This is a genomic window from Verrucomicrobiales bacterium, from assembly GCA_016793885.1.
Lineage (GTDB): Bacteria > Verrucomicrobiota > Verrucomicrobiia > Limisphaerales > UBA11320 > UBA11320.
In genome coordinates this window covers 1-57,671 of the sequence record JAEUHE010000001.1, presented here as the reverse complement: position 1 = coordinate 57,671, position 57,671 = coordinate 1, and the positions used below count along the sequence as shown (strand labels likewise).

Below are 57,671 nucleotides of genomic sequence, written 5' to 3'. Positions count from 1 at the left end.
CGCCACGCTGGCGCCCCCCAGGCAAAGGCCTAGAAAAAGCCCTCCTCGCAGCACGGTCATGGAGAGGTACGTCTTCAGGACTCCGACGCGCCTCACCTGACATGCTTGGCTGCGCGTCCGGGGGCTGAAACGGATCGCTCGTCCGAGGAGCGACCATGAAACAGGGGGAACCAGAGTCATCGGTCCACTCCCCGTTGGTGCGAGGTGGTAAGGCCTGGCCGGTTTAGACTCATTCTTCGGCTGGCGGCTCCACTAGAAGCTTCACTCGATAAAACCGATGGCTCGCTGCCAGCCGATCATCGATCGCCACCGACAGTGGCTGGCCGTCCAGTGAGGTCAGGCTTTCCGCCCCGGGAACCGGCAGGTATTCACCCTCCAGTGAGTCGCTGACGCAGAGCGAGTAGGTTTTCTGAGCGACCGTTGGCCACGACAGGGACAACCCTGCGCCCGCGGAAGGGGCGATCGACAAGGCCAGCACCGAGTTCTTATCCGCCGGATCCGTTCCGGCCAGCTGTTCATCGCCGTCCGAAGCGCCATCGCCATCGGAGTCGAGATCTGCAGGAAAGACTCGCACCGAGAGATCATCCACCAGCATCACCCCCTTCACATTGAGGGGCCCGGCCGAGACTAGAGAAATCAACATGCTAACCGCCTCCTCTGGCACGGTAAGCTGTTCGAAACGCCGCACAAATGGAGAGGCGGCAACGGTACCCGCCCATCCCTCGCTTTGTCCCCGAACAATGAAATGCTTCTGCAGCACCAGCCCTCCACCCGCCTTGAAGAAGAGCACGGTGAACCGCATATCGCCCGTGGTGTTAAAAAGCTCATACCACTGGAGATCGAGCAGCTCACCTGCCCGTGCCTTGCCTTCCAAGGATATCGTTTGATACCACTCCCCATACCCATTGTCGTTGTCATCCACCAAGGCGAGAGCATGGGAGCCACTCATAGCTCGAGCCGTCGAAACCTGGCAGACGCGTCCGTCCGAACCTCCACGGCCCCAACCGGCGGGCAGTCCAGCCCCCGGATCATCGAGATCACTTCCTTCTTCGAAGGTCGGGTTGGGCCAAAAGTTCCCCACCAGGATATCGCCGGGGGGCAGGACGGCGATGGAGAGATCGTCGACGACCATCACGCCAGTCGTGGAGGGAGATCCTCCGGAAACCAGCGAGACTTGGAGTCGCGTCGCCCCCGCAGGCACCACCAAACGATCCACCCGACGCCCCAACGTGGAGCCCGTCACAGAGCCGGTCCAGCCGGGACTTTGCCCACGCGCCACGTAGTGCTGCTCGCCAACCAGCGCATTCGCCGCGGTCCAGAACAGCACGGTGAGCCTCATTTCCCCGCCCTCCTGAACTTGGAAAGCCTCATACCACTGCAGCTTGAGAGTGTCCCCAGCGGCCGCTACGCCGCTTAAATCCAGGTTGGCATACCACTCTCCGAAACCCGCCGTGTTGGTGTCGACGACCGCCAAGGCGTGGGTCGGGCTACTCGCCAGATTCGTCGTCACCTGATTGATCCCGACATCACTGCCACCACGATTCCACGCCAACGGGGTTCCACCAGCCTCATCCAAATTTGTTCCTTCCTCAAAAGTGGAGTTGGGCCAGACGTTGCCGGACAACAGGGTGTTGGGAACGGTGGCAATGGACAGATCATCGATCAGCAGAGCGCCCAGGGTTTCCGCCGGCCCGCCCGAGACCAGGCTAACCCGCAGCTTCGCCGCCGCATCCGGAACCGTCACCCGGGCGGAGCGCTTGACCAGGGGCGAGGCGCCGATCGATCCAGACCACCCGTCGCTTTGGCCCGTCACCGGGAAATGGTTTTGTCCAACCACACCATCCGCTGCGTCGAAAAAGAGAATCGATACCCGCATCTCACCCCCGCTGATGTCATGCACCTGGAACCACTGAACCTGGAGCGAATCGCCGGGATTGGCACGCCCGCCGAGCCCCACGTCCGCATACCACTCGCCATAGTTGGCGGCATCGGCATCCACAACCGCCAAGGCGTGCGAGGGACTCTGGGAGTTTTCGGCACTGACCTGGTTGATCAGCGGATCACTGCCTCCCCGGTTCCATCCGGACGGGGTGCCCGTGGATTGGTCGAGGTCCTGGCCGCTCTCAAACGTCGGGTTGACCCAAAAATTACCGGGCAGGAGGATGGGTTGTCGGGGTTTGGTGACAGACACATCGTCGATCAGCATTTCACCCGTCACCGAAAGGGCTCCTCCCGAAACCAGTGAGAGCTGAAGCCGGGTGGCGCCGCTCGGCACCGTCAACGGTTCGAGGCGAGCCGTCAGGGAGGAGGAGGCCAAGTCCCCGTTCCAGCCCGCGCTGGCACCGCGCACTACGAAGTGGTTCTGGCTGAGCAGAGTGTTATTCGCACTCCAGAAGAGGACTGTCACCCGCATCTCTCCTCCCGCGATCTGATAGGCTTCCTGCCACCTTAGGTTGACGGTTTCCCCGCCATTCACGAGCCCTTCCAAGCTGAGGTTGGAATACCACTCCGCATAGCCCTGCGTATCCGTGTCATTCACCAGCAGCGCATGAATTGGGCTCGAGGACAGCGCGGTGGTCATCTCGCAGAGCGCCGGGTTGCTGCCACCCCGAGCCCACCCCGTCGGCGTGCCCGTCGGTAAATCTAGCTCGACTCCTTCCTCGAAACTGGGGTTAGGCCAAAAATTGTCGGCCGGAACTTGCGCGGTGCAGAGGGAGGAAAGTGAAGCGCTGAGGCCAGCGACCGCCCAAAAGCGCGACCAAGCAGGGTACGAAAAGGTCTTCATAGGATAAGTCGAGTCATGCCCCCTCAAGCCACCGAATCTAGCCCCGCCGGACGTGACGATGAGAAGTCCGGTGGAGGACAGATGGCCGGGGTACCATCCCGACTTACCGCTATAATGTTTGCCCAGTCAAGGGCAAACCCGGGAAAGAAAATAGCGGCCAGCCGTCCCCTCACGGCCGACCGCCTGGTGACTACTGCTCCCAAGCAGCGTGTTCTTTCACCAAATTCTCAACAGCGTCAATGGCCCAACATCCAGGGGCGGCGATTGCGCTTGGTGGAGCGTTGGAGCACCGGGCGGTCGGTGGCTCCGCGGCGTGGCGCATGCGAGTGCCCGCAGCCGGAGCTGCAGACATGTGGCGCATGAGCGCTGCGCTCATTGGTCTCGTGAGCCATCCTGACCGCCGGAGTGGTCCCGCGCAGGTTGACGACGGTGAACTGCTTTTGCGCCGGCCCACCGCACTCGGGACAAGTGGCGGACTGGCTGGATTGCTGAAGGGTTCGCATGAGGTCGAACACCCCGCACGACTCGCAATGATATTCGTAAATCGGCATACGGGTGTCCTCACTTGGCCACCGACAGGTCCGCTTTGCCTTTGATCATCTTGGTGGGACCTTTGGCCGTGGGCGTGATATCGAAGTCGAAGATCTCCGTCGGGATCGCCACCGTCGCACAGGCGTTCGGGATGTCGACAATGCCGCTGATCCGACCCTCCACCGGCGCAGTCCCCAGAATCGCGTAGGCCTGCTCGCCGGTGTAGCCGAACTTCTTCAGGTACTCGATGGCATTCAGACAGGCACGTCGGTAGGCCACGTGAGCATCCAGGTAGTATTGCTTTCCAGCCTCGTCGACCGAGATTCCTTCGAAGATCAGGTGACGGAGGTAGCGCGGTTCCACCGGGCTGGGTTGGAAGATCGGATTGATGATCCCGTACTTCTGCATCCCGCCTTTGATGACGGCCACTCGAAGATCGAGCCAGCCCGCCATCTCGATCGCACCGCAGAAGGTGATCTCGCCGTCGCCCTGGGAGAAATGGATATCACCCATGGACAACCCCGCGCCCTTGACGTAAACCGGGAAGAACACCCGGGATCCACGGCTGAGGTTCTTGATGTCGCAGTTGCCGCCATGCTCCCGGGGCGGGACGGTGCGTGCTGCCTCGCGCGCCGCGATCTTGGCCTTCTCCGGGCTCATGGTGCCCAAGTGAGCGGTGCTCGCGTCGGGAAGCGCCGCCAGCGGCGGAACGCGGCGGGGATCCGTGGCCACCAGGGCGGCCTCCCGCTTGTTCCAGGTATCCAGGAGCTTCTTCGACGGCAGGCATCCAATCAAACCGGGATGCATGATTCCAGCAAAGTTCACGCCGGGAATCTGCTTGGACGAGGTATACACACCGTGGAAATCCCAACACGCCTTGCGAGCCTCGGGATAGTGCTCCGTCAGAAACCCTCCGCCGTTCTCCTTGGCAAAGATGCCCGTGAAACCCCACTCGGAGTCCGTCAGCGTGCCGATGTCCAAAATATCAACGACGAGAAGATCGCCGGGTTCCGCCCCGACCACTTCAATCGGGCCGCTGAGGTAATGCACCTTGGTCAGATCGACATCGCGCACGTCCGCGGCGTTGTTGTTATAGCCGATCTGGCCACCGGTCCAATCCACGCACTGAACCCGAAATTCATCCCCCGGCTTGACCCGCGCAATCATCGGGATGTCCGGGTGCCAACGGTTGTGAATCACATCCTGCTGGTCCGCAGGGGTTTTCAAGTCGACCTCGATCAGCGGCTTGCGGGAAAGGCCCGGAGCGGCGGTGGGAGTCGTCCGCAAGGTGAATCCCTTCGCATTGGCCTTCGAGAGAGAGTCGACCAAACGATTTCCTGGGGTGATGATACTAGGTTTGGGGGAGCTTCTAGGCATAGGATTGGTGGTTGCTTTTGTTGTTGGTTGTGTTGCGGGTAAGAGGGGTTGCGCGTTTAGACAGCCAGCAGTGCTTTGACCTTGTTGGCATCGACATCCTTGCGGAGTTCTTCGTGAATGAATCGGCCGCGCTCCATGACGAGCACGCGATCGCAGACATCCATCATGAAGCTGACGACTTGCTCAGTCACCACGATGGCCAGGCCGCGCATCTGCCGAATTTGCTTCAGTGCGCGGGCGATGTCTTTGATGATGGAAGGCTGGATGCCCTCGGTGGGTTCGTCGAGGATCAGCACCTTCGGGTTGCTGGCGAGAGCTCGAGCGATGGCGAGTTGTTGTTGTTGGCCGCCGGAGAGGTTACCACCGCGACGCTTGCGCATCTCGAAGAGAACCGGGAAGAGGGCGTAGATCTCATCCATCGCGCTCTTGGACATCGGCCCCTTGGCACCGGTGAGGATGTTGTCGAGGACACTGAGCGTCGGAAAGATCATCCGACCTTGAGGGACGTAAGCCATTCCTGCGCCCACACGCTGAAAGGGAGGAACCCCAGCCAGCTCCGCATCGCCGACCTTGATCGAGCCACTGCGGGTCGGGAGGATCCCGATCAACGACTTGAGCAACGTCGTTTTGCCCATGCCATTGCGCCCCATGATGGCGAGGATTTCGCCGGGCGGAACCTTGAAGTTCGCATCGTAGATGACTTGGCTTTGGCCGTACCCCGAGTTGAGTTGGGTGATTTGCAGCATACTTGGTTGGCTTGGGTGTGTTCGCGGGTGGGAGGCGCCTGCGGGGCTCAATGTCCCAGATAAACCTCCTGAACCTTCGGGTTGCTTTGAATCTCCTCCATGGTGCCTTCAGTAAGGATCTTGCCCAGGTGTAGAACCGTCACGCGATGCGCGATGCGGGACACGAACTCCATGTCGTGTTCGATGATGATGATGGATCGCCCCTTGCAGATCCGTTGCAGCAGCTTGGCGGTTTTTTCCCGCTCCGCGGGGCTCATTCCCGCCACCGGCTCATCCAACATGAGCAACTCCGGCTCCTGCATCAGGAGCATGCCGATCTCAAGCCATTGCTTCTGCCCATGGCTCAGAAACGCGCCCTCCATATCCAGAAACTCGGAGAGATAAATCTCCTCGGCTACCTTGTGAATCTGCTCGGTCACGTCCGCGGTGCGACGGAAGGTGAGGCACCCGAGAACATTGCGGCCGCGCGGAAACGAGATCTCGAGGTTCTCGAACACCGTAAGATTCTCGTAGATGGAGGGAGTTTGAAACTTGCGGCCGATGCCGGCGCGAACGATCTGATGCTCCGCCAGCCCCACCAGCTCCCGGTTGCGGAACTTGATGCTTCCGGCGGTCGCCTTGGTTTTGCCGCAGATAAGGTCGAGCACCGTCGTCTTGCCCGCCCCGTTCGGACCGATGATGACGCGGAGTTCATCCTGGTCCAGATACAGATTCAGTTGATCCACCGCACGGAATCCGTCGAAGGAAACGGTCAGATCCTCGATGGCCAGTAAATAGTCAGTGGTTGAGCTCATGAGTTGGAACCTCCAGGGATGACGGGCTTGACGGACGCGGCCGCCACGTCTTGCGCTTCGGTGGAAGCGCGTTTGCGGTAGTTTCGAATGCGGGCAACGAGCGCGTCCCAACCGCCAGCGATGCCATTCGGAAAGAACATGACGACGGCGATGAACAAGCCGCCCATGCAGAAGAGCCACAGCTGCGGGAAGGTCTCGGAAAAGAGGCTCTTTCCGGTGTTGACCAGCAGCGTGCCGTAGACGGCGCCGAAGAGGGAAAGCTTCCCACCCACGGCGGCGAAGATGACCATCTCGATCGAAGGAACGATTCCCACCAGTGAAGGACTGATGAATCCGACCTGGAGCACAAACAGCGCCCCACCGATCCCGCTCAGCATGGCCGCCAGACAGAACACGAAGATCTTCAAGGCGGCCACATCATAGCCCGAGAACCGCACGCGATCCTCTTTCTCGCGCATCGCCAGGAGGAGCCGTCCGAGCTTGCTGCTGAGCACATAACGACAGAACAGGATGCTCGCGAAGAGCAGTCCGATGGTCACAAAATAGAGCACGTATTGCGCGGATTGGGTGCGGATATCCCACCCGAGCAGCGTGCGGAGGTCGGTGATGCCGTTACGGCCCCCGGTAAGTCCCTGGTTGCCATCAATACCCAGGGACAGGATCAGCGCCAGCGCCTGGGTGATGACGGCGAAGTACACTCCGCCCACTCGACGTCGGAACATGGCGAACCCCAGAATCAGGGCGAGCAGCCCGGGGACGGCCATAATGGCGATCACGGCGAACGGGAAGCTTTTGAACGGCACCCACAAGGCGGGGAGCGCGGTCAGCTGGTTCCAATCCATGAAGTCAGGAATTCCCGGGGTGCTTTGAATCTTGGTGCTGATGGGGTCCGAAGCCTCGAGCTTCAGGAACATGGCCATGCAATAGCCACCCAGTCCGAAGAAGACCCCCTGCCCCAGGCTCAGCACCCCGGTCTTGCCCCAAAGCAGCACGAGGCCCACAGCGACGAACGCGAAGGTCAGGTACTTCCCGACCAAGTTGAGGCGGAAGATTTCCAGCGAGAAGGGCAACACGACGCCCAGCAGCAGGAAGAGAATGGCGAATCCCCAGACTCCCTGCTTTCCGCCGATCACCGATTGGTAAAATTTGCTCATAGTGACGAGTTGAGTCTCAGCAGTATCGTGGAGGTTTACTGACGAACCTTGGAGGCAAACAGCCCCTGCGGCCGGATCATGAGAATGATGACGATGGCCAGAAGGACCACGACTTTGCCCATGGTTCCCTGGAGGAAGAACTCGGAAATCGACTGGCCTTGCGCAATTCCGAAGGCGGAGGCCACCGTCCCCATCAAGCTGGCCGTACCTCCAAATACCACCACCAGGAAGGTGTCCACGATGTAGCGCGAGCCGCTGTCCGGACCGGTGGAGCCAATGGTGGTAAAGGCCGCACCCGCGACACCCGCAATCCCGCAGCCCAAGGCGAAGGTGAAACGATCAACCATCCGGGTATTGATCCCCACGGCGTCGCTCATGACACGATTCTGCACGGTGGCTCGCATCTGAAGCCCGCGGCGGGACTTGAACATGAACAGCCACACGCCGGCGGTGAGCACCAGGGTGAGGCCCATGACAAAGAGGCCGTTGATCGGAATGTCGATGTTGCCGGTGGGTTTGATCGAACCCATCAACCATTCGGGCAGCGTGGGCGTTACCTCACGTGCGCCGAAGATGGAGCGGAACGCCTGCTGCATCACCAAGCTCAGCCCCCAGGTCGCGAGGAGCGTGTCGAGCGGACGCTTGTAGAGGAACCGAATCAGGCTCCACTCCACCAGCAATCCCATGAGAGCGCACACACCGAAGGCGATGACGATCGCCACCACAAAGTAGTAGGGGGCGAAGGCCGGAAATTTGTCGTGAACCACGGTCGAGCAGAGATAAACCACATAGGCGCCCAGCGCCATAAACTCGCCATGGGCCAGATTCACCACTCCCATCTGGCCGAAAATAATCGCCAGACCCAGGGCCATCAGGAGCAAAACGCTGAACAGGCTCAGACCTGAGAATCCTTGCATCAGCAGAATGGAACTTAGCTCAGAAGCGGTCATAGTTGTGAGATCGTAAGAGTTTAAGCGCGGAACGAACGGCCCATGCGGGCTGAGTTCAAATCCTCAGCCCGCATGGCAGAGACTCATTGATAACCCTTCGGGAACGGGTCGGGTTCGATCAAACCGGATTCATACAGCACCTTGGCCTGACCATCGGCGCCCCATTTTCCAATGCGGAGCTTGCTCCACAAATGGTGGTTCGGGTGAATCTTGACGTACTCCTCGGGAGCATCCTTGAATTCGATGCCCGGCGAAGCGGCGGCAATCTTGTCGATGTCAAAGCTTCCAGCCTTCTCGACAGCCAGCTTCCAAAGCCACGGCCCAAGATACGCTGCCTGGGTCACGTCGCCGATGACGCTCTTCGCGCCATACTTGGCTTTGAACGCTTTGACGAAGGCCTGATTGTTGGGATTCTCCAGACTCTGGAAGTACTTCATCGCCGAGTAGAAGCCGACCAGGTTTTCACCACCGATTCCGAGAACTTCGTCTTCGGTAACCGAGATGGTCAGCAAGGTCCACTTATCGGAGGTGATGCCAGCTGCCTTCATCTGCTTGTAGAAGGAGACATTGCTGCCACCCACCACAATCGCGTAGATGACATCCGGCTTCTTGAGCTTGATCTTGTTGATCAGGGAGCCGAACTGCGTATGGCCCAGGGCATAGTATTCTTCGCCCACCACCGTGCCCTTCAGCACATTCTCAATGTGTTTGCGGGCGATCTTGTTCGACGTTCTGGGCCAGATGTAGTCGGATCCAATCAGGTAGAAGGTCTTGGCCTTTTTCTCTTTGGCGATCCAATCCAAGCCAGCCAAAATCTGCTGGGTGGCTTCCTGTCCCGTGTAAATCACGTTCTTGGACTGCTCCAAGCCCTCGTAAAACGTGGGATAGTAGAGCATGCCGTTTTCTTTTTCGAAGACAGGGAGCACCGCTTTGCGGGAGGCGGAAGTCCAGCAGCCGAATACGGAGGCCACCTTGTCGTTGACGAGAAGCTTCTTGGCTTTCTCAGCGAAGGTGGGCCAGTCGCTGGCACCATCCTCGACGATGATCTTGATCTTTCGTCCAAGCACACCGCCCATGGCGTTGATCTGCTCGATCGCCAGCTGCTCAGCTTGAATGGAACCCGTCTCGCTGATCGCCATCGTGCCAGTCGCGGAGTGCAGCTGGCCTACGGTGACGGTGTCATCGGTCACCGCGAGCCCGGTCGTGTTGACTTCTGAGGTGGGTGGGTTGGCGGCGAACAAGGGCTGACTGGAAGAAAGAAATCCGGCGGCCGTCAGCAGGGGCAGCAGGAGTTTGAGGGAGTGAAGTGCTTTCATAGCTTATTAGTCTAATCCGGTCGGTTGGTTATGTTGTGGTGTCGGTTTGCAGGTCGCACTTCGCTATAGCAACCACGGTACCAACCTGAGGCGCAGGATCACTCGGTGTTTCATAAAGACTCATGCGCGAAGTTCTCGATGATCACCAACTCCATTCATTCGATGAGCAGAGGCCCGCGCTGTAGCGCCGTCGGTCGATGTGCGAGCCGGAAAACGGAAAGGGATTTTTCTGCCCATATGCACTGAACGCGTGATCGGAATGGAGATCTTTCATCCATTCAGCCGAGCGGCGAAGCATCAAACCGCGTCCCAGGCGCCAAAGTTCGAATGCGATGACACTGCGCTCATGAACCGAAAAGTACAGTGTGTCGTTTTCTGTTCATGATTCACGGCCTCTCCATGAACTCCTTCCTCTCCGCGCTCTCCGCGCCTCCGCGAGAGATTTCGGCAGTCCTTCCGAGTCAGGGGGGAGATCTTTTCTCGCGGAGGCGCGGAGAACGCGGAGAGGGAGAGTCACTGATGAACCACGGATTTCCCTGATTCCACGGATTAAGAATCCTGAAGGGATCGGAAGTGAAACTCCCTTCTTCGCATGAGTTCCTGAGGCCGAAGCCGAGAACCCGCAGGGTTCAAAGAGATTAGCCGGGGCGTGGAGCGCAGCGACACCCCCGGTCTGTCAGCACAAGTCTCAGAAGCCGGTGGCATCGCTGCGCGATGCTCCGTACTTTTCACGGTTCCGGGGGTGCGAGCACCCCCGGCTAGATCTCTTTGAACCCTGCGGGTTCGGGACCTGCCCGCAAAGTGTGAAACGCTGGCGTTGCCCCGCTCGCTCCCCTACCACCAGGTTCATGGCCCCGATTCACGTCCGTTCTTCGGAGGTGGCCCCTATCCAATCCGTGAGGTCCAGTCTCCCCGCACGCAGTGCCCTCCAGCAGGCCGTCGCGACATTTCCTACGTCATTCTTTATCACAAATGAGGTTCAAAATCCGACTCACCTCAGGTGAGGACAAGTCCGACAGGCTGCTAGGGAATCAGTCCGCGCTGCTTGAGCCAATAGGCAAGATCCCGGCTCCAGGGGTGGGCATTCTTGAAGGGCGGCTGGTCGGCGAGACCGATCCCGTGCCGCCCGTTCTGGTAAACATGGAGGTCAAAAGGCACACCCTGGCGCTGCAGCGCGGCGGCAAATTCCAGAGCGTTCTCCACCTTGACGCCCTTGTCCTCCCATGTGTGCCAAATAAAACAAGGGGGCGTCTCCGGGGTTACCTGAAGCTCATTCGACAGGGATTTGACCAGCTCCGGGGAAGGCTCCTTCCCCAACAGGTTGTTTTTAGAACCTTGATGGGTGTTGGGTCCCATGCTGATAACCGCATAACAAAGGACTCCGAAGTCAGGTCGAGAGCTTTCGCGATCAATGAGGTCGGCCGACGCTGCGTTCCCGGAATCGAAGTGGGTGAGCAAGGTGGACGCAAGGTGGCCTCCCGCCGACGAACCCATGATGCCCACCTTCTTGGGATCCACCTTCCAGGCGGCCGCATTCGCCCGAACCCAGCGCAGGGCGCGCGCCGCATCCTCAAGCATGCGTGGATGTCGATATCCCTGAGAACCCAGCCGATACCGGAGCACGAACGCACTGATCCCCTGCTGGTTCAGCCAGAGTGCGTAATCCTTGCCTTCGTGGGATGCCAGCCCACCATATCCGCCTCCCGGGCAGATCACCACGGCAGCCGTCACGCCGGTGGCAACCGCAGCCGGATAGGGGGTAACCGTCGGGATGTCCTTTTCCTCGGTGCCCAGCGCTCCCGGAGCGCCATGAGGCCACAAGGGCACGGGGTTTTGCTGCGCTGGCAGGGAGAGGGCCATCATCAGGACACCCAGAGCCAGTCCGATTGTGGGTCGCGAGGGAATCGTCATGCCCGAAGCATAAGGATCCGCCGCGAAGAAGCTCAACTCGGAAAGAACGGCGCTACGAAGCCCCAGATGTGAGCCTGGACCGCCTCGATTCCGGCCGAGGCATCGATGACCCGAATCCGGGATGGTTCGCGCTCGGCCTGGAGTCGAAAGCCGGCCTCCACCTTGGAGAAAAATTCGCGGTCTTCCTCCTCAAACCGATCCCGCACCCCGGGCGCGGTCCCCAATCGGGCGGCCCGGCGGCGCTCACTGACTTCGACCGGCACCGCCAGCAACAGAGTCAGATGCGGCCGGGTCGTTCCCACCGCGAAATCGATGATGGCACGCACCTGCGCCAGATCGAGGCCGCGGCCGTAGCCTTGGTAAGCAACGGTGGAATCGAAGAACCGGTCACACAACACCACCTCGCCCGCGTCCAACGCCGGCCTGATCACCTCGCGCACCAGTTGAGCGCGGCTGGCGTTCATGAGCAGCAATTCCGCCTCCGGCGTCATGGCGCGGTTGTTCTCGCTGTGCTTGAGGGTATGACGAATCTCCTCTCCGATCGGAGTGCCTCCAGGCTCCCGAAGCAGGCGAACCCGACGGCCGCAGGCGCGGAGACGCTGCTCCAGCAGCTGAATTTGCGTGCTCTTTCCCCCGCCCTCCGTCCCTTCGAAAGTAATAAAGAGACCCGAATCGGGGCGAGGTGAGAAATGCGTTTCGGTCATACTGAGCCACATGCTGCTCAGCCGTGGGAAAGAGAGCCAGTCCTAAGTCACACCGCGACCTAAGGCGCGCCTAATCCGCTTCTTCCTCGAGCGCCCGGTTGAAGGCCTCGGCTTTGCGAACGAACAGCATCGCTCGTTTGAAGTCCCGCTTGTGTTGAAGGTAGGCACCGAGTTTGTAGTAGCCTTCGGCCGAAGGTTTGTCGGCTACATGGTTGATCATAACCTGAAAGTCCGCCTCGTTCCACTGGCGCACGGACGGAGGCACTTCCGGGCGGGCCGAGGCGATCGAGATGCCCTCGATCTGCTGCATCACGACGTGAAATACCATCACGAGGATGCCACCGATCAGAAACCCCTTGAGATTTGGACGAACAAAAATGCCGTTATTGCCGTTCTGCATACAACTTCTGTTTCGTGCCGGTTTCCACCGTTGCCCCGGCTTCGGACACTCCAGGCACATGCACAAGTCGTGCCATGCCCTTGTTCCATCGGCAGCCCTCTCCAATCCCTTAGGGCGCCGAACCGGGAAAGAGTTCAACTTCCCAAGGATTAGGGGGATTTTCCGCGTTCCAGGCCTGAAAAGCGGCGCCGCGGCCAGCCGTCCCTGCTAACTCCCTGGTGGCGGGCGACGCGAGCAGGGTCGATCCACGCGCCAAAATTGGCGCATCCACTGTCCTGTTATTGAACGAGCAGCCCACTTTTAGCTTGAGCTTCCGCCCAATAACGCGAATCAAGGGGGACGTGGCGAAGCGAGAACGGGTGGGTAGCGGCTGTCCGAGGAAGGCATCCAGGCTAGGCTGCGTGCGTCCCGCGCTCCAGGGCTCAGAACATGCAGGCGATGATAACACAACTTCGGTCCCGTCTGGGGAACACCCTGGACGGACTCGGCCAGATTACTCTCCTGGGCAGCGAGGCATTGACCTCCCTGGTCGGGCGCCGGTGGGAAGCAAGCCATCTGCTTTACCAGATTTATTTCATCGGCATTAAGTCCCTTTCGGTGGTGCTGATCACAGGCGCTTTCACCGGCATGGTGCTCTGCGCGCAAACCTACTTCCAATTCCACAAAGTCCGCATGGACACCGCCACGCTGGCGGTGGTGAGTGTGTCGATGTGCAGCGAGCTCGGTCCGGTGCTGAGCGGGCTCATGGTGGCGGGACGTGTGGGCGCAGCGATGGCTGCCGAGTTGGGCACGATGAAGGTAACCGAACAGATAGACGCCCTGCGAGCACTCGCCACCCACCCAGTGGACTACCTCGTGGTGCCCCGGATCCTGGCCACCACCCTTGTCATGCCTTTGCTGACCACCTGCTCGATCTGCGTGGGAATCGGGGCCGGCTACATCGTGGGCGTTACGCTTCTGGGCATCGATCCGGCCTACTCCTGGCACAACATGGTGCGCTACACCTCGGCGGAGGACGTGGTCATGGGACTGATCAAATCAGTGATCTTCGGAGGGCTTATCTCGCTGATCGGCTGCTTCAAAGGGCTGCACTGCCATCAAGGGGCCGAAGGCGTGGGCAAGGCCACCACGGAAGCCGTTGTGTTCAGCTCCATCACCATCCTCATCAGCAACTTTTTTCTCACCATGTTGCTGACCCGCATTTTCGCCAGCGAATGATCGAGACTCGAAACATTCGCAAACGATTCGGCACCCAACAGGTCCTGGCCGGGGTCGATCTCAAGATCGAATCCGGGGAGGCGGTGGCCATCGTTGGACGCAGCGGCTGCGGCAAAAGCATTCTGCTCAAACACCTCATCGGCTTGCTCGCCCCGGACGAGGGGCAGGTGCTGATTGACGGCCGGGAGATCGCCCACCTGCCGGAACGGGAGCTGCTCGAAGTGCGTCGACAGTTCGGTCTGCTCTTTCAAAGTGCCGCGCTCTTCGACTCCCTGACCGTGCACGAAAACGTGGCGTTCCCGCTACGGCGCCAGCGAAAGAGCAGCGAAGCAGAAATCGGCAGGCGGGTCGCGGAAGCGCTGGACATGGTCGGACTCCCAGGCACCGGAAACAAGAAGCCGGCCGAACTGTCCGGGGGGATGCGTAAGCGGGTGGGCTTGGCGCGGGCGATCGTCTACCGGCCCAGCATCCTCCTCTACGATGAGCCGACCACGGGACTCGACCCGATCGCCTCCGACAGCATCGACCAGCTGATTCGGCAACTCTGCCACCAACTTAAAACCACCACAGTCGTGGTGACTCACGACATGCGCAGCGTCAGGACCATCGCCGGGAGGGTTCTCCTCCTCCATCAAGGACGGATCTACGCCAATCAAGGGACCGCCGAACTCTTTGCTTCGGCGGATCCGATCGTCCACCAGTTTGTTAACGGCATCGCCGATCGCAAAGACACCCCGACTTGATTCAACCCACCCATGAGCGACTCCCGAATCTCCACCAAAGTTGGCATCTTTGTCCTGATCAGCCTCACGTTGTTGGGGTTCCTGATCCTCAACTTTTCCAAGGGCCTGTCCCTGATCCATCCGACCTATGTGATCAAACTGCGGACCTCGGATGTCGGAGGAATCAAGCGTCAGGCCCAGGTCCTGCTGGGCGGACTCAAGGTCGGCACCGTTGCGGAGCTCTCGCTGGCGCCGGACGGTAAATTGGTCGTCCTCAGGTTGGAAATCGACCGACGCTACCCACTGCGACAGGATGCCCACTTTTCGATTGAGCAATCGGGATTCCTAGGGGATCAGCATGTGTCGATCTACCCCCAAAGCACGACCGCTCCCTTGCTCGGCGACGGAGCAGAGGTTCGCTGCGAGGAACCGTTCAACCTGCAGGACGCCGCCAAGGCTGCCACCGGCTTCATCCAGCGGATCGACCAAACCGCCCATCGACTCGATGAGGCCATCGCCCGCGTCGACCGGGTCGTGCTCAACGAAACCGCCCTAAGCAACATCAACCTGAGCATTTCCAACTTCAAAACCCTCTCCCAAAAAGCGGTGCGCATCGCGGATGAAGTCGAGTTGTTGGTATTGACCAACCGACCGAGTCTGACGGTGTCGGTGACCAATCTCCAGCGCTTCACCGAGGAGATGAACCGTCTCGCGACCAACCTCAATGGAACCGTCCAGGAAAACCGGGACGAGATAGGGACCGTCATTCAGACCCTTCAGTCCTCCACGAAATCGCTCGATGAACTGCTCAAAGGCCTCCAGGCAGGCCAGGGACTCGCCGGAGGACTACTCCGGGATGAGGAATTGCGAGAGACCGTAATGCAAACCATGATGAATTTGAAGACGCTGAGCAGCAACCTGACCCGCTATGGGATTCTTTACAAACCCCGACCGGTCAAAAAGGATCCCTCTGGTCCTCCCGAAGGCACCAAAGGCTCCGGCTTGCTTCGCCGATGAACCTTTGGCCGATACGGCTCTTTTTTCTCCTGCTCTGCGCTGCAGGCGGATACTCCTTGAGCCAAGTGCATCCTACGCTGGTTGAAAACGGCCGGCTTGGACTGTTGGTGGGTTGCACCCTCGGGGGCGTGGTCATCGGCATCGACGAAATGCTGAAGGGGTTCTCCCTGCGAGCCTTTTCGGCGGCGACTTTCGGCCTGATTTTGGGAACGCTGATCGCCTGGATGGTGGATCAGTCACGGCTGTTCGAATACGCCGATGAGCGCCAGCGCTGGCTGATTCGCGTGTCCCTGTTCCTCAGCTTCGGCTACCTGGGCATCATCCTCGCCATGCGAAGCAACAAGGAGGACTTCGCGCTCATCATTCCCTATGTGCGCTTCACCCGGGAAAACAAGCCCGAGATGCTGATGATTCTGGATACCAGCGCGATCATCGATGGCCGCATCGCGGAACTGGTGGAAGGGAGGTTCTTTGAGGGGATCCTGGTTCTGCCCCGCTTTGTGCTGAAGGAACTGCAACAAGTCGCGGACTCGGCCGATGCCGCCAAACGGATGCGTGGACGCCGCGGCTTGGAGATGCTCCAGCGGCTGCAACAGAATCGAAGCATCGAAGTGCGCATTCACGACTCGGAGTTTCCCGACGAAAAAGAGGTGGACAGCAAGCTGCTCCGGCTGACTCAGACATTGGACGGCCGACTGTTCACGACGGACTACAATCTGTCCAAGGTGGCCGAGCTGCAGGGCATCCCCTGCCTGAACCTGGCCTTGCTGGCCAACGTGATGAAACCGGTGATACTCCCGGGAGACACCCTGCAGTTGAAGCTGGTGCGGGAAGGCAAGGAGCGCGGGCAAGCCATCGGCTACCTGCCCGACGGAACCATGATTGTGGTGAACCAGGCTCAGGGCCTGGTTGGACAAACTACCCAGGTGCAAGTATCGAGCTTGCTTCAGACGGGAGCTGGAGTGATCATTTTCGCAGATCTGAAAACCGCGCTGGCCGCCTGAGGTCGTCGCATTGCCGAGAGCCTATTGCCACCTGCACGCGCCTATGAAACTCGTCACCATTCTAAACACCTTTCAGCCGATGGAGGCCCAACTCATCCGTTCGCGTTTGGAAGCCGCGGGGTTCCACCCCGAAGTGGTCAATGAACTCTCTGCGTTTAGCGTGGAGGGCTATTCCATGGCTACCGGGGGAATTCAGGTGAAGGTCCCCGAGACCGAGCTGACCGACGCCACCGAGCTGCTGGCAGCTGACAAGGCAGCTGAGAATTAATCCACTCCCATGACCAAGTCGCTCCTGAAATCACTCCAATCCCTTAAGCGACAGATGCGGCCCGGAGAGCTGATCCTGGACCCCGCCACCTGCGCAGACTACTCCGGCGACAAGTGGTTCGCTCGGCATCAGCCGGATGCGGTGGCTCGGCCGCGCGACACCAAGGCCGTCGCTCAACTGCTCCGCTACGCAACCCGCCAGGGTATCCCCGTCACCCCAAGAGGAGCCGGCTATGGCTATGTGGGCGGCTGCGTGCCGGTGCAGGGAGGGATCGCGTTGTCCTTGGAGAAGCTGAACCGGATACTGGAAGTCAACCCGCAGGATTTTGTCGGAGTCGTGCAACCCAATGTGATCACGGCTCAGTTTCAGGCCGAGGTTGAAAAGCGGGGCCTATATTACCCGCCCGATCCGGCCAGCCGGGCGGACTGCAGCCTGGGTGGCAATATTGCCAGCAATGCCGGGGGCCCGCGCTGCTTGAAGTATGGCGTGACTCGGGACTATGTACTCGGCCTGGAAGTGGTTAGCCCCACGGGCAGCATCCTCCGGCTTGGCAGCCGCACCCATAAGAACAAGACCGGGTTCGACCTGCATCGCCTCTTCGTTGGAAGCGAGGGCATGCTCGGAGTGATCACCGAGGCAACCTTGAAGCTGATCCCCCTGCCCCCCTACCGCGCCTGCATCGCCGTCGGGTTCAGTCACATGCGCCAAGCCATCCAGGCGCTCCACTCCGTGTTCGCCCAGGGTTTCCTCCCCTGCGCCCTCGAAATTGCCGACTCGTTCACACTGAAAGCGGCCCGCCAGCGGACGGGTAGCCAGGATCTCGAAGGATGCAATGCCCTCGTGATCCTCGAACTTGACGGTCAGACGCAATCGGTGCGACAGGAGATCCTGGCCGTCGAGAAACTGGTGCGGGCCTTGCGTCCTGTGTTCATCAAACGAGCCCTGGGGGCCGTTCAGAGCGAAAAGCTCTGGGCCGTCCGGCGCGAGTTTTCATATGCACTCCGGGATACGGGGCTTACCAAGCTCAATGAGGACGTCGTGGTCCCTCGAGGGCAGCTTGAGGCTCTGTTCGCCCTGGCCGCCCGGCTGCAGAAGAAGTTCGGAATCTCCATAGCGTCGTTCGGCCATGCGGGCGATGGCAACATTCATGTCAACCTGATGGTGGACCTCGATCAACCCGGAGCCAAGGTGAAGTCAGAACAGGCGCTCGACGCCCTCTTTCAAGGGGTGCTGAAGCTGGGCGGCGTGGTCACCGGCGAACATGGCATCGGCATCGCCAAACGACCCTGGTGGAACCTCGCCGTGTCACCCGAGGTCAACGAACTGCATCAAACGATCAAGCGAGCCCTCGACCCGGCTGGCATTCTGAATCCAGGTAAGTTCTTGAAGCCCTCGTAGCCCGCCGGCCCCAGCCCTCAGGCATGGAAACGCCTAAACGTTTCCCTCTCAAGCTCGGCCTGAAATCGCCGAATACTTCCTCGGGTGTGGGCCTTGCTTCTATTCGTCGGAACACGTCAGAGCTGGATCGGGCATGTCCCGAGACGGGTTCGATACGTACTCCAGAGCCGTTTCACCACGTGCTCCCAGCCTCTGGCCCTGCCGGCGAGCCGGCTGATCGCCAGCGTGCTGCTCCTCCTGGGGCTTTGCCTGTCGGCAGCTGAAGCGACAGGGGCGGGCAAAGGAGAAGATGAAGGACTGAGTGTCGATGCCCTCAAGGCGATGTCCCTGGAGGAGTTAAGCGAGATTCCCGTGCTCATCGTGTCCAGCGCCTCCAAGCGTGAGCAACGCTCATCGGAAGCGCCCGCCTCGGTCAGTGTCGTAACGCGGGAGGATATCCAACACTTCGGGCATCGTACGCTCGGAGATGTGCTCAGCAGCGTGCGCGGATTCTACGTGAACAACGACCGGTCGTACTCCTTTTTGGGAACTCGCGGAGCCCACTTCGCCGGCAGTTACGGAGGACGCACCCTAGTCTTGGTGAATGGGCACCGGATCGCCGATCCGATCTATGACACCGCCCCGATCGGCTATGAGTTTCCCGTCGATGTCGATCTTATCGAACGCGTCGAAGTGGTGCGGGGACCCGGCTTTTCGATCTATGGCAACAACGCCTTCTTTGCCGTGATCAACGTCGTCACCCGGACGCCGGCTTCGGTGGATGGCGGCGAGGTTTCCGGGGGCTTGGGCAGCTACGACACCTTCTCCGGACGCCTGACCTACGGTCGCCAGTTCACCAATGGCCTAGCCATGCTTCTGTCAGGAACCCTGCTGGACCGCGCCGGCCACTCGGAACTGTTCTACCCGGAATATCGCGCTGAAAACGGGGGCATCGCTCGCGACATGGATCATGAAAAATCGCGCAACGCGTTTATGTCGCTCAGCTATGCCGACTTCACGCTCAGCGGCGCCTGGTCGGAGCGAACCAAGCAGGTCCCCACCGCGCAATACGGCAACGTCTTCAACGACCCTCGCTATCGACTCAGGGACATGCGCGACTATCTGGAAGGAAGATACCAGCGCGCCTTCGGCGAAAGTTGGGAGGTCATGGGGAGGCTCTACCTGGACCGCTATCGCTACGGTGGAGTCTACCCTTTTCCCAGCTCCGGCCCCGCCCCGCCCAACCCAGTCTCCTTCAACATCGACGACGCCCTGGCGTGGTGGTGGGGCGGAGAGGCGAACGTCAGCAAAACACTGTTCAATCGCAACAAGATCCTGGTAGGTACCGAGTTCAACCTAGGCCTCGAGGTCCAGCAAAAGAACTACGATCTGGACCCACGCGAGATTTATGTGGACCGAAAGACAGGCTTTCGCAACTACGGGGTCTACCTTCAAGACGAACTTTCCCTGAGCCAGACCCTCCTTCTGAACGGCAGCATTCGGTACGATCACTTCAATACCTTTGGGGGTGCCATCAACTTCCGGGGCGGGGCTATCTATCAGCCGTGGACCGACACCACCTTCAAATTGGTGTACGGCCAGGGCTACCGAGCTCCGAATGCCTATGAGCTCTACTACGTCTCGTCCATGTCGCTTTCGGGAACGAATGTGGGGCCTGAGCACATCCGATCCCATGAGCTCGTGATCGAACAGCGCCTCAGCCCCAATCTGAGCCTGAGCGCGAATCTCTTCTACAACGTGCTGGATGACCTTCTGACTCAGCACGATTTCTCCGGGCTCATCGGCTTTGACAACGATCAGTCGGCCAACATGAAGGGATTTGAGGCCGAACTGGAAGGACGCTGGCGGCACAGCCTTCGAACTCGCCTCGCTTACACCTACGCTTCGGTAACGGATGGCGGGACAGGCGCCTGGCTACCAAACTCGCCCAAGCACATGGTGAAAGCGAGCGTTAGTGTGCCACTCTATGAGGAGAAACTCTTTGCCGGCCTGGAAATCCAAGCCCGGAGCAGGAGTCTGGGGTTCGCCTCCAAACCAGGCGAAGGCGGGCATGTGACCGTCAATTTGAACCTCTTCAGCCGAGAGTTGATTCGGGGGGTGGAGGCTTCCGCAGGCATCTATAACCTGCTGGATACCGCCTACGGAGTGCCCGTCACGGACGACTTCGCCCAATCCTCAATCCTTCAAGATGGTCGGAGCTTCAGGATCAAGGCGACCATACGCTTCTGAGCATGGGACCAAGCCTTCAACGCAGGCCAGACGCCCTCCGGAGAGGGATGAGAGCCATCTGCGCTGAAGCGAAAAGACCCCGGCGGCGGCGGGCCCCTCCACGAACCCGCTGGGCCATGTGGTTCGCTTTGGCCTTCCTCTGGGCTCTGACGTCGCTAGGCAACGCGGCAACGCCACCCTCCATCGAATACCGGGTCAAGGCGGTGGCACTGCTGAATTTCACGAAGTTTACCCAGTGGCCAGCGGCCAGCTTCGCAACCCCAAAAAGTCCCTTGATCATCGGGATTTGTGGGGACGATCCTTTTGGATCCGCCCTCCAGGAGGCGATCGCCGGAGAGACCGTCAACGGCCGCCCTCTGGAAATCAGAAACGTTTCCAGCGACAGCCCGATCCAGGACTGCCACCTACTGTTCATCTCACGATCTGAAACCGCCAGGCTCAAACGCGTCCAGGAACTGGTCGCGGGCAAGCCTATCCTGACCATCAGCGAACTCGACGGCTTCCGGGACTCCGGAGGGATGATTCAGTTCGTCCTGCACGATAACCGGGTGCGATTCGACATCAACCGCGCCGCAGCCATGGAATCGGGCTTGGTGTTTAGCTCGCGCTTGTTGGGGGTGGCGCGATCCGTGACCGGGAAATAGCTATGGGACGCGCTCTACAGAACCTGCCATTCCGCCAGAAGCTGACACTGGCCCTGACCGCAACCTGCGCGATCGTGCTCACCTTCGCCTGCGCGACTTTGTTCTTGTTCCAGTTCGTAAGCATTCGCAGGACAATCACCGATGACCTGACTAGCGTTGCCAAGATCACCGCCGCCAACACGACGGGCGCGGTGGCTTTTCATGACGAGAAGGCCGCTGAAGAGGTCCTGCGAGCGCTGCAGGTCAAACCCGAGATCTTCTGCGCCCACATCCTCCTCGCCGATGGTCAGGAGTTCGCTCACTACGGGGCCGACTCCGAGGATATCGACGCTCACAAGTTTAGCGAGGGAGATGCCACCCAATTTGCCGACGGGCAAATCATCCTCTCTCACCCGATTTTGCTGGAAGGCAAACGTCTGGGCACTCTAGTCATCCGCTCCGACTTTACCGGCACCCGAAGGCACCTTCTGCGACTCTACGGCGGGTTGCTGGCAGCGGTCTTGGCGGGATCGCTCATCTTGGTGCTCCCGCTCGCCGGACATATCCAGAAAGCGGTGGCCAAGCCAATCCTCGATCTGACGGACACGGCTCGCCGAGTCTCCGAACAGAAGGACTACAGCGTGCGGGCCAATCGAAGTAGTGATGATGAACTGGGGGTCTTGACGGATACTTTCAACCAGATGTTGACCCGAATTCAAGCGAACGACGAGATCCTGCGCAAAATCAACAGCACACTTCAGGAGGAAGTAACGGAACGAACCCGGGCTCAGAACGATCTACGGCAAAGCCAGCAGCGATACGAGGTCGCGGTCATGGGCTCCAGCGACGGGCTCTGGGATTGGAACCTCGAAACCGATGAGTTGTACTTTTCGCCGCGCTGGAAGTCGATGCTCGGCTATGGGGAAGCAGACTTTCCGAACACCCTGGACGGTTGGAAGTCTCACCTCCACCCGTCCGATCGCGAGAGGGTGCTTCAAGTGGTAGACGATTACCTTTCGGCACCGGCGGGGAAAGTCTACGAGGTGGAGTTCCGAATGCGTCACCAGGATGGCAGCTACCGCTGGATCCTGTCGCGGGGAGCAGCCCTGCTCGGGGACAACGGCCACGCAGTGCGGTTCGCCGGTTCCCACACGGACATCACCACCCGAAAGCAGGCGGAGGAGGAGCTCGATCGGATGAACAAGCAGTTGGTGAACCTGTCACACCAAGCCGGCATGGCAGAGGTAGCCACTGGCGTGCTTCACAATGTCGGCAATGTGCTCAACAGCGTTAACGTCTCTGCGACGCTGGTCGTCAATCAGCTCGAGCAATCCAAGCTTTCCTCCTTGAGTAAGGCCGTGGAACTCATGCGGCAGCATGAGGGAAACCTGGGCGACTTTCTCCAGAACCATCCCAAGGGTAGCAAGTTACTCGGCTTTCTTGACAACCTCACACAGGCCTTGGTTGGTGAGCGTGATCGGGTCATGGAGGAAGCCGGGAGTATGAGTCGCAATGTCCAGCACATTAAGGAGATCGTGGCTATGCAACAGAGCTTCGCGAGGGTTTCGGGACTCATCGAGTCCCTGCAGCCCGCCGAACTCCTGGCGGATGCGCTGCACATCCATCAGTGCGCACTCGACCGGCACGGAATCAGGGTTCTCCGCAATTACTCCGCCGTGCCCGCGATTGCCGTGGACCGTCACAAGGTTCTGCAAATTCTCATCAACCTGATCGGAAACGCGAAGCACGCGGTAACTCATTCGCGGTCCCAAGACCGGCTAGTAACGCTCTCGGTCGCTTCGGCCGGTCCGGGACGAGTGCGGATCTCGATCGAGGACAATGGAGTGGGGATTGCCCCCGAGAACATGACACGCATTTTCCAGCACGGCTTCACCACCAAAAAGGATGGCCATGGTTTCGGGCTTCATTCAGGCGCCAATGCAGCGGCGGAGATGAATGGAACCTTGACCGCCCGCAGCGAAGGACTCGGGCGAGGCGCCTCCTTCGATCTTGAGCTGCCCGTCGCCCAGGGCCAAACGCGTCCCACCACCATCCTCAACCCAGCGTTGGCGGCATGACGAATCCCACAGAACAACCCATGGACAAACCTTCGCCTGAAACGACAACGCCTCGTGCCAAAACGGACACGATGAACCGTCGCTACCGAATTCTCATCGTCGACGACAATCCTACCATCCACGCCGATTATCGCAAGATCCTCACGCCGGCCGGTGCCTCCACCCAGCTGGACTTGGAGGAGCGTGATCTGTTCGGAGATACCGAGTCGGTGCCAGAGTGGAACGGGAGATTTGACGTTGACTATGCCTTCCAAGGCAAGGAGGCGCTGGACCTGGTGGTTCAGGCGCTGCAGAACAAGGATCCCTATGCGGTGGCGTTTGTGGATGGAAGGATGCCGCCCGGTTGGGATGGCGTTGAGACCATTTCCAATCTCTGGGAGCATGCGCCCGACTTGCAGGTGGTCATCTGCACGGCCTACTCGGATTACTCCTGGAGCCAGATACTGCATCGACTCGGTCGCAATGACAACTTCGTCATTCTCAAGAAACCCTTCGATCCCGTGGAAGTGCTCCAACTTGCCCACGCGTTGAGCCGAAAATGGCACCTCTATGGGCGTGTGCGCCAGCAGATCGTAGATCTCAATGGAGTGGTTGATGAGCGGACGGCCGAACTCCAGAAGACTAACGCCCAGCTTCAGGCCGCGATTCAGGAACTGGCCGAGGTCAGCCGCATGAAGAGCGAGTTTGTGTCCAACATGAGCCATGAGCTCCGAACACCGCTAAACGGCATCCTCGGGATGACCGAGTGGCTGGAGGATACGAACCTCACCGCGGAACAGCGTGATTCGGTCGAGACCATCAAACAGAGCGGCAATTCCCTGCTTAAAATCGTGGAAGAACTCCTGGACTTCTCCAAGATCGATTCGGGTAACATCGCCATTCAGTGTTCCGAATTTCATCCCCGAGCGGTTCTGGATCGCATCACCGCTTTCTTCCAGCAGCAAGCGGCCGCCAAGCACCTCAATCTAAAAGGAGAAGCAACGTCTGACGTTCCTGAGGTGCTGTTCGGGGACGCCCCCCACCTGGCTCAGGTGCTGCTCCATCTCACCAGCAACGCGATCAAGTTTACCGAAAAGGGAACCGTGCGCCTTACACTCTCGCTCCATTCAAAGAGCAGAGACCAAACCTACCTGTCCGTGAAAGTGCAAGACACGGGCATAGGCATCTCCCACCAGAAGCTGGCCAAGTTGTTCAATCCTTTTGTGCAAGCCGATGGCTCGTCGACCCGACGGTTCGGGGGGGCCGGGCTGGGATTGGCGATCTGCCGTCGACTGGCAGATCTCATGGGTGGCACCCTGACGGCTGACAGTGCGCCCGGTTTGGGATCGGTGTTCACTCTCACCATCCCGTTTTACAACTCGGCCCACGCAACCAGAACTCAAGCGGCATGAACACCTCCCTGCGACATCGCGTTCTCATTATCGACGACACCTTGTCGATCCACGAAGATATCCGGAAGATCCTCCGCGCTCAGAGGACCAGTGATCAAGCCTTGGAGGATCTGGAGTCCGAGCTGTTCGAAACCACTACCAAGCACCAAGCGCCGCTTCAAGTTGACACTGAATCGGCTACGCAGGGTGCAGAAGGTTTGTTGAAGCTTGAGCAAGCGGCAGCGAGCAACCAACCGTTCGCCTTGGCCATTGTCGACATGCGAATGCCTCCCGGTTGGGACGGCATTCAAACGATTCAGCGCCTTTGGGAGAAGGATCCTACACTGCAGGTGGTTCTCTGCACAGCCTACTCCGACTACACGTGGGAGGAGATCGTGTCCAAACTAGCTCACCCGGAGAATTTACTGATCCTCAAGAAGCCTTTCGACAACATTGAGCTGCTCCAAATTGTTCACGCCCTGACTCGCCGCTGGGAACTGGCTCGTGCGGCAGCCTAGGCTGCCGTCTCGCGTGCATGTTCAGGCGGGGAGTCGTCCTGCGCGTGAGTCCCACCACCGGACTGAGTGACGTTCAGGGGAAGCTCCAGGGTAAACTCCGCTCCGCAATCGATGCCCAGGCTGGAGACGGACAGCGCCCCCCCCATCTCCTTCGCGCTATTCGCCCCGCTGTGAAGCCCGAATCCATGCCCCGTGGATTTCGTAGTGAACCCATGCTGAAAAATTCTCAGCTGGTTCTGCGCTTCGATACCCTCACCGTTATCCGCAACTTGTATCCTGAGCTTCGTGCCATCGAGGCTCTTTTGGATGCGCAGGGTTAAACGACGGTCCAACGGCCGCTTCAGCAGCGCCTGCTTGGCGTTGTTCACAAGATTGATGATGATCTGGAGGGTTTTGTGCCGATCCAGGAAGACCTCCGGGACGGGGTCGTATGCCCGAACCACCTCGATTTGATGGCGCGCCAGCGACGCGGATGACAGCCTCAACGCATCTTCCAGCAAGGTCTCGACCGAAAGCCGCTCCATCACCCCGGACAGTTTGGCATACGACTGCTGAACCGCGACCACTTGCTTGATGTGTTCGATGTTGCGTAGCAGCTGGTCCAGCTCATCCGACCAGGCCTTTTGTTCGCGGTTGAGTTGCTCCGACAGCCCGATAAGAAACTTGGGCAGCTTTTGGCCCTTGGGGTCGTGGGTGATGAAGTGACCGATCTGATCCAGGTTCGACCGCAGAAGTTCGGCAGCCTTCGTGAAGCTCGATGCTCGTGAGGCCCTCAGTTGGTCCAGGAGGAGGTTTGCCGACACATTAACGCTGTTAAGCACGTTCCCGATATTGTGAAGCACTCCCGTCGCAATCTCCGACATCCCGGCTTTGCGCGAGGATTCCACCAGGCTTGCTTGCAACTCCCGCATCGCTTCGTCGGTCTTCTTCCGCTCCCGCAGGTCCTCAGCCAGGCAGATCCAGTCCACAGGCTGATCATCCTCATCGCGCACAGCCGACATGGACAGGGAAACCGGGATCAGCACGTTGCCATGGGCTCGAAGCACGACATCCTTGCTCAACACGGCTGCCAAAGGCAGGCTTCCTCCCGACGGAAACAACGCAGTCCAAGCCAGACTGTCCAGCTCGTTGGGACCGATGTTCAGGAGCCGCTCACAGGCCCGGTTCGCCGAGCGAATGAAGCCACTAGGCGAAACAACAATCAGAGGAAGCGGGGTGTTTTGCAGAATGGCCTCAACGTAGTCCCTGGACAGGGTGGTCCGATGAAGATCCTCGCACATGCGGTTAAAGGCGTCGGCGATCTCTCCCAGCTCGTCCTTCTCACCCGTGGGCAAGCGAATCCCGAGCCCCCCCTGTCCGAGAGATGCAACTGCCTCACGGATGACGGCGAGCCTTGCTACCAGCGATCGAACACTCCACCAAGTGAGCCCAGCGACACAGCTGGCCGCGAGACACCAGAGCAGGATGATACTGGTCACCGTCCGACCGGCCTGGGCGCGGGCCTCGATCGCGGCCACAGCAAGATCACCCTCCGCTTGAGACAAATATAGGTTAAACGAGCGACTCAGCTCAGCCAAAACCAAATCCAGCTCTCCCTCCAGGTAAATCCTGGCTTCAGAGGGCGAACCCTTTACCTTGGTGTAGAAGGTCTCCAAATGTGGACGAAAGTTGGCCAGCTGCCGGTCGAGCTCTCCCAGATGTCTGGGCGATTCGACTGTGCCGGCATCGCGCATGCCTCCGAAGCTCTCCCCCCGCCCTACCGAAGACGAAGTTGCTCGGGCGGCCGTTGCACAATTGGACAGGTAGGTCTGCAAACTCTGATATTCAGTCAGTGCCCCTGCCCACTGCTGATCCAGATAGCTGTGTCCCTGCTCATCCCCCTCCCCCAATCGCTTGCTGGTCGAGAGCATGGCGCCTAACTGATTCTCCAATCGAGCCAGCGTCGTTACCATTTTCGCGGCGGTCCCAGCCTGCACAGCGCTGTTGCTGCTCAGAAAGGAGATGCTGGACTCCATGTCTTGGATCATGCGTACCGCCAGCCAACTCACCAGGCTGCCCACGAGGAGCAAGGAGCCGAGCGCACACAGAATTCGTTGACGAATGGACATGATCTAAAGTTAACCGAAGTTAGGACCACAGGCGGAGTTCATCTCGCCCACCCTTAACAATGATATCGTCCTGATTTACAACTCCTTGAACGGCAGTACTCGGGTCCACCTGTCATGCGTGGCCGCAACCCCGTTCTGAGATCGAGGGCAGAGACCTGCCACAACAAGAACTCGCTGCCAGAGCCATAGCTAGCCGGGTTCCTCCCCCCCGCCCTCCCCTCTCCTTCCCCGTTTGCCTCCTTGGGGACTTCAAGCGAGTGCCGATTAAGGAAGGGGACAGCGTCCGCTGGTTTCCCTGAGGAATGATGTTTAAAGCCCCAGAGTCCATAGACCCCGGCCCGCGCAGAGGCTGGCCGACGCTTCAACGGCAAGCACTCCAGCCCGACAGACTGGGGGTCCTTCTTGCGCTGGCGCTGGCGCTGCTCGGAAGGCCGCTAGAAGCTCAAACCCCGCGGGACGATGGCCGGATGTCCTCCCGTCCGCTCACGGTGGCCCCCGCTGCAAAGCTCACCGTCAGGCATGTGCTCACCAACTCGGTTCAAGGGCTCGCCTGGAATCTCAAAGACCAGCAGCTTTACCTAGCAGTCGTGGACGATGAACTCGATGTTAGCCAAGTCCTGCGACTCGGCGTGACGGGTCCGCCTGCGCTCTGGCTGGAGCACGCTCAGGGATTGTCCGGCATTGTGTTCGGTCGGCGGGGACACCTGCTCGGAGCCCAGATCTCGGGTCATCGCATCGTGAAGCACTCCGTGGGAAAACGCGGGCCTCGCAGCCTCGAGGTGATTCTGGAGGAACCCACGCTCAACCAACCCAACGATCTGTGCGAGGCACCCAACGGTGACATTTACTTCACGGATCCTGATTTTCTCCGCCACGCTCGGAGCGCCGTCTACCTGATGCGGCCCAAAGGAGAACTTCTCCAACTCATCACGGAGATGCCGCTGCCCAACGGGTTGGCGCTGTCCCTGGACGCAACAACTCTCTACGTTTCGGATAGTCACGATCGGCTGTGGCGGAGCTATCCCATCATGGCCAACGGCGTCACCGGGCCAGGATCGGTTTTCTTCAATCCCCCCACCGAAGATCGCACCCCGCCCAACGGCATGGCCCTTGATGCCGATGGAAACCTGTACCTCACGGGTCGCGGAGGTGTTTGGGTGGTAAACTCCGCAGGAGAACCTTTGGGGCTGATCGAGATTCCCGGGTTCTGCTCGGCGGTCGCTTTCGGCGGTCCGGACGGCAATATCCTGTTCGTCGCCTCCGAACAAAAGCTCTACTGTCTCGAAATGCGGGTGCAGGGTGGACGTTGGCACCGTCCCGCCAAAACGCAGCCGAAACGCAGCGCTTCCGAGCAGCAGCCTGTCGCGACGGTTCCGAAGAGCTAACAAAGCACCATGGGGGTGCACAGCCGGACTTGCGTCCGTTAGGGGCAAGTCCGCCAGCCTGCTAGGCCGAACCTAAAGATGGTCATTCTTCGATAGATGTGGTATGACTACTCTGTCACACGCCCTGAGCACCTGTAGTTCTCTGGCGCGCGTGCCGTGATTCAACTGAAATGAGACGTATTCTGGTTAGCCTGGTGAAGTGGGTGTCGTGTTCGTTGATGTGCCTCCTCCCCGCGGAGGGAGCGACGCTGTTCAGCACCAACGCCGCTTGGAAGTATTTCAAGGGAACAGCCGAGGCATCCACGCCCCGAGAAGCGTGGCATCGACTCGACTTTAACGATTCCGCCTGGGCCCAGGGGCCGGCCCCCCTGTTCTATGGAGATCCCCTGTCCGGAACCGAGCTGTCGGATATGCGCGGGCTGTACACCTCCGTGTTCTTGCGCCGCCTCTTCCAGGTGCAGGGAGCGGCAGGGATCAGCCAACTCGATCTCGATGTCTACGTCGATGACGGTTGCCTGATCTGGATCAACGGCACTCTGCTCACCCGTGAGAATGTGCCGGATGGCGACCTGACATTTAATAGAACCGCCAGCAGCGCGGTCAACGAGGGCACGCTACCTTTCCGACGCTCATTCACCGTCCCCTCCCCTTCGAGTTACCTGCGCGAAGGAACCAATCTAATGACAGTGCTCGCCTTCAACGCCTCGTTGAACGACAGCAGTGACTTCCAGTTCAGCGCCGCGCTGCGCACCGCAGTGGCCGACGTGATCGCACCCGCTGTCTCGTCCAAATCTCCACCGCCAGGCACGGTCTCCGGATTGGGCGAGATCACCGTCGTCTTCACTGAGCCCGTCTTCGGTGTCCAAGCGGAAGACCTCTTGATCAACGGCTCACCAGCATCCGCCGTCACCGGCGGAGACAACACCTACACCTTCTCCTTCACGGCGAGAAAGTCCGGCACCGTCAACGTGACTTGGGCCGCGGCTCACGGGATTACCGACCTCGCTCAGCCCCCTAACGCATTTATCGCTACCGCGACCGGTTCTACCTGGGCCTACCAGATCCAGGATATCACCCCTCCGCGCACCGATGCCGTGCTGCCCATTCCCGGCACACTGATCCGAAGGCTCACCAGCATCGAAATTCAGTTCGATGAACCGGTCTCCGGGGTCGATGCCGGGGATTTGCTCGTCAATGGCCTGCCCGCATCGCAGCTCACCGCTCTGTCCCCAACCGACTACCTCTTCGCCCTCCCGGGGTTCCCGGATGGCTCCGTCCAAGTCCGCTGGAAGGATACTCATGGAATCCGGGATCTGGCAGCCACGCCCAATGAGTTCTCGGGTGGTTCCTGGAGTTACACCCTGGACTCGACAGCCGCGCTGTCGGATATCGTGCTCAACGAGTTTCTCGCGGTAAACGCGAAGGGGCTTCGAGATGAGGACGGGGACGCCTCCGACTGGATTGAGATTTATAACGCAGGCACCACCCCCGTGGATCTCTTTGGCTTTGCCCTGACCGACGACCCGGAAAATTTGGCCAAATGGAAGTTTCCGCACCTCACTCTCAATGCAAACTCCTACCTGGTGGTCTACGCCGATGAGAAGGATCGGGTCAACCCGACCGCCCCCCTTCACACCAATTTCAAGCTCGAGCGGAACGGAGAGTACCTGGCTTTGGTGCATCCGGATCGAGTCACGATTGCCACCCAGTTCCGGCCTCAGTATCCGGCGCAGCGCGAGGATATCAGCTATGGGCTGGATCCCACGACGCGGCTAGATCCGGTGCTCTTCGCCACCCCCACACCGGGAGCACGCAATTCCGTGCGCGGCGACGGTTTCACCGCCGATGTGATTTTCTCCCATCCCGGGGGCACCTTCAGAACCCCGTTTTTGCTCAGCCTCAGCACCAGCGATCCGCTGGCGCGAATTCATTACACGATCGATGGCACCCTGCCCACCACCAACTCGGTGAGATACACCGACCCGATCTCGGTGAGCACCAAACGGCGCGTCCGAGCCCGGGCCTTCGCCCCCGGGAAAATCCCAAGTCCGGCCAGGTCGGAGTTCTATTTGCCGATCGCCTCCACGGCCGCCACCGCCAGCTCCGATATCCCCATCGTGGTGATCGACACATTTGGGTCAGCGGTTCCCAACGACGGAGACCTGCCGGCGTTCATGGCCGTTTTTGAACCGGGAGCCAACGGGCGCACGTCCCTGACCAATCTGCCCGTGCTCACGACACGGATCGCCATGGATAAACGAGGCTCCAGCACCCTCGGCAACGCGAAGGCCAACTACAACGTGGAGGCCTGGGACGAGCTCAACGCGGACAAAGATATCGAGCTGCTCGGGTTACCCCCTGAGTCGGATTTCGTCTTCCACGCCCCGTTCTTCTTCGATCCTTCGCTCATCCACAACCCGCTAGCCTTCGAGGTGAGCGACCAGATGGGACGTTACGCTCCGCGCTATCGATTCGCGGAGGTCTACGTCAACACCGGCACCGGCTCCCTGGACTCCAGTCACTACGTCGGCGTATACAACATCCTTGAAAAAGTGAAACGCAGCGACAAGCGGGTAAACATCGCCCGGCTCGATGCCGTGGACAACCAGCTTCCTGCGCTGACGGGCGGCTATATCTTCAAGGTCGATCGCACTGACCCAGGCGATGCGGGATTCAATGCGGGAGGCCAGCAAGCGGCCTACTTTGAGCCCAAGGAAGTCGAGTTGCGCACGCCCCAACGCGCTCCCCAGCGCGACTACCTGACGCAGTACCTCAACCGCTTTGCGTCCGCCCTGAACAGCGCCAGCTACACCAACCCCCTCACGGGCTATGCCGCCTACATCGACGTTCCCGCTTGGATCGATCATCACCTCATCAACGTGATGACCTTCAATGTCGATGCACTCCGGCTCAGCACATTCATGCACAAGGACCGCGGCGGACTTTTGGTAGCCGGGCCGGTGTGGGATTTCGACCGGGCCATCGGTTCCACGGACGGACGCGACAGTGACCCGCGCATTTGGAGTTCCGGCGGCGGCACCGACTTCTTCGGCTTCGCCACCCAGGCCTGGTGGGGGCGATTATTTCAGGACCCCGACTTCTGGCAGCGCTGGATCGATCGCTGGCAGGAGCTGCGCCCGAATACCCTCAGCGTCACCAATCTCAACCGCATCATCGACACCCTGAACGCAAAGGTCGTAGAGGCCTCCGTGCGCGATCTCGCGCGCTGGCAGCAGGGCAAGCGCGGTGGAAATCAAGCCGGCGAAATCGCCTTTCTCAAAAACTGGTTGAGCCGCCGACTGAACTTCATCGACACCAACCTACTGGCCAGACCAACGCTCGGGCGACTCGCGGGCGAGGCGCTTCCAGGAACATCCCTCACCCTCACGGGACCTTCCGGGGCACGCGTCTATTACACGACCAATGGAACCGACCCGCGCCTCCCCGGAGGAGGAGTCTCACCAGCCGCCCTGGTGTACAGCGCTCCGCTCACCATTAATGGAGTGCTGGATATACGAGCACGATGCTTCAACGCGGCCCATCGGAACCTGACCGGCTCGGGAAACCCGCAGATCAGCAGTTCTTGGTCCGGCCTGACCAGTGCGCGCTACACCACCTTCCGGATTGTCCGTCCAGGTGATCTGGCCCTCACGGAGATCCATTACCACCCGCTCGCTCCGTCGGCTGCCGAGCTCATCCAAAATGGCAGCTGGACAGCCTCCAGTTTCGAGTTTCTGGAACTGAAGAACATCTCCGCCCAGACCGTCGATCTGCATGGCGCACGATTCACCAAGGGGATCGATTTCAACTTCAGCACGAGCTCGATCATTCTCCTCCCAGCCGGGTCGACGCTGGTGCTCGCGGCCGATACGGAGGCGTTCACCGCGCGATACGGAACCGCCCTTAAGCCTGCTGGAATCTTCCGTGATTCGCTCGATGATTCCGGAGAGACCCTGCGACTTGAGAATGCGCTGAATCAGGAGCTGTTCGAGTTCAACTACCAGGATGGCTGGCACCCCGTCACCGATGGGCTGGGTTACTCTCTGGTGATTCGTTCGGAAACCACCTTGGAGAACGCCTGGGACAGCGCTGCCTCCTGGCGTCCGAGCGCAGCCATCCAAGGTTCACCTGGCTCCGTCGATGGCGAGCCGCCAGCGATACCCACCGTGCTGATCAACGAGGCCCTCACCCATACGGATCTACCGCAGCTGGACGCCATCGAACTCTACAATCCGACCGCTGGATCGGTGTCCATCGGACGATGGTATCTCAGCGATGACCGCAACGATCCACGGAAGTTTCAGATACCCGCCGGGCGGACTCTTCAACCGCTTGGCTACGCCGTCTTCGATGAATCAGATTTCAACGCGGCGGCCGCAGGAGACCGGGGCTTCCGCCTGAGCGCGCTCGGCGATCAGATCTGGCTGTTTGCCGCCGATGACGCCGGGGTGATCCTCCCATACTCGCACGGATTCGATTTTGGTGCGTCCTTCAACGGGGTTAGTTTTGGCCGGCATGTCACCAGCACCGACCGGGAAGAGTTCCCCTCCCAAAGGATCACCACTCTGGGCGCGGCGAACTCAGGACCAAGGATCGGTCCGATTCTCATCACCGAGGTGATGTATCATCCGCCCGACCTGGTGGTCGGCACCAACCGTCTCGACGACACCCTCAGCGAGTTCATCGAGCTTCAGAACCCAGGCGCTACGCCGGTAAGTCTCTTTGACCCAGCCTATCCCACCAACACGTGGAGATTGCGCGATGCCGTGAGCTACGAGTTCCCAACCGGCACCACGATCCCTGCTCGGGGCTTCGCCTTGCTCGTCGGGTTTGACCCCGCCACGAATGCCGCGGCGCTGGCCTCGTTTCGGGCCAAGTATTCCCCACCCACGACGGTTCCGATCTTCGGCCCTTACGAGGGCAAGCTAGACAACTCGAGCGACAGCGTGGAACTGGTGGCTCCAGACGAGCCCGTGCTTCCGCCGGATATCAACCAGGGGAACGTGCCCCGGATCCTGATCGACAAGGTTAGGTATTCCCAGAGCTCTCCCTGGCCCACCAATGCGGACGGAGGGGGCGCATCGCTGCAGCGCCGAAGCCCCGCGGCCTATGGCAACGATCCGGCCAACTGGTATACCACCACGCACACCGCCGGCCGTCCCTCGGATCTTGTTTCCGCCGACAGTGATGCCGATGGGATGCCGGACGCTTATGAGGACTTCTATGGTTTCGACCGAGCGAATCCTGGTGACGCTGGTTTGGATGCCGATGGCGACGGCCTCACGAACCAGTCGGAGTTCATCGCGGGCACCCATCCAAGGGAAGCAACCAGCCGATTGCGTCTGGAGAGTGTGGAGCTGAGCACTGACGGTTCCCAAGTGCGGATCCGTTTCCAGGCGGTCGCGGACCGATCCTACTCAGTCTACCGCAAGACGTCGCTCGCCGGAGGCGGCTGGGAGAAGGTCCTGGACGTGCCGGCCGCGGCCGCCGATCGGGCATTGACGCTGACCGATCCGGACCCCGTGTCATCAGGTGAACGCTATTACCGGCTCACGACTCCCGCGCAGCCCTAAGGGACCGTGCAATAATATATTCGGGTTCGGGCGGGAGCGCTGCCGGCCAGAAGCGCTGAATAAGAGGTAGGGCGAAACTCGGTTGAGCCCATAAGCGCTTCAGGCTTGGCTGTGCCAAGAGGGCGACCGCACTCCAAGACGCTTCGCGAAACGGCTACGCTTTGTGGAGTTGATCGGGCACCGATCCGACGAGGGTTATAGTTCCATAGTCCTGTAGCCCTCTACAGCTTTTCAGGACCAGACGGAGTCGGGTATCCCCCGCCAAGAGACACGGATCTCACCCACTCTTAACCCGAACTGCGGCAAACAACACTTTGACTTTTGTCAGGATTTAAACATCATCCTACCTGTTGTGTTGAAGCCGGCTGCCAAGTTCTGCACCGTTGCTGTCCTGATCCTCTGGATCGGAGGGCATTGGGCGTTCGTACAGGCCTTTGCTTGGGCCAGCATGGCGGTGTCTTTCTCTCAGGAGACCTCCATCACTCAGGCGCTGGAATGGACTTTCGACGGCGCTCACCCCTGCCGTCTCTGCAAGTTCGTGAACGAGAGCCGCCAGTCCGAATCGAATAAGCAGCAGGAAAACGGTCACCTTCCACTTAAGATCGAGTTTGTCTCCCAGCTGACCGACCCCGTACTTTGGTATCCCATTTCTCAGATACCCAGCGCACCTCTTCGAGTTTATTATTCATCCGAAGGCAGTCCTCCGCCCGTTCCTCCTCCCCTCCTCTTGAGCTAAACAACCGCCGCAGCCGGAGTTCCAATTCAACGTGGCAGGACTCCGTCTCCGCTTTTTGGTTTGGAGCGCCTCTGCAGTCATCGCCGCTTCAGACCATCGTTTATCGTGGGGCGAGGATTACCCCCCCAGAACAGCTCAAGTGTTACATCCATTTTACAGCATACAGCACCCGCCACCCCGGCTTATCCACAGCCGGGATGGCAGCGTCGTGCTCGTCAGATATCCTCAGGGTCACTCCGCCTTTCGGAGCTGCCTAACCGATTTTCTGTCGCGTTGCTGGACTGAAGTTTTCCTAGTCCACTCGAAGCATTCCTCCACCCATCCACACGGGTGTGAATCCAGATGGCCTGGGTATGTGAACGGAGCCGAGCGCCGGCCAAAGCCCACCGATCGTACTCCACAAACGTCAGTCGAGACGCGCAACAGAAGAGGGACTGTCTGCTTTTCGCTTGTCGGCGAAAAATCAACGCAGACTGTCTCGCACCTCCATAACAACAACCATTCACGGTAGAAACCTAAGAAAAAGAAGCAGTATGAAACTTGTTTCGTTCCTAAAAAACTCCTTGAGCACCTTCGCTCTGTGCCTGGTCGCACAGGCGGCTCAAGCTCAACACGGCCATCTCGAAGTCGGGGCCGCCGGCCAAAACCAGAACGACAAACTGGTCTGGGAAAACGGTGCGGCCTTCGCCTCGGATTCCGGATACGTCAAAGAGCTGCTGCCCAGCGATCCAGCTGGACGGTACGCAGGCTACTACGACGGAGGCATCACGGTCGTGGCCAACGGAAGCACGGAGGGCGGAGCCGCTCTCGGCGCGTTCGTGCGGGCCTTGGTCGTGTCGGTGGTCGGCCCCGTCGGCGGTTCGTTCGGGTTCTGGGAGAATCCAGAGGAAGGCGGCAGCACGACGCCCACCTTTGTGGTTCCTTCGGGCACCTCCAACGGCACCTTTGGCTTCGATCTGAGCGATGCCTCCGCCGGTGCCGGGCTTCCGGGCAAGGACGCTGCGGGCCACCTCCACGGCCGTCGCTTCACGGTGGATGTGGCGGGTGAATACCTGGTTGGATTCAAAGCCATCGATACCTCCAAGAACGGTGTCGGCGGTGGAGCGATCCAGGCAGATTCCGACATCCTCTACATCAAGTTCGCGACCGTTCCCGAGCCTGGCACCCTGGCCTTGGGCGCCCTCGGCCTGGGAAGCCTCTGCCTGTTGAGGTCGCGTCGCTCGGTTCGCTAAGCCTTCGGGCTCGCATGCCGGACCGCGGAAGCCTCGTGTGGGCCTGGCGGGAATCGGTCTAACAACAATAGGGGGGCAGCGCTTGCCAAACAGCTCTCGGGTCGATTTTCGACGCCGTCCTGAGAGGTCTGTCCTGGGTAGCAAGCCTGCCCCCAACTCCACTAAGATCCCAAGTTTATGAATTTTCGCAACTGCATCGTTCTCGCCTCTTGTTTGGTGCTAGGGTTTACCCAGTGGACCCCCGCTCAACACATTCACATTAGCGCAGGGGCTCTGGCTGAAACGCCAGGCTCACGACTATCATTCGACAGTGCCGACGCTTTCGTCACGAACTCCGGCTATGTCATTAACCTCGCCGTCAGAACCGCCGGCCCCGCCGTGGGCCTTTTCGACGGCGGTCCCACATTCACCGCTCTCGCGATCGCCCCCGGGAACGGTGGTCCTGACCCGAACCATGCGCTGCCGGGATCGCGAATCGCCCTGCAGTGGGTGTCCCTCCAAGGACCCCAAGAGGGAAGCCTGAGCTTCTGGGAGAGCAAGAACTGCGAGGATGCAGCGACGGAAAAAACCTTCACCTTCAGGGTTGGTGAGACGAATCCGTCGCCCAGCTTCCTGCTCAGCCAGAACTCGGGCGCGCCAGGATCCGATCCCTACGGCCACTGCCACGGTCGACGTTTCACCACCGACGTTCCCGGTCTCTACACGCTCGGCGTTCGACTGTTGGATGTATCGACCAACGGGAGCGGCGCAGGTCCCGTTCATCAACCTTCGGAGACTAACTACCTGCACTTCCAGGCGGGCATCACCATCCACCGGTTGGAAAAGACCGACGATGCTGTGACCGCCTCGTTCGGAACCCGTAATTTCGGACTCTACTCGCTGGAGTCTTCGCCCTCTCTGACGGACGAAACACTCTGGGAAACCGTGGGAAGGCCCATCGGCGGCGACAACCATCTGCAGTCGATCAGCGTACCGTTGCCGGCTGGAGAGGCCATCCGTTACTACCGGCTCCGCTACGAAACGGAGTAATCGATTGCCGATGACACAAGTCATGCCCTGCGTGCGTAACGCTCAACCCTGAGCAGCCCATCAGGTTCAACACCGATGCATCCCCTGCTCTTCCTAGCCCCTGTCATCGCCGGCTTGAGCGGTGCCGCAGCCCTGGCTCACCAGATTCTGTGGACGCGCCGATTGGTGGATATCCTGGGGGCGAGCGAGGGAACCTTCGCTCGGGTGGTGGGGATGTTCTTCCTGGGCCTGGCGGGCGGAGGCTGGATTGCATCTCGATGGCGGGATCGCGGTCCGAGCCCATGGCATCGGCTGGCTTGGGCGGAGATGGGCGTGGGGATTCTGGCTCTCCCCCTCGCGTTGGGGGCCCAGTTCAGCCACTGGATCTCACACCAAGGAGGCATGGGCACGGTTGCGAAGTGGATGCTCCCGTTCCTTCTGATTCTTCCTCCCTCCCTCTTGATGGGACTCGTGACTCCTCTGCTCATTCGTGCGCTAGCGCATCAGCCTTGGTTCCGACCCGGACAAGCCATCTGGCTTTACTCCGTGAACACCCTGGGTGGGGTTGCAGGCATTGGTTTCGTCATGGCTTATGGACTTCCCCGCTGGGGGCTGACCATGACCGCACTCGGAGCGGTCGCCCTGAACCTGTTCACCGCCGCCCTGTGCTGGTCTGCTCAAAGGTGGAGCGCGTCTGACAGCGTCTCCTCGATATCGTCCCACAACGAAACCCCGCCCTCGGCCTCAGTCGTTGCATCGGTGCATCCCCCACCACTCCTCACCCTGGCTTTTCTTTCCGGGTTCTTGGTCATGGCTCAGGAGGTCCTGTTGCAACATCAGTTCGCACAGGTAACCATCAATTCGTTTTTCTCGAGTGCCACCGTGCTGGCTTTCGTGCTCTTGGGGCTGGTGGGAGGCGCGTGGTTGATCGCGCCCTTCGCCAGAGCCACCGCGGGGAATTTCCGAACCAGCCTCTGGATCGTGCTGGCTGGCAGCGGAGCGGCTTGCCTTCTCGAGCCGTTTCTCTTTCTCCAGCTGCGTCCCAACTTGGCCATCCTGCCCTACGAACTCAAACCAGCCGCCTACTTTCTAGCCGTGGCCGGAATGGCCCTGATCACGATCGTCCCATTAATGGTGGCAAGCGGCATGCTATTTCCCTTGTTGTTGCGTTGGGCGCTGGCAGAGAACGAGGACCGACGCACGTCCATCACCGGCAGGTTACTTGCGGTCAACGGCCTGGGAGGCTGGATCGGGGCGGAGGCGGCGGAGCGATGGGTGGGCCCAAGCCTCGGCATCTGGGGAGGGATCGCCGCGCTGGGGGGCATCTACTGGGTGATGGGGGTGTTCTTCACGGCGAAGGGTTCCAGCGCTTCATGCCCACGCTGGCTTCCGTTGGCGTTTCGGTTCGGTGTGATCTTGGCCGTCGGAGGGATGACCCTAGTCATGCGACTGCCCCAACTGGGACAGAACCGGGCCGAACGACTCGTCGAACTTCGCGTGGGGCGCGAGGGAGTGGTGGCCACTGTCTCCCTGGCACCCGATGACTGGCGCATCGTGTTCAACAACAGTTACACCCTGGGGGGATCCAAGGCTCAGTACAACCAGGAGCGACAAGCTCATCTCCCGTTGCTGCTTCATGGCGAAGCCAAATCGGTAGCGCTTCTCGGGTTGGCCACCGGCAGCACCTGTGCTGGCGTCACGCTCCATCCCAACGTTCAGGCCATCGACGCCGCGGAACTTAGCCCCCTGGTGATCGAGTTTGCACGGAAGCATTTCGCCCCGTTCAATCGCAATCTTTTCACCGACCCGCGGCTCCGCGTTTTGCAGGAAGACGCTCGCTGGCTCACGGCAGCCAATCCCGGTCGATACGACGTGGTGATCGGGGATCTCTTCCTCCCCTGGCGAACTGGCGAAGGCCGACTCTTCACGGTGGAACATTTTCAGACGGTCAGAACATCCCTGACCACGAACGGGCTCTTCTGCCAGTGGCTTCCGCTCTTTCAGCTCACTCGGGAGCAGTTTGAAGTGATCTTGCATACCTTCCGTGCCGTATTCCCGGAGGCTTTTCTAGTGCGCGGCGACTTCTATACCGAGCTCCCCATTGTCGGTTTGGTCGGAGGAAGAAGCATGAAACAACTCGATTGGGCTCGGATCCAATCCGCCTGCGAACGACTGCGCGGCAACGGGGCGATTCAAGATCCGCTCGTGCGACATCCCGAGGGAGTAGCAATGTGCCTGCTCGGCCCCCCAGGTCCCGACCCCGCAGTGCCGCTAAACACCCTGGGAAACGCTTGGTTGGAATGGGATGCGGGCCGGAACATCCTCGGCCTTAAGAACCCTTGGTTTGTCGGAATCCCGAGCGCGGAATACGTTCGCGAGGTGTTCCGTCGTGGCCAGGCGGAGATCCCCGAGCGGTTTCGATCTGCGCACGACTCAGGCCAATTTTTTCTCACCCTCGAAGTGGCCGCCAAACTGAACCTCCCTGCATTGTCCGGCCTGAAAGCTCAGATCACAGATCGGCTTCCGCCCGCCTTGGCGCAAGATCCCGCGGCGGACTGGCGCCACTGGCCCATGCGGCTTAAGCCCCACATCCCCTAGCGGCGATTTCTAATCGGGCCGACACTCACAGGCAGACACATCCAGCTCGTGATCGCGTGTGGCATTATGCCGCAGGCGATGCCCTTGAAGTAGGGACGTCTCGCTGGCACATACTGCAGCAACATGAATCTGACACTCGATCTATCGGTTGCTCGCCAGCACCCGCCGAAGGCGCAGGCTCGGAAATCCAGGCTGCTCTCGACTCTGGTGGCAACCCTGATTATGCCATCCCTCGTCCACGCGGCCACCATTGAGGAGGTTCTCCAGAAAATCGATGGTGCCACTGCCAAGCCGCAGGATACGACCACCGAGTTCACGGTTACGGGCGTGGTGAGCGTTCGAGCAAACCTCAAGGACGACAAAGTTCTGGCGATTCTTCAGCCGACCGGCGCCCCTGGGTTGCCCGTCTTACTGGGCGCTGGTGACACATTAAATGTCCTGCCACGAAACGAGCTCACACTCTCCGGGAAACTGACGGAGGGCCCGTTCGGAATCGCTGTGCTGAGCGTGAAGCCCTCATCGGTGCAGCTGATCGCCACCAACCGTCCCTTCGGACTCTCCGAGCCGCGTGGCGCGGAGTTTTTCAAAGATGCATCGTCCCTGGCCGGGCGCTACGTCCAACTCACGAACGTAACTTTTTCAGCGCCCAAGTTTGATGAGTCAGGCGTGGCGAAAGTGAAGGCCAACGGCGCGGAAGTCTCCTTGCGGGTGGGAAAAGGTGTCGCCGGATTGAACACGCCCGAAGGTCAGTTGAATGTGTTCGGGGTAGCCCTGCGCCTCGAAGGAGAATGGCAGATTGTGTCGGCCCGCTTTCTCCCTCCGAACGTGAAAGCCATGCAGGCCCTCGCGACCAAGCACACCTGCTTTACGTGTCACAACCCCGACCTGCGAGTCATCGGGCCTTCCTATCGTGAAGTCGCGGCGCGCTACCGCAAAGATGCCGATGCCTTGCCGAAACTCATCGCCCAAATGGAAAACGGTGGAACCGGAAAATGGGGTCAGATTCCCATGCTGCCGTTCAAAGGCAAAGTTCCGCCCGAGGAGATGAAGCAACTGGCCGACTGGATCATGGGTTATCGATGGGATGCCCTCTTGGCGGAATAGCAATTGGGGAGAGCGTGGACGATCAAAAACGGGCGGGGGTGTAGACTGGGTGTGATCTGTGCGTCCGGCGATGGGATTTCCGCCTCCGTCGGTGTTGAAAAGCTGTAGAGGGCTACAGCACTCCAAGACGCCTCACGAAAATTTGGGCTATTTGGGAGTGCGCGCAGCCCTCTGCCGCTTTTGCCCCCCGACGGAGGCGGCCCCTCAAAAAAACTCACCCACCTCCAATCACCCCCTGCCACACCTACTCAGGCTTTTGGGTTGACGGAACCAAGAACATTTCACAAGCTAAACCGTGCTCCATTCGGCAGGGAAACCAATCATCGCAGTCGTCCTGGCAATGCTGCTCGGCATGCAGTGGACGGTCTTGCAGTCCGCCGCCTGGGTGGGGATGCTGATCAGCTATTCGCAGAACTCCTCCTGGTCCGAAGCTTTCATTCAGACCTTCGATGGCCAGCACCCGTGCAAGCTCTGCAAAGTGGTGGCGGAAGGCAAGCGCTCGGAGAAAGCGAAGGAGATGTCCAATTCCAGTCAGAAGTTGGAAGCGACGGCAGCCGACTGCCGTCTCTCACTCTCCTACCCAGAGGTGGCTAATCCCGACCTCAGGTCGGTCCCGGCCCCCAAGTCCATACTGTTCACGCCCCCCCATCAACCCCCTCGGGCTTGAATTCTGTCCAGGCCTTTGGCGCCTCGGGTCAGGATCGAAGAGTCAGGTTTCCAGACAGATATTGATCGATCACGACTCGCCAGCTCGGTGGATTCCACGCGCCTAGAGTTCCCTGTACAGCTTTGGGGGGTCTTGGGCTCCGAGGTGGTCGCCGGTTCGCTGAACGATTCGCGCAGACACGGCTCCTAGCCCCGCCCTCCCCGCAACTTTCTAGGCTCCTCCGGCTGGCATGTGCCATACCCGTGGGAAGAGTAGAAAACCACAACACCTCAAGACATCGCATGAAGAACCAAGCAGCACTGATCACAATCGCACTCGTGGCTACGGGCCTGAGTTGGTCGCTTTTCGCAGCCGACTCACAACCCAAACCGAAGTTCACCACCAAGGAGATCATGAAGGCTATCAACAAGGGTGATGATTCGATCTGCAAGAAAGTCACCAAGGGAACGGCCTCCAAGGAAGAGATCGCCAAACTCGTAGCCTGCTACAAGGAACTCCCGCTCAATGAGCCGCCGAAAGGCAGCGCCGCGAGTTGGAAGGAAAAGAGTTCGGCGCTCGCCAAAGCCGCCGAAGCTCTGGCCAAGGACGAGCCAGGCGCGCTCGAAAAATTCAAGCAAGCAGTCAATTGCAAAGCCTGCCATAGCGAACACAAGCCCGACTAAGCCTCCACTTTTCGAGAGCGCGTCAGGGGGGGGATCCCCTTTTCGCTGGCTCCTGCCCTGTCCGCAGGGCCTCGTCAGCCTTCGGTGGGCGACGCGCTCTCTCTTGCTTGTCCTTGCTGTGGAGGCGAGTCGAACCGACTCCGCCACTACATGCCCCCTCATGTCTTAGTCGCCTCAGCTCAGCCGCGATCCGGCATTCCGTTGCTCCGTCCCGCGCCGTGGGATTGGCTGGTCAGACTCCGCTGGACGGCCGTGATCGGCCAAACGATCACCATCCTCGCAGTCCGGTCCTGTCTCAAGATTCCTTTACCGGTGCCCGAGATGCTGACCATCGTCACGCTCGTAGCGCTCAGTAACATCGCTCTGCCTGCGCTCAGGGATCGAGTTCCGGGGGACGGCGCAAACTGGATCGCTGGCGTATTACTGCTGGATGCGCTCGCCCTGACCGGACTCCTCGCCTGCAGCGGCGGACCGCACAATCCATTTGGCTCCTTCTACCTGATCCACATCACCATGGCCGCCATGCTGGTCAGCGGACTGTGGACGGGCGCGCTCTGCGGCTGGTGCTCCCTTTGTTACGCCGCCCTTTTCTTTCTCCCCTCCGCTTCCGGCCACCTCGCCCACGGAATGCTGGCGCACACCACGGCGCATGCGGAAACCAACCTCCATCTCCAAGGCATGCTGGTTTCCTTCGTGCTGACCGCCGCCGCCATCAGCTACTTCGTCATCCAGCTCAATGCCTCGATTCGACAGCAACAACGCGACCTAGCTCGCGCCCAATCCCTCGCCGCCGAAACGGAGCGATCGGCTGCTCTCACAGCCCTCGCCGCGGGGGTTGCCCATGAGCTGGGAAGCCCCCTGGCCAGCATCGCTGTGGCATCGCACGAACTCACTCGCACGGCCTATCGCAGCAGCGCCGCCCAAGAGTTCCTTCCGGCCGCCCGCTTCATCCGGGAAGAGGTGGACCGCTGTCGTGTGATCCTGGACCAAATCAACCCCGATGCAATCGGGGACTCCGCTCCCGATGTCGAAGGGTATGCCTTGTCCGATTGCTTCAAGGAAATGCGCTCGCGGTTGCTGCCCGAACAACTCTCGCGGATCGCCATTCATGACGCGTCGGAAGGGACCTGCCTCCATCTGCCCAGGGTGGCCCTCATACAAAGCCTGGTTTCCTTGGTCCAAAATGGTCTCGAAGCCAGCTCCGCGGGTTCGACCGTCGAGGTTCGCGCCGCCGCCACCTCCAACGACAGCTTGGATCTGCGAGTGATCGACCCAGGCTGTGGCATGGATCCCGACTTCCTAAGCCGACTCGGCAGCCCGTTCTTTACCACCAAAGGCTCAGGAAAGGGCCTCGGCATTTTCCTCGTCCGCCTCTTCGTTCAGCAGGTGGGTGGCAGCATGGAGATCGATTCTGAAAAAGGACGAGGCACCACAGTCCGGCTCCGACTGCCAACCGTCCCCCTAAACACCCCTTCACCGACATGAATGCTGGCCAGCCGCCATCGGACAGTTCCACCCCCAAACTCGATCCTATCCTGCTCGTGGACGATGATCCGCGGTTCCGGGATTGCCTGGCGAGTGCGCTCCGACAGCGCGGAATTGAGGTCGAATCCGTGGCCGACTCGGCCGCCGCCGTGGAACAACTCGAACGTGGCAACTTCGTTTCGGCGGTCGTCGACCTTCGCCTCCCCGAGTCCGGCGGCCTGGAACTCATCCCGCGCCTTCTGCAGATCCAGCCCCAGCTCCGGATTGTCATGCTCACCGGCTATGCGAGCGTGGCCACGGCCATGAAAGCCGTCCGGCTCGGCGCTCACGACTACCTGACCAAGCCAGCCGATACGGATCAAATCCTGCATGCGCTCGCGGCCGACCCCTCGGCCGCCGGCGCTCCCTCAACGGAGGAACGGCTCCCCCAAGTTCCTTCCTTGGAATGGGTCGAGTGGCAACACATGCACCGTGTCCTGGCCGAGTGCCACGGAAACATTTCCCAAGCCGCCCGACTCCTACGCATCGACCGTCGCAGCCTCCAGCGCAAATTGGCCAAATATGCACCGAATCGGTGATGCTAGCGCTGCACATCTGCTCGCTCCAGCACCTCAAGGATCTTGCTGAATGCGGCGCGCAGATCACCCTCCCGCAGGTCCACCGTGAATCGACCATCGGCGTTCGGCCCGATGCCGACGTGCCCATCCGCAAACAGAATGTTCGCAAAGCGCTGTTGGTGATGGGTGCGGGTCTGGACATTGAACGACTCGAGCCCCGGTGGTGACAAAAACATGGTGTCGATTGCCAGGGCCTGAATGGGATCTCCATTGCGATTCTTCCCCAATGCATCGAGTTGAATGTGCTCCGGCCGCCCGGGTGGGGTATAGAAGAGCTGGACGACGCCAGCATGCCGATAGTAGTAGCTTCCCTGCGCCTGCCGAGCCCCCACTTTGGCCAGCTCCCCATCTGCGTCCAACGGCTGATCAGCCCCCGGACAGAAAAGGATTCGCGGTGTGCTCGACAGATAAGACGAAAGCAGAAGACCCAAACCAACAGGCTTGCCGTCGCGCAAGGAAAGCAGGCTGGTCGGAGTTCCAGTGGACGGATAGAAGCTCGCGGGACTCGTGAAGGGCGGCGCCACCGGACCATACGGGATCAGCCCTTCATGGTCGTGAGCATACATCTGCACCGCCACCCCAACCTGCCGCAGGTTCGAAACACACGCCGCCCTCAATCCAGCCATCCGTGCTCGGGAGATCGTTGGCAGGAGCAGGGAGGCCAGGACTCCAGTGATCGCGATGACCACCAGCAACTCGACCAAGGTGAAGCCGCCAACAGATTTGGCCGAAGCGCGGCGAGGGGGACACTGTCGTGACAATCCAGGGTGGCCGCTCATTCTGAAGGAAGGGCCTGCGCTCGAAAGAATCGTGACGAACCGTCAAGATTACCACTGGTGAAAGAGAGACTCCCAGTGACATTTGTCAGCGTCGTGAATTGCGTCCACTCGGCAACGGGTGCGGTTAACCGCGCCGAGGCCAATACCGCGATTCGCAGGCCAATCTCACTCTGAATCTCAAAGCGAAATCCCCGTTCGTTCACGGTGGAGGCTTGAAGTCGCAAAGGAGCCCGCTCCGTCAGACGAACTGCATCGACATCCCAATAGCCCCCTTCCAGTTCCGGGCTGACCGTCGAGTCGATGGCAATCCCGATAGGCTGACCAACCCAGGCATCGTCGGCACGCACCTCAGGCGTCTCCACCTGAAACTCGACGAGGCGGGTCAGCGTTGGAAACGTCATCCGTGAATTGGTAATGACGGTGGACGCCAGAGTCACACGGTTGCTCAGCCCGTCGCGATAATAAATGCTCAGCTGCAGAGGGGCCCCATTGGACATACCTCCTCCTCCCCCGATCACCCCGGCAGCGAGCTGGTAGGAACTACCGACTCGAAACCGAGCAACACTTGAGTTCGAATCAGATCCAGAGGGGTTCCAGGGAATCAGATCTTGGAAGATCCCCACCCCAGGGATCGCAAACACCCATACCGCTTGATCGCCATCACAGTTCTCCAGCCGATCAAAAGCGCCCGGAGCCGGATTCTTGAACTGGCCCGTCAACTGCGACCAGAGAAACCCGTCATCATCCTCCGGATACCCGTCCGGCTTGGCGTTCTTCTGCCAAGCATCAAACTCCGTGGAAACAAAAATCACTGGGGGAGATTCGAAGGAGCCGTTCGGAACGGGTATCGGAAGCGCACCAACGCATCCTGCCCACACCAGTGCTAGCAGCAAGAGCGCCAAGCTCCGAAAGCTACCGTAGCGACGGAGTCGACTCGGCGTGAGGCCACTTAAAGAATAGTGGATGTGATTCACATGTCAGAGCACCGAGCGCGAGCGCCGGACCGCCATCAGCATCCCTCCGAAGCCCAAGGCCACCAAGGCGATCGATGTGGGCTCAGGGACCACTGTCAGCCGAACTTGGTCCAGATCCCAATACCCCGCCCCGGTGCCAAACGTCGAAAGGAGCCGGATGCCGATATTCTTGCCAGCCCAGGCATCGGTCGCCTGAACCGCAGGTAAGGTGACTTGGTAGTCCAGCAGATGGGTCGCATTCGGAAAAGCTGCGGGCGTATAGGTGATCGAGGTCGCAGCCACGGGAGCGAGGCTGTTCCCAGCATCCGTGTAAAACAGGCCAAGTTCAAAAGTGCTTCCCTCAGCGATGCCACCTCCACCCAGAATCCCAACCGACAGCGAATAGGATTTTCCCGCCTCAAAGGAGGTCGACAAACTCTGGTACAGACCTACGCCAGGTATAGCCAGGATATAGGCGGCCTGAGCCCCATCGAGATTGTCGATGTGATTCCCTGAGCCCGCCGGGGTATTCGGGAAGACTCCGGACAATTGGTCCCAGGTGATGCCTCCTGGCAGCGGGATCCCCGGCACCTCGGGCGTCTTTTGCCACTGGTCCACTTGAGGAAACGCCGGGAAGCCCGGCGGAGTCGTCGGAGACTCAAACGAGGCATTCGGGACCGCAATCGATTGGCCCGAAACCGAACTGCCGACTGCCAGACTCGTCACGAAGCTAGCTCGAGCGAGGGTCAAGCCGAAGGAGTCCACAAACTGATTTCGAAGGGTGGTGAAGTAAGTCATACTCATGAGCACGTATATATTCAGAATCCTGCGTTTCCTTACCCGATCATGCAAGACTATTGGCTAGCATTTTGACATGCTCCGGTAGCAGAACACGGGCGGCATTTGACAGCGTGCGCTAACGACTCTTAGAGTAGGTCAAGCCATACTAGGAACAAAATGGGAACCATCCTCGCTCTGCTCCTGACGCTGACGTTCGCTGCGGCAGCGGATCACAAATCCAACCCAGCCCCGCCCGCAGCCCTGGGAACCCCACTCGCCACCACCCACATCCGCAACGTGTTCCGAGTCACGACGAATCTTTTGTCCGGCAACTCGCCCACGGGAGAAGCGGCCTTCGCCGAACTGGCTCGCTTGGGTGTGAAGACCATTGTCAGCGTCGATGGTGGCAAACCGGAGGTTGAAACCGCACGCCAGCATGGAATTCGCTACATCCACCTGCCGATCGGTTATGACGGAGTACCGCTGCAACGGGTCGCCGAACTCACCAAGGCAGCTCAAACCTCCCAAGGCCCCATTTACATTCATTGCCACCACGGGCTGCATCGGGGGCCGGCAGCCGTCGCAGTCATTTGCGAAGCCACGGCCGGCTGGTCGACCAATCAGGCAGTCGCCTGGCTCAAGCAGGCCGGCACTTCAATGGACTATGCGGGACTTTACCGGAGCGCGATGACCTTTCAGCCACCCACCCCTCAAAGCCTTTCTGCCGTGACTCGCCTTCCAGAGATCGCCCAAGCCTCCTCCCTAGTCGATGCCATGGTGGCCATCGATGAAGAATTCGAGAGACTTAAAGCGGCTCAGAAGTTGGGTTGGTCTAGCATCCCCCGCCAGCCGGACCTCACTCCCGTCCACTCTGCGAAGCTGCTGTGGGAGCATGTGCGCGAGTTGCTTCGGACGGATGATTCCGCCAAACGCCCCGCTGATTACCGCGCGAAACTGCAATCGGCGGTGTCGGCAGTCGAAACCCTCCACCGCGAATTAGCCAGCCCAACCTCTGCGTCTCCCTCGCGAGATGCCGCCTTTCAACAGGTGATCAAAAGCTGCAGCACTTGCCACAAAGCCTATCGGAATTAACTTAGAGGTGTGGATCGAAACCACGGATTTCGTGGATTCCACAGATCAGAACACGACTCCCCAATCCCTCTTTCCATCCGTGTCATCTGTGAAATCCGTGGTTAATCCAGTGCTGGTTTATGCGGATCTCAAAACCGCCATTCCGTCCCCACCTTGAAATTGCGTCCCGGCTGATTGTACCCGCTGCCATGCAACCGGTAGTCCTCGTTAAGGGCATTTTCCAATGCAGCCGTTAGGAAGAACTGCTCACGCCAGGCATATCCTACGCGGAAATTGAGAGTAGCCCATCCCGGCGTCCCTCCAGGGGGAATTCGCTGCGTGTCGCGGGCATCGTCGGGCGATAGCTGATCCTGTTTCGCGGCCGCCTGGCCGAAGACCTCGCTGAAAAACGATTTTGTCGGAGAGTCCCAACGCAGCCCAGCCAACCCGCTGACGGGATTCAGCCGGCTCAATGGCGCACGCACGCTCGCCGCAGCCGAGGTGGGAAACGCATCCGCTTCTCCCTCCTGCCAGCTGGCTTGGCCAAACAAGCTGACTCCTGAACCGAACCTCAGACGACCGGAGGCTTCGACTCCATGAATCCAGCCTGTGCTGGCGTTGCGCTTCGTGACCTCATTCGCACCCCCAATAACCGCCCCGGTGGGAGTCCGCACGATCAGGTCGTCGATGAACGTATGATAGTAGGCTGCCTCCGCCTCCCACCAGGCTTGGGCGGTTTTGGCGCCCCATTCCAAAGTCAAAAACTTTTCGGGCTGAAGGTCGAAAGCCGCCGTCTCCAACTCGCCGCTGCGGGCAATATCGAATCGCGTCATGTCACTCAGATTCGGCGCTCGAAATCCCTGAGAAGCCCCGGTGTACAGCCCCCAACGCTCTTCCGTGTCCGGATGCCAAAGCAAACGTCCGCTACCCACCGCATTCGCCCAGTCATCGCTGAACGAAGTGGCCAAAGCCGTGATCGGATCACGAACCCGTCCCGCATCGGACCGCGCCCAAGTGAAACGTCCGCCCACCGTGAGGCTTAACCGTTCGAGGATCGGAACTTCGTCCTGAACATAGACTCCGAGAAGATCATAAGCGGCGTCGTCAGCAACCGGACCCTGAATGGCGGTGGAGGTCAAGACACCGTTGGCGGCGTAGGTTCGTTGAGAGGAGGACACGAAATCGTGGTAATGCTCTAGCCCGTAGGTCCACGCTCCTATTTGAGATGGGCTCAGCCCCTGAAGTGACAACGCCAGGGTGTCCACATCCACTGTCGTCCGTTGCGTCGTACGATTGCTTCGCTCGACAAACTGTCGCTCATCCTGAATCTGCCAGGAAAGGGTCGCGGTGAACTCATCCCCACGCTCGGTGGCATGGGCCAGCCGAGCGTAGCTGAGCTGGCGCTGTTGATCGAAGAGATGCTGCCGATCGGTTCCTCGGGTCAGCCCCTCCCAGGTCAACCCGTAGATGGTGCGGTGGGTTCGCTGCACGTCATCCTGTTCGGTGCGCTGATACGCTAGGGTCAGCTTGGTGTTCGGGCTGAAGAAGTACTGCGCCTTGGCATCGGCATCCCATTGGTCGTAACCCGTGTGCGGCTGCCGCCCAACTTCCTCCCCGCCCTGAACGTCGCCAAACGACTTGCCGCTGACTCCCAGATTGAACCCCCACCGATCGAACTCGGAGCCGCTGAATTCGCCTCGGGCAACCTGCGCTCGCTCCGCTGAGCCGAATCGATAATAGGTCGCTCCTCCCCACTGTGCCCCGGGCATCGCTTGGTAAGTCGGGGAACGCATCAGCGCGTTGACCGTCCCTCCGATGGAGTCGCTGCCGTACATGACTGACCCCGGCCCCCGAATCACCTCGAGCCGATCGACAGCCAGCGCATCGATGGTGCTCCAATACTGGTTCGGGCCATCCCGAAAGGTGGAATTGTTCAACCGGATCCCATCCACCAGTGCCACGGTGCGAAATCCAGTAAAGCCTCGCAAATAGGGCGACCCCTGCCCGCGCGCCGTTTGCTGAATCATGGCTCCAGGTACCTGGACCATGGCGTCGGGAACGCTCGCGGCCATCGATTCGCGGCGAACGGCGGCCCCGCGAAGAGACTGGCTGCTGAACGGCAGCTCCAGCAGGCGTTGCTCGCGTCGCGTCGCGGTGACAACCACTTGATCCAAGCTAGAGAGGGTGTTGGTTGATAAATTTGCTGCACGAGCGCCAGCGACGGAAGAGTCGGAAACAGTTCCATCCGCGCTCTGGCTCGAGGCCTCGCCTGCCAGCAGGATCAGTCCTGAGGAAATGAAGAGAGCGTGTTTCATTCGAGGTGAAAGATTCCAAGACCCCGCTTCCCTCAGTCAACTGCGAATTGAGAGTGTGGAGGAAGTGGGGTGCGCAACAACTCTGATGCCACACTGTGGACACTTTCCACGTGAAAACCGCCGCTAGCCCTCGATCGACTCAGGAACGCGGTTTGTAGTCCGTGTCATCCGAGAAATCCGTGGTTAACGCAGTGCAATAGGATCAGTCGAATTCAGCGGGTCACTCCCCGCAATGGTACGGGCTTTCAACCCTCAGCATGTGTGGGGTGAGGAAACCTTGGGTTGTCACCCCAGGCTGGAATGGTGCTGGGCCTGTGGCCCGCTGACTCGCACGCCAATAGTGAATCCCATATGAATCTCGGCTCAATCGTCTAGGCCGAGTTTGGTATGGGGTCGAAGGCCCTTCGGGCTTAAGCACCAACGGTGCTTTCCATCCCAGCCTGGGGTGACAACCCCAGGTAAGCATTCATTTTCCCATCCAGGGCTGAAAGCCCGATATAGGGCCGCCAAGCCGGGTCGCGACTGCACCGCCTTTCTCACCCATCGTCGCACGCACCCAGAGCAAATCCGCCTGATCGTTCCCCCCGGGTGCGGCAAAATGCCGCACCCGGGGGCTCTCATTACCCCCGGAGCCTCCGCGCTCCTCAAAACCGAGCCGTCAACGCGAATCGTGCTTGGATGGGCTCCACCGGATGAAAATGCACCGTCGGGCCTGCCGGGTCAGGGTCCCCGGGACGAACGCGGGATTCATAGGCGTAGTCGACATCGTGATCGCGTCGATCCAAGACGTTCAAGATCTCCGCCGTGAAGGTCCAGGTCTTGTTGAACCGATATCCCACCTGAGCGTTCAGCAATACGGTCGCCCCCGACCGAATGCTGTCGTCCTCAATGAGGGGACGCGGACCGAAGTATCTGAGCCTCAGACTTCCAAAGAGCCCAGAGTCCGCGTGATACGAAATCCCCGCCGCCACCACGCTTTCAATGGAGCCAGGGATGTGGTCCCCCTCCACCGCGCCGTCCCGAAACTCAGCATGCGAAAACGAGAGGTCCGCATCGAGAGTCAAATGCCGCGTGAGCCGATAGTAGTTCGCCCATTCCACCCCATACCGACGGCTGGGACGCGTGGCCTCGGTGGCTCCGGCATCCCCCACGAACAGCAGCTCGGAGTCGGCATCCAGCCACCAGAGAGACACCGTGCTTTGCAACCGGTCAATGGCGAGGGTCCGCACCCCCACCTCCGCTCCATAGGTCTGCACCAGCGGATCGGCACGCCGAATCGCATTGCCATCGGCATCCACCGGCAAGCCGGTCACCGGATCCACCCGAGTGGTGACGCCGCGGCCGTCGTTGCTGTGGAATCCCAACCCGCCTTGCGCATAAACCTCAGTTTTCGCCCAGGGACCAAAGATTAAGCTGACCTTCGGGCTCCCAATGGCATCTAACCGATCGCCAGAATTCTGCCGTCGGACGCTCGTAACGTCGAAATGGTAGATATCCCCTCGAACGCCGGTCACCGTTCGAAATCGTTCTCCCCATTGAAGCTTGTTCTCGTAATACAGACCGACGCTGTTCTGAAGAATGTCGTCCTGTCGGGTCGTCGCGGGTAAGACATCACCGCTGGCCGCATCGATCTTATCGACCCGCCGTCCCGCCTCCGTCTGGTAGAGTCCGTTGCGGATGCTATCGCTGCGGACCTGAAGTCCGAAGGAATTCTCCACCTCCTTGCCCCACCATTCGTTGTAAAGTGTATGCTTGGCTTGAAGCCCGGAAGCGAACCGTTTGTCCTGCTGCTCGAACTGGTCGCCCCGATTTGTGTCGGTCAGAAAGTAAGTGAAGTTCGAGAGGAGGTCCAAGTCGTAGTAGAAACCATAGGCCATCACCTTGGTCGCGGATTGGTCATCGCTGCGATGCCACTCCGCCTGCAAGCTGTAGCGCTGAGAATCGCCGCCCGTCGTATCATCGAGGGATCCGAAGAACGGAACGATTCCAGAGGCAACGGCGCTCGCGGCGACCTGATCGCTGGAGTCCCATCGGCCGTGATAACCCCGCGCAGTGATGCTATATCCACGGCTCTCGTCGCCCTGACTGTAGGTCAACACGCCGTTGAACTTCTGATAGTCGTCCGGGTTTCTCCAAGGCCCATCATGGTGATAGGCCTCCAACCCGTAGAGCAAGTGTCCATCCCCCAGTTTGGGTGACGATGCGAACACGCCACGGGCAAAGCCAAACGTGCCGGCCTCCAGAATGGCGACGCTCTGCGGCAACACCCGGAACGAATCGAGGTGGGCGGCCCCAGCAGAGGCGAAATCTCCATTCTCAGCATAGTAGACCCCTTTCTGGTAGTTCACGCGCTGGACCAGCTCAGGGATGATGAAGTTCATGTCCGTATAGCCCTGGCCATGTCCATGGGTGGGGAGATTGATGGGCATGTCATCGATCGAGGTGGCGAAATCCGTGCCGTGGTCGAGGTTGAAGCCGCGCAAGAAGTATTGATTGGCCTTACCTCCTCCGGCGTGCTGGGTGATGATCACTCCCGGCACGGTCTCCAATATTTCACCCGAACGAAGGATCGGGCGCAGTTCGAGCTGAGCGGCGCCTACGGTGCCTTGAGTGGCAGAATCGGCCAGCCCGAGCAGGCTGTCGCCACGTCCTTCCACCACGACGTCGGGCAGCCTAGTGGGAGGCAGATTGGTGGAGTTGGAGCCGACCGGCTCCTGGGACCGAGCCGTGGAGCAGAGGGAACAGGCGATGGCCACCTGGCCCGCCTCAAAAAGCCTTCGCCAGGGACGGTTACGAGATGGTTCGAAGTCAAATTTTCTAACAGGTCGCTTGGGTGTCATAGGTCGTACCGGTAAAAGTGAGGTGGATCCGCGCTACGGCGGCTCCGACGATAGATTTCGATTTAAAGGGAAAAAGTGACAGCGGTGAGGGGGGGAGCCGAGACCGCGGCGCTGGGCATGGATCCTCTCCGAACTCTCCCAGCCTGGCACGCAACGACGCGTCCCGGTCGGACTCAAGTGTGGCGGATCGATCGAAGAACCTCGGAACTCAGCTCCGGATAAACGGCGGCGCGCGCCCAGCCGCTTGCGCATCGAAGAATCGTTCCAGCATCGCGCCATGCCAGGTCGGAAGAGTGAGTTCCAGCCGGTCGAACCCCAGCTTTTGGAAGACGGGGTGGAAGGACGATTCGAGGCAGCCATCGGCCAGAGTTTGAGCAAGGCTGTGATGGTCGTGAGACGGGGCAGGTGCTACCGGGTCTGGCGACGTTTCGCCCGGGCCGCCAACCGCATCGGCCGCCGTCAGCCTTGCCAGTGCGTCCCAGGCCGCGCGCACGGAAAAGTTAGGCAGGGCGAAGGGACGGTGCGTGCTGCGAAAGACCGGCCCAGAAACCGAGATGTCCGGGTCGGGGAGGTTACGGGTCTCGTCAGCCTGGTGGAGACGTGACAGTGCGGAACCATGGAAATGGACGTGAGCAGGCCCGTGTCCACCGTGCTCGATGAGCACGTGCAGCGCGGGACTGAACGCCACCCACCCGGCGAGAACCAACCCCAAGGCCAGGAGGCAGGATATCAGTTGTTGAAAGCGCTTCGTCACACGGTTACTCAAACACTACGCACCACCAGGTGTCTTGGATGCATCAAAGTTACCGAATCGTTTCGCGATGAAGGCAGCAAAAAGCCACCTGCGACTGCAGCTACGAGAATGGATCCCGCCATTGCTGCCTTAGGTGGCTAGGGGAAAACGTAGACAGAAAAACTACGGCGTGTCCAGGTCTTTGAGGCTGGAGGCTGGGCCCGGGCGAAAGCTGAAAGGGGGCTGAAGGTGGATCCAGACTCCGTCGGTGGAAGAAAGCTGTAGAGGGCTACAGCACTCCATGACGCTTCGCGAGGAACGATGACATATGGAGTGCGGCAGCCCTCTGCCGCTTTAGTCCCCCCAGCGGAGCTGGGATCCCCCTCGAACCTCACCCACTTCTAACCACACCCATCCCCTTCCCTGCCGCCTCATCCAACTTGCTTGCCACCAGAGCCCCATGCTACGAACCGGCATGAAGATTTTTCCGTCGGCAATCCTCACTCTCGCCGCCTGCCCTTTTCTACTGGCACAGCCTTCCATCCCCATGAAACGGATCGAGCTTCCCAAGCTGCCGATCGTGGAGCTGAAACCCTATGCGACGCTTGAGATCCCGGCTAACATCGAGCCCTCAGGACTGGTCAAGAGCCGGCTTTGGAACGATGTCTATTGGGCGCACAATGATTCGGGCGACATTCCGCGAGTGTTCGCCATGCATCGCGACGGACGAATGTACGCCTCCGAACGCGATGGCGCTGCTCACGGGGTGCATATCCCCGATGCGGTCAATGTCGACTGGGAGGACATCACCACCGACGACAAGGGCAACCTGATTATTGGGGACTTCGGGAACAGCAGGAGCAACAACCGTCGCGACCTGTGCCTGTATGTCATTTTCGAACCGCACCCCTCCGTCGGCCGAACCAGCGTCCAGCAAAAGATTTTCTTCTCCTATCCCGATCAGAAAGAAGTGCCCTCTCCCGTTAGCAACTTCGACGCTGAAGCCCTCTTCTATGCCCATGGGCATGTTTACATCATGACCAAGCATCGCAGCGACACGGGGACCACCCTCTATCGACTGGAATCCATGGAACCCAATCGGATGAACGTGCTCACCAAGCTGGAAAGCTTCGATACCCAGGGACAAGTGACCGGCGCGGATGCCTCCGCTGACGGAAGCCGGCTCGCCGTACTTACCTATACCGGCGTTTGGCTCTTCGACGCGGTGGAGAAGGAAAAATGGTTCGATGGAGCGGCACGATGGATGCCGACGGAGGATAACGACGCCGAGGCGATCACGATCGATGGAGATCGCCTGATCGTCTCGGCAGGCGAAGGAGACGGAGATTTGTATGATATCCCCATAGCCACTCTAAACGTGGTCCGCCCCTAGCTGAGCCCAGTTTACAACCGGTGCCGGGGAGGAGATTCGGATCATCGGGGAGGTGTCGCCTGATTGCGATTCTTTGTCGATGCCCAAGTTGGAGGGGATCCTCACTTCTTCGCCTGAGATCTGAGGCCGAAGCCGAGAACCCACAGGGTTCAAAGAGATTAGCCGGGGCGTGGAGCGCAGCGCCCCCCCGGTCTGTCAGCCCCCTATTCAACAGCACCCTGAAAGGTGTGCCACCCGTTGGCGAACGGACTCACAAACCGATGAGGTTCCTTGAGTTGGGTGGCACCTGTCTCAGAACCCGGTGGCATCGCTGCGCGATGCTCCGTACTCTTAACGGTTCCGGGGGTGCGAGCACCCCCGGCTAGATTTCTTTGAACCCTGCGGGTTCGGGACCTGCCGACAACGTGTGAAACGCTGGCCTTGCCCAGCTTGTCTAGTCGCCATTTTTGGAGGTAAAGATAAGAGCCCTCTGCCGCTTTAGTCCTTCCCAGCGGAGCTGGGATCCCCTTTCACTCTCACCTGCTTCAAATCACACCCGACGAACGGAACCCGACCGCTGAAAGCTTGCTCCAGCGAGTGGATGGAGCAGACTAGAAACCTTACTCTGGCAAAGCTTATTGATGCAGCCTGTAAATCGATTAGAATACCTTAAGGCTGGTGAAGATCGTGATTTCGATCAGATCTTCCCTCAGTCGTTGCGGGAGTTGTCGATCCTCCACTGGACACCGGTAAAAATCGCGCGACGCGCGGCCGAATTCTTGGTCACGGCTCCCGGCACACGAGTCCTCGACATTGGATGTGGTCCGGGGAAGTTCTGCATCGTAGGTGCCGTCACGACCGCGGGAAGCTTCGAAGGCATCGAACAGCGTCTGGATCTCTGCCGGGTTGGACAAGCCGCGATTCAACGCGCCGGGATTAAAAACGCCCAAATTGTGCATGGGAACGTGACGAGTCTGGACTTCCAGGCATTTCAGGCGTTTTACCTCTTCAATCCTTTCGAGGAGCATCTCCAAACAACCTCGCCCATCGATAGCACCATCGAGCTGAGTGAGAGCCTCTATGAGGGCTATACCCATCATGTGGCGGAACAGTTGGCTCGCGCACCTGTAGGAACACGGGTTGCCACGTTTTATGGAAAATGCGAGGAGATCCCACCCGGCTATCATCAGCTGGGCGCAACCGGTCACTCTGCTTTGAAATTTTGGGAGAAACGTGACGGCCCGTAAATCCACCAATTCGCCGTGTCGGTTTGCGACGGAAAATGAAGTGGAAGATTTCCGAAAGTGGGGTATTTTACACTCGAAATCTGCTCTCCGAAGGTGGTCGTGGCCTGTTGCCATGCCCTTACCCAAGGCCGGGCATAGCCAATCGAAGTAAATACGTGCTGTAATCGCCATGAAAACCCTCGCTGGAATAAGTTCTTTGGGCGTAGCGCTGCTCCTTTCGGGCTGCGCTTCCGCACCTCCCCTTGTGCTGGATCGCGTCGGCCCAGGTCCGGAATCAGGGGAGGCAGCCAGCATCGAAGGGACTCTGACGGTCTTCTCCGCCAAGTCCCGCATGATCAACCTGTCCGATCCTGATACCGTTCTCCACACCGACTACACCATCCTGTCCAGCGACGGGACGGTCATCCGTAGGGTGGCAAACCGAGTGTCGACCGTCCTGGATATTCCCGCCGCTGTCTCTCTCCCCAGCGGCCTATATACCATTCAGGCGGATGCGGAAGGGCATGGCGTGGTGCACATCCCGGTGGTGATCAAACCGCAAAAAGCCACCACCCTCCACCTCGACGGAGACTCGACCCGAGCCCGAAACGCTGTCGACACCTCGAAGCTCGTGATGCTCCCTGGCGGTGAGGTGGTAGGTTGGCGCGCGGACTGACCGATCGCCGGGGCTTGGGCGTACAATCCGACTCTCCCAACGACTCACGCGAGCGTGTTCCGAGGAAGGTTCCGCCGTTTGTCCTGCGACTTCGGACTAGCAGCCTGTCGGACTTGTCCCCACCGCGAGTGAGTCCGGCTTTGAACCTCATTTGTGCTCAGATCGGGTTTCCTCACCCCGGCTCCGAGTCGGGGTGATTGCTAGCAGGCCGGCATCCAAAAAGCCCGAGAACCGAACAATGGCCCTGGCGGGCACCCTGCAGAACGATATTCTAAGTCCGACGGCCTGCTAGGGGGCTTTCGCCGGAGCGTTGGTGCGGAGCTCAACCAACTTGGCGAGCGCCTCGTTCAGGCGTTGCACGGCGGCGTTGTGCTTCTCAGCCAGCCGATTGAAGGCTTCGATCCGCTCATTGCGTTCGCGCGCCACGCGCTCCACCGACAGATTGGCCTCCTTTATTAGGCCGTCACGAGCCGCAACGGCCTCCGTCCACGCAACCATGTTGGACGAAGCCGCTACGCGGAGGCCTTCGGCTGGGAGGGTGTCAGAGGATTGCTTCTGAGTCCTGAGTGTCATCCAGATCATTCGCTTCGCAGTTCAAAAGGTAATCTGTCGTAGCAGAGCCCCCGCAGCGACAGGCT

At 59.9% G+C, this 57,671-nt stretch carries 46 protein-coding genes (1 of these 46 running past the window's edge); 26 read left to right on the top strand and 20 right to left on the bottom strand.

What is annotated here, in order from left to right:
• From JNN07_00230 to JNN07_00175, 12 genes are all read right to left on the bottom strand, one after another.
• Positions 1 to 60: the 5' end (the start) of a hypothetical protein gene (locus JNN07_00230; GenBank protein MBL9166147.1), read on the bottom strand. It extends 2,010 nt beyond the left edge of the window; only the first 60 of its 2,070 coding nucleotides appear in the window; its start codon is at positions 58 to 60; the stop codon falls past the left edge of the window.
• A gap of 169 nt (positions 61 to 229) precedes the next feature.
• Positions 230 to 2,785, bottom strand: coding sequence for a hypothetical protein (locus JNN07_00225; protein ID MBL9166146.1), 2,556 nt, complete (start codon positions 2,783 to 2,785; stop codon positions 230 to 232).
• A gap of 236 nt (positions 2,786 to 3,021) precedes the next feature.
• Positions 3,022 to 3,336, bottom strand: coding sequence for a zinc ribbon domain-containing protein (locus JNN07_00220; protein ID MBL9166145.1), 315 nt, complete (start codon positions 3,334 to 3,336; stop codon positions 3,022 to 3,024).
• 10 nt (positions 3,337 to 3,346) lie between these two features.
• A complete protein-coding gene (locus JNN07_00215) occupies positions 3,347 to 4,693 on the bottom strand; it encodes an acetamidase/formamidase family protein (GenBank protein ID MBL9166144.1) in 1,347 nt (448 codons plus the stop codon).
• A 56-nt stretch (positions 4,694 to 4,749) separates the two neighbouring features.
• A complete protein-coding gene (urtE, locus tag JNN07_00210) occupies positions 4,750 to 5,439 on the bottom strand; it encodes an urea ABC transporter ATP-binding subunit UrtE (protein MBL9166143.1) in 690 nt (229 codons plus the stop codon).
• 47 nt (positions 5,440 to 5,486) lie between these two features.
• Positions 5,487 to 6,233: an urea ABC transporter ATP-binding protein UrtD gene (gene urtD, locus JNN07_00205; protein MBL9166142.1), complete on the bottom strand. Its 747-nt coding sequence runs from the start codon at positions 6,231 to 6,233 to the stop codon at positions 5,487 to 5,489.
• The gene (gene urtC / locus JNN07_00200; protein MBL9166141.1) at positions 6,230 to 7,387 is read right to left on the bottom strand and encodes an urea ABC transporter permease subunit UrtC; all 1,158 of its coding nucleotides are present in this window, start codon (positions 7,385 to 7,387) and stop codon (positions 6,230 to 6,232) included. The genes urtD and urtC overlap by 4 nt, the downstream gene beginning before the upstream one ends.
• 35 nt (positions 7,388 to 7,422) lie before the next feature.
• Entirely contained in the window at positions 7,423 to 8,337 is a 915-nt protein-coding gene (gene urtB / locus JNN07_00195; GenBank protein MBL9166140.1) for an urea ABC transporter permease subunit UrtB, read from the bottom strand.
• Positions 8,338 to 8,420: 83 nt separating this feature from the next.
• Positions 8,421 to 9,614 (bottom strand): urea ABC transporter substrate-binding protein, encoded by a 1,194-nt coding sequence (urtA, locus tag JNN07_00190; GenBank protein MBL9166139.1) that lies wholly within the window; start codon positions 9,612 to 9,614, stop codon positions 8,421 to 8,423.
• A 1,062-nt stretch (positions 9,615 to 10,676) separates the two neighbouring features.
• Complete coding sequence (locus JNN07_00185) at positions 10,677 to 11,516, bottom strand: alpha/beta hydrolase (GenBank protein ID MBL9166138.1); 840 nt, start codon at positions 11,514 to 11,516, stop codon at positions 10,677 to 10,679.
• An 80-nt stretch (positions 11,517 to 11,596) separates the two neighbouring features.
• The gene (gene tmk / locus JNN07_00180) at positions 11,597 to 12,268 is read right to left on the bottom strand and encodes a dTMP kinase (protein ID MBL9166137.1); all 672 of its coding nucleotides are present in this window, start codon (positions 12,266 to 12,268) and stop codon (positions 11,597 to 11,599) included.
• A 70-nt stretch (positions 12,269 to 12,338) separates the two neighbouring features.
• Entirely contained in the window at positions 12,339 to 12,668 is a 330-nt protein-coding gene (locus JNN07_00175) for a hypothetical protein (GenBank protein MBL9166136.1), read from the bottom strand.
• 438 nt (positions 12,669 to 13,106) lie between these two features.
• Here JNN07_00175 and JNN07_00170 point away from each other — a divergent pair, with 438 nt between their 5' ends.
• The 11 genes from JNN07_00170 to JNN07_00120 all read left to right on the top strand — a co-directional run bounded on the left by JNN07_00170 (position 13,107) and on the right by JNN07_00120 (position 25,113).
• Positions 13,107 to 13,886, top strand: a complete 780-nt coding sequence (locus JNN07_00170) for an ABC transporter permease (GenBank protein ID MBL9166135.1) — start codon at positions 13,107 to 13,109, stop codon at positions 13,884 to 13,886.
• Complete coding sequence (locus JNN07_00165; protein ID MBL9166134.1) at positions 13,883 to 14,629, top strand: ABC transporter ATP-binding protein; 747 nt, start codon at positions 13,883 to 13,885, stop codon at positions 14,627 to 14,629. The genes JNN07_00170 and JNN07_00165 overlap by 4 nt, the downstream gene beginning before the upstream one ends.
• 12 nt (positions 14,630 to 14,641) lie before the next feature.
• The gene (locus tag JNN07_00160) at positions 14,642 to 15,625 is read left to right on the top strand and encodes an MCE family protein (protein ID MBL9166133.1); all 984 of its coding nucleotides are present in this window, start codon (positions 14,642 to 14,644) and stop codon (positions 15,623 to 15,625) included.
• Complete coding sequence (locus JNN07_00155) at positions 15,622 to 16,629, top strand: hypothetical protein (protein ID MBL9166132.1); 1,008 nt, start codon at positions 15,622 to 15,624, stop codon at positions 16,627 to 16,629. The genes JNN07_00160 and JNN07_00155 overlap by 4 nt, the downstream gene beginning before the upstream one ends.
• Before the next feature lie 43 nt (positions 16,630 to 16,672).
• Positions 16,673 to 16,897 carry a DUF2007 domain-containing protein gene (locus JNN07_00150; protein ID MBL9166131.1) on the top strand — a complete coding sequence of 75 codons (225 nt, stop codon included), beginning with the start codon at positions 16,673 to 16,675 and terminating at the stop codon, positions 16,895 to 16,897.
• Positions 16,898 to 16,906: 9 nt separating this feature from the next.
• Positions 16,907 to 18,295: an FAD-binding protein gene (locus tag JNN07_00145; protein ID MBL9166130.1), complete on the top strand. Its 1,389-nt coding sequence runs from the start codon at positions 16,907 to 16,909 to the stop codon at positions 18,293 to 18,295.
• 84 nt (positions 18,296 to 18,379) lie between these two features.
• A complete protein-coding gene (locus JNN07_00140) occupies positions 18,380 to 20,524 on the top strand; it encodes a TonB-dependent receptor (protein MBL9166129.1) in 2,145 nt (714 codons plus the stop codon).
• Positions 20,525 to 20,640: 116 nt separating this feature from the next.
• Positions 20,641 to 21,168 carry a YfiR family protein gene (locus tag JNN07_00135; protein ID MBL9166128.1) on the top strand — a complete coding sequence of 176 codons (528 nt, stop codon included), beginning with the start codon at positions 20,641 to 20,643 and terminating at the stop codon, positions 21,166 to 21,168.
• A 2-nt stretch (positions 21,169 to 21,170) separates the two neighbouring features.
• On the top strand, positions 21,171 to 23,225 hold the full coding sequence (locus tag JNN07_00130; GenBank protein ID MBL9166127.1) for a PAS domain-containing protein: 2,055 nt from the start codon (positions 21,171 to 21,173) through the stop codon (positions 23,223 to 23,225).
• A 20-nt stretch (positions 23,226 to 23,245) separates the two neighbouring features.
• Entirely contained in the window at positions 23,246 to 24,616 is a 1,371-nt protein-coding gene (locus JNN07_00125; protein MBL9166126.1) for a response regulator, read from the top strand.
• Positions 24,613 to 25,113: a response regulator gene (locus JNN07_00120; protein ID MBL9166125.1), complete on the top strand. Its 501-nt coding sequence runs from the start codon at positions 24,613 to 24,615 to the stop codon at positions 25,111 to 25,113. Before JNN07_00125 ends, JNN07_00120 begins: the two co-directional genes overlap by 4 nt.
• Here JNN07_00120 and JNN07_00115 read toward each other — a convergent pair.
• Positions 25,110 to 27,221 (bottom strand): HAMP domain-containing protein, encoded by a 2,112-nt coding sequence (locus tag JNN07_00115; protein ID MBL9166124.1) that lies wholly within the window; start codon positions 27,219 to 27,221, stop codon positions 25,110 to 25,112. The genes JNN07_00120 and JNN07_00115 overlap by 4 nt on opposite strands.
• 302 nt (positions 27,222 to 27,523) lie before the next feature.
• Between JNN07_00115 and JNN07_00110 the strand changes: the two genes are divergently transcribed.
• The 11 genes from JNN07_00110 to JNN07_00060 all read left to right on the top strand — a co-directional run bounded on the left by JNN07_00110 (position 27,524) and on the right by JNN07_00060 (position 44,249).
• Positions 27,524 to 28,606 carry an SMP-30/gluconolactonase/LRE family protein gene (locus tag JNN07_00110; GenBank protein ID MBL9166123.1) on the top strand — a complete coding sequence of 361 codons (1,083 nt, stop codon included), beginning with the start codon at positions 27,524 to 27,526 and terminating at the stop codon, positions 28,604 to 28,606.
• 170 nt (positions 28,607 to 28,776) lie between these two features.
• Entirely contained in the window at positions 28,777 to 34,179 is a 5,403-nt protein-coding gene (locus tag JNN07_00105; GenBank protein MBL9166122.1) for a CotH kinase family protein, read from the top strand.
• A 352-nt stretch (positions 34,180 to 34,531) separates the two neighbouring features.
• Positions 34,532 to 34,915, top strand: coding sequence for a hypothetical protein (locus tag JNN07_00100; protein MBL9166121.1), 384 nt, complete (start codon positions 34,532 to 34,534; stop codon positions 34,913 to 34,915).
• Positions 34,916 to 35,448: 533 nt separating this feature from the next.
• On the top strand, positions 35,449 to 36,147 hold the full coding sequence (locus tag JNN07_00095; GenBank protein ID MBL9166120.1) for a PEP-CTERM sorting domain-containing protein: 699 nt from the start codon (positions 35,449 to 35,451) through the stop codon (positions 36,145 to 36,147).
• A gap of 177 nt (positions 36,148 to 36,324) precedes the next feature.
• Positions 36,325 to 37,176, top strand: a complete 852-nt coding sequence (locus JNN07_00090; protein MBL9166119.1) for a hypothetical protein — start codon at positions 36,325 to 36,327, stop codon at positions 37,174 to 37,176.
• Between the two features lie 75 nt (positions 37,177 to 37,251).
• The gene (locus tag JNN07_00085) at positions 37,252 to 39,753 is read left to right on the top strand and encodes a hypothetical protein (protein MBL9166118.1); all 2,502 of its coding nucleotides are present in this window, start codon (positions 37,252 to 37,254) and stop codon (positions 39,751 to 39,753) included.
• Positions 39,754 to 39,876: 123 nt separating this feature from the next.
• Positions 39,877 to 40,857, top strand: a complete 981-nt coding sequence (locus tag JNN07_00080) for a hypothetical protein (protein ID MBL9166117.1) — start codon at positions 39,877 to 39,879, stop codon at positions 40,855 to 40,857.
• Positions 40,858 to 41,152: 295 nt separating this feature from the next.
• Positions 41,153 to 41,524 (top strand): hypothetical protein, encoded by a 372-nt coding sequence (locus JNN07_00075; GenBank protein ID MBL9166116.1) that lies wholly within the window; start codon positions 41,153 to 41,155, stop codon positions 41,522 to 41,524.
• Between the two features lie 281 nt (positions 41,525 to 41,805).
• Positions 41,806 to 42,186, top strand: coding sequence for a hypothetical protein (locus JNN07_00070; GenBank protein ID MBL9166115.1), 381 nt, complete (start codon positions 41,806 to 41,808; stop codon positions 42,184 to 42,186).
• A 150-nt stretch (positions 42,187 to 42,336) separates the two neighbouring features.
• A complete protein-coding gene (locus JNN07_00065) occupies positions 42,337 to 43,671 on the top strand; it encodes a hypothetical protein (GenBank protein ID MBL9166114.1) in 1,335 nt (444 codons plus the stop codon).
• Positions 43,668 to 44,249: a response regulator gene (locus JNN07_00060; protein ID MBL9166113.1), complete on the top strand. Its 582-nt coding sequence runs from the start codon at positions 43,668 to 43,670 to the stop codon at positions 44,247 to 44,249. Before JNN07_00065 ends, JNN07_00060 begins: the two co-directional genes overlap by 4 nt.
• Positions 44,250 to 44,251: 2 nt before the next feature.
• Here the strand turns inward: JNN07_00060 and JNN07_00055 are convergent, their stop codons facing one another.
• Genes JNN07_00055 through JNN07_00045 form a run of 3 tightly spaced genes read right to left on the bottom strand, consistent with a single transcriptional unit; the run spans position 44,252 to position 46,824 of the window.
• Positions 44,252 to 45,067, bottom strand: coding sequence for a type II secretion system protein (locus JNN07_00055; protein MBL9166112.1), 816 nt, complete (start codon positions 45,065 to 45,067; stop codon positions 44,252 to 44,254).
• Positions 45,064 to 46,041: a hypothetical protein gene (locus JNN07_00050; protein MBL9166111.1), complete on the bottom strand. Its 978-nt coding sequence runs from the start codon at positions 46,039 to 46,041 to the stop codon at positions 45,064 to 45,066. The genes JNN07_00055 and JNN07_00050 overlap by 4 nt, the downstream gene beginning before the upstream one ends.
• Before the next feature lie 3 nt (positions 46,042 to 46,044).
• The gene (locus JNN07_00045) at positions 46,045 to 46,824 is read right to left on the bottom strand and encodes a PEP-CTERM sorting domain-containing protein (GenBank protein MBL9166110.1); all 780 of its coding nucleotides are present in this window, start codon (positions 46,822 to 46,824) and stop codon (positions 46,045 to 46,047) included.
• A 153-nt stretch (positions 46,825 to 46,977) separates the two neighbouring features.
• Between JNN07_00045 and JNN07_00040 the strand changes: the two genes are divergently transcribed.
• On the top strand, positions 46,978 to 47,892 hold the full coding sequence (locus tag JNN07_00040; protein ID MBL9166109.1) for a cytochrome c: 915 nt from the start codon (positions 46,978 to 46,980) through the stop codon (positions 47,890 to 47,892).
• 128 nt (positions 47,893 to 48,020) lie between these two features.
• On the opposite strand, the gene JNN07_00035 is transcribed toward JNN07_00040, so the two are convergent.
• The 3 genes from JNN07_00035 to JNN07_00025 form a co-directional block, all read right to left on the bottom strand.
• On the bottom strand, positions 48,021 to 50,186 hold the full coding sequence (locus JNN07_00035; protein MBL9166108.1) for a TonB-dependent receptor: 2,166 nt from the start codon (positions 50,184 to 50,186) through the stop codon (positions 48,021 to 48,023).
• Positions 50,187 to 50,830: 644 nt separating this feature from the next.
• Positions 50,831 to 53,026: a TonB-dependent receptor gene (locus JNN07_00030; protein ID MBL9166107.1), complete on the bottom strand. Its 2,196-nt coding sequence runs from the start codon at positions 53,024 to 53,026 to the stop codon at positions 50,831 to 50,833.
• Between the two features lie 208 nt (positions 53,027 to 53,234).
• A complete protein-coding gene (locus JNN07_00025; protein MBL9166106.1) occupies positions 53,235 to 53,780 on the bottom strand; it encodes a hypothetical protein in 546 nt (181 codons plus the stop codon).
• A gap of 454 nt (positions 53,781 to 54,234) precedes the next feature.
• On the opposite strand from JNN07_00025, the gene JNN07_00020 reads away from it, so the two are divergent.
• The 3 genes from JNN07_00020 to JNN07_00010 all read left to right on the top strand — a co-directional run bounded on the left by JNN07_00020 (position 54,235) and on the right by JNN07_00010 (position 57,033).
• Positions 54,235 to 55,152, top strand: coding sequence for a hypothetical protein (locus tag JNN07_00020; GenBank protein ID MBL9166105.1), 918 nt, complete (start codon positions 54,235 to 54,237; stop codon positions 55,150 to 55,152).
• A 620-nt stretch (positions 55,153 to 55,772) separates the two neighbouring features.
• Positions 55,773 to 56,378: a class I SAM-dependent methyltransferase gene (locus tag JNN07_00015; GenBank protein ID MBL9166104.1), complete on the top strand. Its 606-nt coding sequence runs from the start codon at positions 55,773 to 55,775 to the stop codon at positions 56,376 to 56,378.
• Positions 56,379 to 56,547: 169 nt separating this feature from the next.
• A complete protein-coding gene (locus tag JNN07_00010; GenBank protein MBL9166103.1) occupies positions 56,548 to 57,033 on the top strand; it encodes a hypothetical protein in 486 nt (161 codons plus the stop codon).
• A gap of 288 nt (positions 57,034 to 57,321) precedes the next feature.
• On the opposite strand, the gene JNN07_00005 is transcribed toward JNN07_00010, so the two are convergent.
• Positions 57,322 to 57,606 (bottom strand): hypothetical protein, encoded by a 285-nt coding sequence (locus JNN07_00005; protein ID MBL9166102.1) that lies wholly within the window; start codon positions 57,604 to 57,606, stop codon positions 57,322 to 57,324.
• Positions 57,607 to 57,671 lie beyond the last annotated feature (65 nt).

Coding starts and splice junctions, on each gene's coding strand:
- JNN07_00095 (MBL9166120.1), top strand. CDS start 35,449: ATGAAACTTGTTTCGTTCCTAAAAAACTCCTTGAGCACCTTCGCTCTG.
- JNN07_00155 (MBL9166132.1), top strand. CDS start 15,622: ATGAACCTTTGGCCGATACGGCTCTTTTTTCTCCTGCTCTGCGCTGCA.
- JNN07_00150 (MBL9166131.1), top strand. CDS start 16,673: ATGAAACTCGTCACCATTCTAAACACCTTTCAGCCGATGGAGGCCCAA.
- JNN07_00070 (MBL9166115.1), top strand. CDS start 41,806: ATGAAGAACCAAGCAGCACTGATCACAATCGCACTCGTGGCTACGGGC.
- JNN07_00120 (MBL9166125.1), top strand. CDS start 24,613: ATGAACACCTCCCTGCGACATCGCGTTCTCATTATCGACGACACCTTG.
- JNN07_00175 (MBL9166136.1), bottom strand. CDS start 12,668: ATGCAGAACGGCAATAACGGCATTTTTGTTCGTCCAAATCTCAAGGGG.
- JNN07_00030 (MBL9166107.1), bottom strand. CDS start 53,026: ATGACACCCAAGCGACCTGTTAGAAAATTTGACTTCGAACCATCTCGT.
- JNN07_00085 (MBL9166118.1), top strand. CDS start 37,252: ATGCATCCCCTGCTCTTCCTAGCCCCTGTCATCGCCGGCTTGAGCGGT.
- JNN07_00035 (MBL9166108.1), bottom strand. CDS start 50,186: ATGAAACACGCTCTCTTCATTTCCTCAGGACTGATCCTGCTGGCAGGC.
- JNN07_00165 (MBL9166134.1), top strand. CDS start 13,883: ATGATCGAGACTCGAAACATTCGCAAACGATTCGGCACCCAACAGGTC.
- JNN07_00130 (MBL9166127.1), top strand. CDS start 21,171: ATGGGACGCGCTCTACAGAACCTGCCATTCCGCCAGAAGCTGACACTG.
- JNN07_00125 (MBL9166126.1), top strand. CDS start 23,246: ATGGACAAACCTTCGCCTGAAACGACAACGCCTCGTGCCAAAACGGAC.
- tmk (MBL9166137.1), bottom strand. CDS start 12,268: ATGACCGAAACGCATTTCTCACCTCGCCCCGATTCGGGTCTCTTTATT.
- JNN07_00220 (MBL9166145.1), bottom strand. CDS start 3,336: ATGCCGATTTACGAATATCATTGCGAGTCGTGCGGGGTGTTCGACCTC.
- JNN07_00105 (MBL9166122.1), top strand. CDS start 28,777: ATGAGACGTATTCTGGTTAGCCTGGTGAAGTGGGTGTCGTGTTCGTTG.
- JNN07_00090 (MBL9166119.1), top strand. CDS start 36,325: ATGAATTTTCGCAACTGCATCGTTCTCGCCTCTTGTTTGGTGCTAGGG.
- JNN07_00020 (MBL9166105.1), top strand. CDS start 54,235: ATGAAGATTTTTCCGTCGGCAATCCTCACTCTCGCCGCCTGCCCTTTT.
- JNN07_00055 (MBL9166112.1), bottom strand. CDS start 45,067: ATGAGCGGCCACCCTGGATTGTCACGACAGTGTCCCCCTCGCCGCGCT.
- JNN07_00160 (MBL9166133.1), top strand. CDS start 14,642: ATGAGCGACTCCCGAATCTCCACCAAAGTTGGCATCTTTGTCCTGATC.
- JNN07_00005 (MBL9166102.1), bottom strand. CDS start 57,606: ATGACACTCAGGACTCAGAAGCAATCCTCTGACACCCTCCCAGCCGAA.
- urtE (MBL9166143.1), bottom strand. CDS start 5,439: ATGCTGCAAATCACCCAACTCAACTCGGGGTACGGCCAAAGCCAAGTC.
- JNN07_00215 (MBL9166144.1), bottom strand. CDS start 4,693: ATGCCTAGAAGCTCCCCCAAACCTAGTATCATCACCCCAGGAAATCGT.
- JNN07_00040 (MBL9166109.1), top strand. CDS start 46,978: ATGGGAACCATCCTCGCTCTGCTCCTGACGCTGACGTTCGCTGCGGCA.
- JNN07_00060 (MBL9166113.1), top strand. CDS start 43,668: ATGAATGCTGGCCAGCCGCCATCGGACAGTTCCACCCCCAAACTCGAT.
- JNN07_00135 (MBL9166128.1), top strand. CDS start 20,641: ATGTGGTTCGCTTTGGCCTTCCTCTGGGCTCTGACGTCGCTAGGCAAC.
- JNN07_00170 (MBL9166135.1), top strand. CDS start 13,107: ATGATAACACAACTTCGGTCCCGTCTGGGGAACACCCTGGACGGACTC.
- JNN07_00145 (MBL9166130.1), top strand. CDS start 16,907: ATGACCAAGTCGCTCCTGAAATCACTCCAATCCCTTAAGCGACAGATG.
- urtC (MBL9166141.1), bottom strand. CDS start 7,387: ATGAGCAAATTTTACCAATCGGTGATCGGCGGAAAGCAGGGAGTCTGG.
- JNN07_00225 (MBL9166146.1), bottom strand. CDS start 2,785: ATGAAGACCTTTTCGTACCCTGCTTGGTCGCGCTTTTGGGCGGTCGCT.
- JNN07_00065 (MBL9166114.1), top strand. CDS start 42,337: ATGCCCCCTCATGTCTTAGTCGCCTCAGCTCAGCCGCGATCCGGCATT.
- JNN07_00110 (MBL9166123.1), top strand. CDS start 27,524: ATGATGTTTAAAGCCCCAGAGTCCATAGACCCCGGCCCGCGCAGAGGC.
- JNN07_00010 (MBL9166103.1), top strand. CDS start 56,548: ATGAAAACCCTCGCTGGAATAAGTTCTTTGGGCGTAGCGCTGCTCCTT.
- urtB (MBL9166140.1), bottom strand. CDS start 8,337: ATGACCGCTTCTGAGCTAAGTTCCATTCTGCTGATGCAAGGATTCTCA.
- urtD (MBL9166142.1), bottom strand. CDS start 6,233: ATGAGCTCAACCACTGACTATTTACTGGCCATCGAGGATCTGACCGTT.
- JNN07_00115 (MBL9166124.1), bottom strand. CDS start 27,221: ATGTCCATTCGTCAACGAATTCTGTGTGCGCTCGGCTCCTTGCTCCTC.
- JNN07_00185 (MBL9166138.1), bottom strand. CDS start 11,516: ATGATGGCCCTCTCCCTGCCAGCGCAGCAAAACCCCGTGCCCTTGTGG.
- JNN07_00080 (MBL9166117.1), top strand. CDS start 39,877: ATGAATCTGACACTCGATCTATCGGTTGCTCGCCAGCACCCGCCGAAG.
- JNN07_00045 (MBL9166110.1), bottom strand. CDS start 46,824: ATGAGTATGACTTACTTCACCACCCTTCGAAATCAGTTTGTGGACTCC.
- JNN07_00015 (MBL9166104.1), top strand. CDS start 55,773: ATGCAGCCTGTAAATCGATTAGAATACCTTAAGGCTGGTGAAGATCGT.